Annotated in this window: 54 protein-coding genes (1 of these 54 only partly in view); 34 read left to right on the forward strand and 20 right to left on the reverse strand. The window is 35.5% G+C overall.

From position 1 onward, the window contains the following. Positions 1 to 168: 168 nt before the first annotated feature. Entirely contained in the window at positions 169 to 1,182 is a 1,014-nt protein-coding gene (locus tag M2372_RS04700; protein ID WP_089737409.1) for a nucleoid-associated protein, read from the reverse strand. A 467-nt stretch (positions 1,183 to 1,649) separates the two neighbouring features. On the opposite strand from M2372_RS04700, the gene M2372_RS04705 reads away from it, so the two are divergent. The 14 genes from M2372_RS04705 to M2372_RS04770 all read left to right on the forward strand — a co-directional run bounded on the left by M2372_RS04705 (position 1,650) and on the right by M2372_RS04770 (position 10,567). Next, positions 1,650 to 1,814: a hypothetical protein gene (locus M2372_RS04705; protein WP_228455627.1), complete on the forward strand. Its 165-nt coding sequence runs from the start codon at positions 1,650 to 1,652 to the stop codon at positions 1,812 to 1,814. Positions 1,815 to 1,825: 11 nt separating this feature from the next. Further along, on the forward strand, positions 1,826 to 2,182 hold the full coding sequence (locus M2372_RS04710; RefSeq protein WP_123318153.1) for a hypothetical protein: 357 nt from the start codon (positions 1,826 to 1,828) through the stop codon (positions 2,180 to 2,182). 82 nt (positions 2,183 to 2,264) lie between these two features. After that, positions 2,265 to 2,396 (forward strand): hypothetical protein, encoded by a 132-nt coding sequence (locus M2372_RS04715; RefSeq protein WP_259080619.1) that lies wholly within the window; start codon positions 2,265 to 2,267, stop codon positions 2,394 to 2,396. A 51-nt stretch (positions 2,397 to 2,447) separates the two neighbouring features. Continuing rightward, the gene (locus M2372_RS04720; RefSeq protein ID WP_123318152.1) at positions 2,448 to 2,843 is read left to right on the forward strand and encodes a hypothetical protein; all 396 of its coding nucleotides are present in this window, start codon (positions 2,448 to 2,450) and stop codon (positions 2,841 to 2,843) included. 119 nt (positions 2,844 to 2,962) lie between these two features. Then, complete coding sequence (locus M2372_RS04725; RefSeq protein WP_123318151.1) at positions 2,963 to 3,535, forward strand: hypothetical protein; 573 nt, start codon at positions 2,963 to 2,965, stop codon at positions 3,533 to 3,535. Between the two features lie 73 nt (positions 3,536 to 3,608). Next, the gene (locus M2372_RS04730) at positions 3,609 to 4,397 is read left to right on the forward strand and encodes an AraC family transcriptional regulator (RefSeq protein ID WP_123318150.1); all 789 of its coding nucleotides are present in this window, start codon (positions 3,609 to 3,611) and stop codon (positions 4,395 to 4,397) included. A 370-nt stretch (positions 4,398 to 4,767) separates the two neighbouring features. After that, the gene (locus M2372_RS04735; protein WP_123318149.1) at positions 4,768 to 5,187 is read left to right on the forward strand and encodes a DoxX family membrane protein; all 420 of its coding nucleotides are present in this window, start codon (positions 4,768 to 4,770) and stop codon (positions 5,185 to 5,187) included. A gap of 21 nt (positions 5,188 to 5,208) precedes the next feature. Further along, positions 5,209 to 5,562 (forward strand): cupin domain-containing protein, encoded by a 354-nt coding sequence (locus M2372_RS04740; protein ID WP_123318148.1) that lies wholly within the window; start codon positions 5,209 to 5,211, stop codon positions 5,560 to 5,562. 116 nt (positions 5,563 to 5,678) lie between these two features. Continuing rightward, the gene (locus M2372_RS04745) at positions 5,679 to 6,356 is read left to right on the forward strand and encodes a hypothetical protein (protein WP_123318147.1); all 678 of its coding nucleotides are present in this window, start codon (positions 5,679 to 5,681) and stop codon (positions 6,354 to 6,356) included. Between the two features lie 65 nt (positions 6,357 to 6,421). Further along, positions 6,422 to 7,144, forward strand: a complete 723-nt coding sequence (locus M2372_RS04750) for an ankyrin repeat domain-containing protein (RefSeq protein ID WP_123318146.1) — start codon at positions 6,422 to 6,424, stop codon at positions 7,142 to 7,144. 7 nt (positions 7,145 to 7,151) lie between these two features. Further along, complete coding sequence (locus M2372_RS04755; protein WP_228455626.1) at positions 7,152 to 8,459, forward strand: PQQ-binding-like beta-propeller repeat protein; 1,308 nt, start codon at positions 7,152 to 7,154, stop codon at positions 8,457 to 8,459. A gap of 41 nt (positions 8,460 to 8,500) precedes the next feature. Beyond that, positions 8,501 to 8,986 carry a hypothetical protein gene (locus tag M2372_RS04760; RefSeq protein WP_123318145.1) on the forward strand — a complete coding sequence of 162 codons (486 nt, stop codon included), beginning with the start codon at positions 8,501 to 8,503 and terminating at the stop codon, positions 8,984 to 8,986. Between the two features lie 174 nt (positions 8,987 to 9,160). Next, positions 9,161 to 10,189 (forward strand): hypothetical protein, encoded by a 1,029-nt coding sequence (locus M2372_RS04765; protein ID WP_123318144.1) that lies wholly within the window; start codon positions 9,161 to 9,163, stop codon positions 10,187 to 10,189. Positions 10,190 to 10,222: 33 nt separating this feature from the next. Beyond that, complete coding sequence (locus tag M2372_RS04770) at positions 10,223 to 10,567, forward strand: hypothetical protein (protein WP_123318143.1); 345 nt, start codon at positions 10,223 to 10,225, stop codon at positions 10,565 to 10,567. 47 nt (positions 10,568 to 10,614) lie between these two features. On the opposite strand, the gene M2372_RS04775 is transcribed toward M2372_RS04770, so the two are convergent. The 4 genes from M2372_RS04775 to M2372_RS04790 are packed head-to-tail and all read right to left on the reverse strand — an operon-like array spanning position 10,615 to position 13,089. Further along, a complete protein-coding gene (locus tag M2372_RS04775) occupies positions 10,615 to 11,217 on the reverse strand; it encodes a hypothetical protein (protein ID WP_228455625.1) in 603 nt (200 codons plus the stop codon). Between the two features lie 21 nt (positions 11,218 to 11,238). Beyond that, positions 11,239 to 11,724 carry a hypothetical protein gene (locus M2372_RS04780; protein WP_148060704.1) on the reverse strand — a complete coding sequence of 162 codons (486 nt, stop codon included), beginning with the start codon at positions 11,722 to 11,724 and terminating at the stop codon, positions 11,239 to 11,241. Between the two features lie 20 nt (positions 11,725 to 11,744). Continuing rightward, entirely contained in the window at positions 11,745 to 12,395 is a 651-nt protein-coding gene (locus M2372_RS04785) for a hypothetical protein (protein ID WP_123318140.1), read from the reverse strand. 52 nt (positions 12,396 to 12,447) lie between these two features. Next, a complete protein-coding gene (locus tag M2372_RS04790; protein ID WP_123318139.1) occupies positions 12,448 to 13,089 on the reverse strand; it encodes a hypothetical protein in 642 nt (213 codons plus the stop codon). 273 nt (positions 13,090 to 13,362) lie between these two features. Between M2372_RS04790 and M2372_RS04795 the strand changes: the two genes are divergently transcribed. Further along, positions 13,363 to 13,857, forward strand: a complete 495-nt coding sequence (locus tag M2372_RS04795) for an SRPBCC domain-containing protein (protein WP_123318138.1) — start codon at positions 13,363 to 13,365, stop codon at positions 13,855 to 13,857. A gap of 160 nt (positions 13,858 to 14,017) precedes the next feature. Here the strand turns inward: M2372_RS04795 and M2372_RS04800 are convergent, their stop codons facing one another. From M2372_RS04800 to M2372_RS04810, 3 genes are all read right to left on the reverse strand, one after another. Next, entirely contained in the window at positions 14,018 to 14,524 is a 507-nt protein-coding gene (locus M2372_RS04800; protein WP_123318137.1) for a hypothetical protein, read from the reverse strand. Between the two features lie 14 nt (positions 14,525 to 14,538). After that, positions 14,539 to 15,144 carry a hypothetical protein gene (locus tag M2372_RS04805; protein ID WP_148060703.1) on the reverse strand — a complete coding sequence of 202 codons (606 nt, stop codon included), beginning with the start codon at positions 15,142 to 15,144 and terminating at the stop codon, positions 14,539 to 14,541. 143 nt (positions 15,145 to 15,287) lie between these two features. Further along, positions 15,288 to 15,749 (reverse strand): DUF3291 domain-containing protein, encoded by a 462-nt coding sequence (locus tag M2372_RS04810; RefSeq protein WP_123318135.1) that lies wholly within the window; start codon positions 15,747 to 15,749, stop codon positions 15,288 to 15,290. A 92-nt stretch (positions 15,750 to 15,841) separates the two neighbouring features. Between M2372_RS04810 and M2372_RS04815 the strand changes: the two genes are divergently transcribed. Further along, a complete protein-coding gene (locus tag M2372_RS04815) occupies positions 15,842 to 16,204 on the forward strand; it encodes a helix-turn-helix domain-containing protein (protein WP_123318134.1) in 363 nt (120 codons plus the stop codon). A gap of 41 nt (positions 16,205 to 16,245) precedes the next feature. On the opposite strand, the gene M2372_RS04820 is transcribed toward M2372_RS04815, so the two are convergent. From M2372_RS04820 to M2372_RS04840, 5 genes are all read right to left on the reverse strand, one after another. Continuing rightward, on the reverse strand, positions 16,246 to 16,887 hold the full coding sequence (locus tag M2372_RS04820) for a membrane lipoprotein lipid attachment site-containing protein (protein ID WP_228455624.1): 642 nt from the start codon (positions 16,885 to 16,887) through the stop codon (positions 16,246 to 16,248). A 202-nt stretch (positions 16,888 to 17,089) separates the two neighbouring features. Continuing rightward, positions 17,090 to 17,296 carry a hypothetical protein gene (locus tag M2372_RS04825; RefSeq protein ID WP_228455623.1) on the reverse strand — a complete coding sequence of 69 codons (207 nt, stop codon included), beginning with the start codon at positions 17,294 to 17,296 and terminating at the stop codon, positions 17,090 to 17,092. After that, positions 17,293 to 17,577 (reverse strand): hypothetical protein, encoded by a 285-nt coding sequence (locus M2372_RS04830; protein WP_228455622.1) that lies wholly within the window; start codon positions 17,575 to 17,577, stop codon positions 17,293 to 17,295. The genes M2372_RS04825 and M2372_RS04830 overlap by 4 nt, the downstream gene beginning before the upstream one ends. Further along, positions 17,562 to 18,317, reverse strand: a complete 756-nt coding sequence (locus tag M2372_RS04835; RefSeq protein WP_123318133.1) for a LytTR family DNA-binding domain-containing protein — start codon at positions 18,315 to 18,317, stop codon at positions 17,562 to 17,564. Before M2372_RS04835 ends, M2372_RS04830 begins: the two co-directional genes overlap by 16 nt. Next, positions 18,314 to 19,396: a sensor histidine kinase gene (locus M2372_RS04840; RefSeq protein ID WP_123318132.1), complete on the reverse strand. Its 1,083-nt coding sequence runs from the start codon at positions 19,394 to 19,396 to the stop codon at positions 18,314 to 18,316. The genes M2372_RS04835 and M2372_RS04840 overlap by 4 nt, the downstream gene beginning before the upstream one ends. Positions 19,397 to 19,917: 521 nt before the next feature. Here M2372_RS04840 and M2372_RS04845 point away from each other — a divergent pair. From M2372_RS04845 to M2372_RS04855, 3 genes are read left to right on the forward strand one after another with little or no spacing between them, the layout of a single operon-like run. Continuing rightward, a complete protein-coding gene (locus tag M2372_RS04845; RefSeq protein WP_228455621.1) occupies positions 19,918 to 20,946 on the forward strand; it encodes an efflux RND transporter periplasmic adaptor subunit in 1,029 nt (342 codons plus the stop codon). Between the two features lie 18 nt (positions 20,947 to 20,964). After that, positions 20,965 to 24,090, forward strand: coding sequence for an efflux RND transporter permease subunit (locus M2372_RS04850; protein WP_123318130.1), 3,126 nt, complete (start codon positions 20,965 to 20,967; stop codon positions 24,088 to 24,090). A gap of 6 nt (positions 24,091 to 24,096) precedes the next feature. Next, complete coding sequence (locus M2372_RS04855) at positions 24,097 to 25,509, forward strand: TolC family protein (protein ID WP_123318129.1); 1,413 nt, start codon at positions 24,097 to 24,099, stop codon at positions 25,507 to 25,509. Positions 25,510 to 26,012: 503 nt separating this feature from the next. Here the strand turns inward: M2372_RS04855 and dnaK are convergent. The 4 genes from dnaK to M2372_RS04875 all read right to left on the reverse strand — a co-directional run bounded on the left by dnaK (position 26,013) and on the right by M2372_RS04875 (position 35,459). Next, positions 26,013 to 27,908, reverse strand: a complete 1,896-nt coding sequence (gene dnaK, locus M2372_RS04860; RefSeq protein ID WP_115969306.1) for a molecular chaperone DnaK — start codon at positions 27,906 to 27,908, stop codon at positions 26,013 to 26,015. Between the two features lie 188 nt (positions 27,909 to 28,096). After that, entirely contained in the window at positions 28,097 to 28,393 is a 297-nt protein-coding gene (locus M2372_RS04865; RefSeq protein ID WP_148060702.1) for a hypothetical protein, read from the reverse strand. 146 nt (positions 28,394 to 28,539) lie between these two features. Beyond that, entirely contained in the window at positions 28,540 to 35,004 is a 6,465-nt protein-coding gene (locus M2372_RS04870) for a polymorphic toxin type 23 domain-containing protein (RefSeq protein ID WP_123318127.1), read from the reverse strand. 14 nt (positions 35,005 to 35,018) lie between these two features. Further along, positions 35,019 to 35,459: a T9SS type A sorting domain-containing protein gene (locus M2372_RS04875; protein ID WP_123318126.1), complete on the reverse strand. Its 441-nt coding sequence runs from the start codon at positions 35,457 to 35,459 to the stop codon at positions 35,019 to 35,021. Positions 35,460 to 35,612: 153 nt separating this feature from the next. Here M2372_RS04875 and M2372_RS04880 point away from each other — a divergent pair, with 153 nt between their 5' ends. From M2372_RS04880 to M2372_RS04940, 13 genes are all read left to right on the forward strand, one after another. Further along, positions 35,613 to 36,578 (forward strand): hypothetical protein, encoded by a 966-nt coding sequence (locus M2372_RS04880; RefSeq protein ID WP_123318125.1) that lies wholly within the window; start codon positions 35,613 to 35,615, stop codon positions 36,576 to 36,578. A gap of 125 nt (positions 36,579 to 36,703) precedes the next feature. Beyond that, the gene (gene ppk1, locus M2372_RS04885) at positions 36,704 to 38,776 is read left to right on the forward strand and encodes a polyphosphate kinase 1 (RefSeq protein WP_123318124.1); all 2,073 of its coding nucleotides are present in this window, start codon (positions 36,704 to 36,706) and stop codon (positions 38,774 to 38,776) included. After that, positions 38,773 to 39,657: an exopolyphosphatase gene (locus tag M2372_RS04890; RefSeq protein ID WP_123318123.1), complete on the forward strand. Its 885-nt coding sequence runs from the start codon at positions 38,773 to 38,775 to the stop codon at positions 39,655 to 39,657. The genes ppk1 and M2372_RS04890 overlap by 4 nt, the downstream gene beginning before the upstream one ends. Positions 39,658 to 40,159: 502 nt before the next feature. Continuing rightward, a complete protein-coding gene (locus tag M2372_RS04895; RefSeq protein ID WP_123318122.1) occupies positions 40,160 to 40,813 on the forward strand; it encodes an NAD-dependent epimerase/dehydratase family protein in 654 nt (217 codons plus the stop codon). After that, positions 40,810 to 40,959, forward strand: a complete 150-nt coding sequence (locus M2372_RS04900; protein WP_165852170.1) for a hypothetical protein — start codon at positions 40,810 to 40,812, stop codon at positions 40,957 to 40,959. The genes M2372_RS04895 and M2372_RS04900 overlap by 4 nt, the downstream gene beginning before the upstream one ends. A gap of 130 nt (positions 40,960 to 41,089) precedes the next feature. Then, entirely contained in the window at positions 41,090 to 44,128 is a 3,039-nt protein-coding gene (locus M2372_RS04905; protein ID WP_123318121.1) for a choice-of-anchor I family protein, read from the forward strand. Positions 44,129 to 44,414: 286 nt separating this feature from the next. Continuing rightward, positions 44,415 to 44,804 carry a DUF3060 domain-containing protein gene (locus M2372_RS04910; protein ID WP_123318120.1) on the forward strand — a complete coding sequence of 130 codons (390 nt, stop codon included), beginning with the start codon at positions 44,415 to 44,417 and terminating at the stop codon, positions 44,802 to 44,804. Positions 44,805 to 44,823: 19 nt separating this feature from the next. Continuing rightward, the gene (locus tag M2372_RS04915; protein ID WP_228455620.1) at positions 44,824 to 45,534 is read left to right on the forward strand and encodes a barstar family protein; all 711 of its coding nucleotides are present in this window, start codon (positions 44,824 to 44,826) and stop codon (positions 45,532 to 45,534) included. 93 nt (positions 45,535 to 45,627) lie between these two features. After that, positions 45,628 to 46,035 carry an HYC_CC_PP family protein gene (locus M2372_RS04920; RefSeq protein WP_115969283.1) on the forward strand — a complete coding sequence of 136 codons (408 nt, stop codon included), beginning with the start codon at positions 45,628 to 45,630 and terminating at the stop codon, positions 46,033 to 46,035. Between the two features lie 69 nt (positions 46,036 to 46,104). After that, the gene (locus M2372_RS04925) at positions 46,105 to 47,490 is read left to right on the forward strand and encodes a TolC family protein (RefSeq protein WP_123318119.1); all 1,386 of its coding nucleotides are present in this window, start codon (positions 46,105 to 46,107) and stop codon (positions 47,488 to 47,490) included. A gap of 15 nt (positions 47,491 to 47,505) precedes the next feature. Next, positions 47,506 to 50,658, forward strand: coding sequence for an efflux RND transporter permease subunit (locus M2372_RS04930; protein ID WP_123318118.1), 3,153 nt, complete (start codon positions 47,506 to 47,508; stop codon positions 50,656 to 50,658). A 12-nt stretch (positions 50,659 to 50,670) separates the two neighbouring features. Then, positions 50,671 to 51,753, forward strand: coding sequence for an efflux RND transporter periplasmic adaptor subunit (locus M2372_RS04935; protein WP_123318117.1), 1,083 nt, complete (start codon positions 50,671 to 50,673; stop codon positions 51,751 to 51,753). A gap of 7 nt (positions 51,754 to 51,760) precedes the next feature. Next, positions 51,761 to 52,189 carry a hypothetical protein gene (locus M2372_RS04940; RefSeq protein WP_123318116.1) on the forward strand — a complete coding sequence of 143 codons (429 nt, stop codon included), beginning with the start codon at positions 51,761 to 51,763 and terminating at the stop codon, positions 52,187 to 52,189. Positions 52,190 to 52,310: 121 nt separating this feature from the next. On the opposite strand, the gene M2372_RS04945 is transcribed toward M2372_RS04940, so the two are convergent. Both M2372_RS04945 and M2372_RS04950 read right to left on the reverse strand, forming a co-directional pair. After that, positions 52,311 to 52,559 (reverse strand): NifU family protein, encoded by a 249-nt coding sequence (locus M2372_RS04945; protein ID WP_115969269.1) that lies wholly within the window; start codon positions 52,557 to 52,559, stop codon positions 52,311 to 52,313. A gap of 47 nt (positions 52,560 to 52,606) precedes the next feature. After that, positions 52,607 to 53,713 carry an Mrp/NBP35 family ATP-binding protein gene (locus M2372_RS04950; RefSeq protein WP_123318115.1) on the reverse strand — a complete coding sequence of 369 codons (1,107 nt, stop codon included), beginning with the start codon at positions 53,711 to 53,713 and terminating at the stop codon, positions 52,607 to 52,609. Positions 53,714 to 53,863: 150 nt separating this feature from the next. Between M2372_RS04950 and M2372_RS04955 the strand changes: the two genes are divergently transcribed. Next, complete coding sequence (locus M2372_RS04955) at positions 53,864 to 54,319, forward strand: hypothetical protein (protein WP_123319062.1); 456 nt, start codon at positions 53,864 to 53,866, stop codon at positions 54,317 to 54,319. A 144-nt stretch (positions 54,320 to 54,463) separates the two neighbouring features. Here the strand turns inward: M2372_RS04955 and M2372_RS04960 are convergent, their stop codons facing one another. Next, on the reverse strand, positions 54,464 to 56,806 hold the full coding sequence (locus tag M2372_RS04960) for an outer membrane beta-barrel family protein (protein WP_123318114.1): 2,343 nt from the start codon (positions 56,804 to 56,806) through the stop codon (positions 54,464 to 54,466). Between the two features lie 398 nt (positions 56,807 to 57,204). Between M2372_RS04960 and M2372_RS04965 the strand changes: the two genes are divergently transcribed. Further along, a protein-coding gene (locus tag M2372_RS04965; RefSeq protein ID WP_123318112.1) for a discoidin domain-containing protein crosses the window boundary here: on the forward strand, positions 57,205 to 57,671 show its 5' portion. It continues 370 nt past the right edge of the window; only the first 467 of its 837 coding nucleotides appear in the window; its start codon is at positions 57,205 to 57,207; its stop codon lies off the right edge, out of view.

Consider the following 57,671-nt stretch of genomic DNA (forward strand, 5'->3'; position numbering starts at 1 on the left):
GAAATTACTTTCAGTTTTAATTACTTACCATCAACACCATCACTAATTTTACTTTAAAAAGGAAAAAAGACGAATGGCTGTTCTTGGGATCTTCATAACTTCCAGCTCCCGGCTTCCCTACTCCCAACTTTTTAAAATCAGGAATTCTACCCCGAAAGCTTTTCTCAATTATACTTCTTTCTCGAAATACAATCTGTAATATTTTCCTTTATCATCCTCTCCCATTTCAAGCTTCTGTCTGTCACCGTGGATATAAATATGGAAGTTTTTATCTAGCTTGATAATACTTTTAAAGTGTCTCTGGGTTTTCTTTACTGCAGCCTCACTGATAGGAAACTCTTCAGCTATATTTACCTGCATGTCCTGTTCGTAATCGGTTTTAAAATTCACAAAACTTTCGATCACATGCTCATCACCCAATACTTCATTGGCAAATTCATCCAGTTTAAATTCTTCTTTTTCTTTGAAGAAATTAATCGATTTATTCAGGAAATCAGCCTGATCAGCTTTTGAAACTTCGAATTCCTGTGGAAGCTGTTTCGTGATATAATCCTTGTATACCATTAAAGCTTCCTGCGTGTGGAAATACTCGTCATCACGCTGTTTTACTTTTAAGAAATCCTCAAACCAGTAATACATATCTCCGTTTTTGTTGTTGTCAACTACCGAAAGTACATATCCTGTATCCTTATTATTGTTGTAGATCAAAGCTGCTTTATCAATTTTAGACAAACCAATCCCCTGATCTTTTTCAATATCAAATGTTTCTTCTGCCGGATTAATTTTCAGGAACGATTCTCTTTTTTCAGTTTTAAAGATTCCGATCTTGTCTACTCTGTCCGGACGGTCACTTTCATCTTCAAAAAGGACAATAAACAATTCTCCACTCTGAACTCTAGGGTTTTCAGCGGCTTCGAAAAGGTGTTTTGCAATATTTTCAGACTCCCAGATAAACTTGGATTTATCTTCAAAAATTTCAGATACAGCACTGTAAATCGGGTTATTCACCAGATAGGTATCACTGTAAAAATGAAAAGTTTCTTCTGACTTGAATGATCCTAAAAAGTAATCCTCAAGCATCTCTGCCATTCCTTCCTCCAGCTTCAATTCCTCCTGGGAAAGCGTTAGAGAATCTCCGTTAATCTTATTTCCGACTCTGTGTACTATTATTTTTGAAAACATCTTCTGAATATTTGGACTGCAAAGATATTCATTCTATTCTTCACATGAAACTGAAAAAACAGGTTTGATCGTACTGATTTTTTAAACCACAAAAGTCACAAAAGTTTCATTCTAAAAACACTTTAGTTCACTTAAGAAGTTGAAAATTATACTGCAAAAAAGTTCACTAAAGAAGAAAATATGAGATTTTCAAAAAACTTATCTGTACTTATTACGCATAAAGCTTGTCTCTTAAAAAGAGCTTAAGTGTTATAATTCTTTTGTGACTTTTGTAGTTGATATCAAACCTACTAATCTGGTTAAAAGATTCCTGTTTCTTCCAATTTGATAAAATCCTTATCATTTTGAAACGCTTTTTTTCATTTAAAAATTCAAAATAAATACACAAATATTTCATTTTCAACACATTCTGTGAATTTCATTTTCAAAGGTACACCATTGGCATCATGATTCTCAAAACATACAAAATGGACTTGAAAACCTTGAACAGAATAGACAAATTAAGAAGATTAAAAAGCAGAGGACCACAAACGCCTAAATGGCTGAAACCTTATCACCTGCTATTTGTCGCTTTCTTAATCATTTTCATGTTTGGAGCCTTCATTAAACTGTTGGAACAAAACCACATTTAACAATATATACTATGAACTATTTACAAGCTGTGCAGGAAATCAACGAACTGTTTCCTGACTTTGAATCGGAATTGAATACAACAAAAACACCCAATTCTTACAGTGTGATCCGCAACTTTACCGAGCGTATTAAAAATATGATCCGCCAGAATGACAGTAATCTACTGTTCAGAAGTTTACAAAAGATTGACAAAATGTACATTAATGGAGATACACTGTTAAAAAATGCCATTGAGAACACTTTTATCTACTCTCTGGACAATTATACGGCCTTTTGCAGCAAAGAATACAGACAAAAAATCTTCAGTCATATTTCTTCTGACCTGAAAAATAGCTATTCAAGACAAATTTACAGTTATGGTATATGAACCTTTTATTACAAATTTCAACGGTTTCATTACAAAGTGTTTAAATTAAACAAAATTAAAAATAACTCACAATCAATAGATTATGAAAAATAAAATCAGAAGAATTTCCGATTGGAAAACATGGAAAAGTACGACTAACAGACACAATTCAGAGATATTACTCACTCACATCGCTGTGATTGTAGGGGTATTTATTTTTGCGGCATGTCTTTAAATTTTGGTATACATTTCGCTGCAATAAAAAGTGTTTGAAAAATTCTTAATTATGATGAAAGTACAAATGCAAACTATTAATCAAAAAATAGCTGTTGAATACTTAAAATTTTTCTATCCGCGACTTCGCAATGAAATCATACAGCTGTCTGTACAGGACAACTTTGCAGGAATTATGCAGATGACAGTCAATTATCTGAAAGGTCTGTTACAGGAATCGAAGATCAACATTATTGCCCATCACATCAAACTGATGGACGGACTCTACCGGAATGGAAATTCCTATGTAAGAACAATGATTGAAAATATCTTCATAAGATCTTTTGAAAGCTTTAAAAAACACGCCAAGATTGCTCACTGGAAACTTCTTTATCAGTATATGCCTGTAAGCTTTCAAATCGTTTATAATGAGCAGCAGAAGCAGGATCAGATTTATTTTGGAAAATAATTTTAAAGGCGGAGAAGGCTGTTTTCTTCGCCTTTCTTATAACTCATAAATACTGAAATTGTATCAGGAATAGTTGCATTTATTTATTTTAATTACTTTTAGCATTTAATTAGTAAACAATGCCTAAATATCTTTGTTTTTTTCTCATTATCCTTAATTTATCATGGTATAAAGGTCAAATTTCTGATAAAGTCAGAGCCTTGGCCCAACCATTAGAAAGTATTTCTCATGCTGAATCCGCCCATATTGATGTAGATGGTAGAGAAAGTAAAATTTACAATCAATTTAAAAAATTAGCTAAAATTGCCAATAATGACGAATTGTATTATTTTGCTAAAAACGGCAGCAATGCACTAAGGCTGTATTCAAGTCAAGAACTCTTTAAAAGAAATGATAAACGGTTCCTTGAACTTTATAAATTATATTTTCAAAAGCCCTTAATAATGAACTATAAAATGGGATGTATAGGGCATAGTGGAAACATTGCTGATTTTTTAAAAAAGGAAGTTTACTCTTCCAAGGATATAATTTCCCTCAGAGATTTCTTATTAAAAGATAAAAATGCTCCAGACAATCTGACTAAAATTCAATTGGAACAAATTGAAGATATGGGATACAAAATAACCACTCAAGAAAATATTGCTTACATGATAAAACAGATTAACGAAATTGATATCAACATAAAACATTAAGCTTTGCTACTTTTTGTACTTTAGTCAAAAGATTTTATCCCAATCTACTCCCGGAAACTTATAATGAATAAAAATGATTGAAGTAAAAAAATATTCTCATCAGGAAGGATATCCGGCTCCAAGACGGGTGGTAAAGTATACTTTGTTCTGGTGCAATACCGGAACTGCTGAAATTCTGATTGACGAGAATACTTTTCTCCTGAAAAGCAGTCAAACCATTACCATTACTTCCGGACAGTTTCACCAGCTGATTACTGTGAGTGGAGAACTCACAGCCCTAGAATTTACCTTAGATTTTTTCTGTAAAAGCGATAGTGATATTGAGTTGATTTTCCACAACGGATTGTTCTGTCACTTTGGAATGAATGAAATGATTACCGTTCAGCACCCAGATTTTTTTACAGATACTCTCAACCTGATTGAAAAGGAAATCCACGAAAAACCCTACCAATACCTGACCTCAACTCATTCTTTGGTAGAATTACTTTTGGTAGAGATTAATCGTTCTAAAATTGCCAATGGTGATGAAATCTGGAAGCCGGATGCTTTGTTTCTTAAGTTTTTAGAGAGTGTCCGTAATAACTTCTCCAATAACCATCCTGTATCCTACCATGCAGATGCATTGACAACCACTGAGGCTAAACTGAATGAAGTTTCTAAACTTCATACCAATAAAACTGCCCAAAATGTGATCTATAGTCTTACCATTTCCGAGGCAAAAAGGTTGTTGCTTTATGAAAAACTGAGCGTTAAAGAAATTGCCTACCAACTTGGGTTCAATGATCCTTTTTACTTTTCTAATTTCTTTAAAAAACATACTTCCCTTTCTCCCAAAGACTATCAAAAGTCTGTGAAGAGTTAAGTGTAAAAGCAGGAAGCCGGATGTTGGAAGCGGGAAGTTTCTGAAGCCTATAGAAGCTATTTTATTTTATTAATATAAAGAGTTTAATCCATTAGTAATCGATTTTGCTGAAGCGAATGTTATCCAGCCGATTCCAGCTTTGCCTCGTGAAAATCTAACATAAGTTTTTTAAAGCCTTGTGTTTCCATTAAAAAATCAACCACATACAGACAGTATTACACTTCCGGATTTTGGAACTGATCCAATATAATTGATTTACCTGAATTCCAAAATCAGTCAAATATTCTATGCTTTTCCCGGAATCGTCTATTCTTTAGGCGAGCTCTTTCTCTGAACTTTGTACCTGTCATTAAGACCTAAAAATTACTTCATGAAAACAAGACAGGACATCGCAGTTTTTTTATTAAGAATAGCATTAGCATCCGGATTTTTATCTGCTGTAGCCAGCCGGCTTAATCTTTGGGGAACACACTCTTCAGGATGGAAAAACTTTGTGAGCTATACTGCTGAAGTGAATTCATTTTTCCCTTCTTCATGGGCGCCAACCCTTGCTGTATTATCTACTACTGCAGAATTAATTATTGGTATTTTACTGCTGACAGGCTATCAGGTGCGTACAACATCACTCGCCGCATCTGTTCTTACTTTCCTGTTTGGAACTGCCATGAGTATTTCTTTCGGATGTAAAGAGGCTTTGGATTATTCTGTTTTTGTATTCAGTGCGGGAGCTTTTTTACTGAGTACCTTTCCCCGCTATTTATGGTCTTTAGATCAATTTTCACACGAATAATAATTTAAAACATACTATATCATGAGCACAAACATCAACAATTACATTGTAAAAACCGGACAAAAAGAATGGCAGCCTTTAATTGAGAAAGGAGTTCATTATGAAGGTATTTTTGTAAAGTCCTTAAAATTTGATCCTGAGCAAAACAGATCTACCACCATCCTTTTAAAATTTGACCCGGGAGCAAGCTATCCTTATCATAACCATCCAGCAGGTGAAGAACTTTTCATTCTGGAAGGTGATGCAACTATCGCAGGCGGAAATCTGGAAAAGGGAGATTATCTGTACACGCCTCCCAACTTCAAACATTCCGTGCAGTCAGAAAATGGATGTATTATTCTGTTTATGGTTCCGGAAGAAGTGGAAATCCTTTAATCTGATTAATCACTTTACGATCAAACCTGTGGTGGACTGCTTTTTCATCATGGGTTTGCCTGTTTTCTCCCTTTTATTCACTGTAAAAGCTGTATCTTTGACTATCAAATTACATCATGAATACAGATTTTGAAGCTTTTAAAGAACATTTGTCGTGGCTTATTCACCCTTCTCAAATTGATGCCGTTTCAGAAACGGAAATCAGATTATCCTCAAAGTTTACAGATACCTTTCCCATTCTTACAGAGTTAATTACTCAGGCAAGGGTTCTGAGCTTGGATATTGATCATCAGCCTCATCATCTTATTTCCTGGACCAATAAAAACAATGAAATTTTCGGTTGGTTAACCAAAGCAGAATCTGATTTTACCTCACCCCTTCCTTTTATTGAAGAACACAAACTGTTACTCAACGAAATTGGCGGTATCCGGGAGTCTTTTAATCAGCCTGATCCAAGTTTTTCAAATAATCAGGAGTTTATGTTTACAGGATCAGAATGTTCAGCAGGAATTAATGATTGGAACGACTATTACGAGGAACAATGCAGCGATGAGAACAAGCCGCCAATGGATTATAAAAACTTCATCAGCTTTGTAGTAGAAGCTAATGGCGCAACTACTGTATATGAGCCCCAAACAAAAGAAGTTTTTCTTTTCTCCCATGATCATGCTTTTGACAATGTAGATTTTCTTGAAAATCAGCCGGAATATACTTTTCATACATTCCATAATATCACCAGTTTTGTAGATTATGTGGAAGTGCTGGCTCAGGAATGGAAAAATGAAATCATATAAACCTCCTGTTTACCGTAATCTCTGAAATTAATTATTTTTTATCCCCTATTAAAACTATATCTGAAATGAAAAAGTTCGGAATATCCGTTATCTTATGTTTATCTTCATTATTAAGTGCCCAAAACAAACAGCAGATTGATGCTTTCTATACCGCTATCCGTGAGAATAATTTTCCATTGGTAAAGAAAATAGTAGATCAGGGATTTCCAATTAAAACCACACTTCCTGAACAAACAGCACCTGTATTGGCAGCTATCTGGAAAAAGAATTTCCCTATGGTTAAATATTTGGTAGAGAAAGGAGCCAACATCACTGCGGAAAAAAAATTGGTAGATGGTGCTATTGAATATGGAAGTCCGGAAATTACTTTCTATCTTATCCAAAAAGGAGCTTATGCGAAAAATGCATTATACACTGCTATCTTCTATGAAAATTTTGAAATTGCAAAAGAACTCTATCTGAATCACCAGCCACAGATCATTGATAATGAAGATCCGGGAAAACTTTTATTGCTTGCTGTAAAAAGCAAGGATCTGGAATTCATCAAAAAGCTTCCGCTTAAGAAAAAGAATTCCCCTATGGATTTCTTTGACTATGACGGATACAATGCTTTATTATTGGCTGTAGAAAAGAATGACACTGAAATTGCAAAATACCTTCTGTCTCAGGGAGCTGATAAAAAATCAAGAATCACTTTTGAAACTGATAACGGAACCGTTTCAGGGAAAACAGCCCTACAAATGGCCAAAGCCAATAAAAATGCAGAACTTTTGAAACTTTTGAAATAAAACATCCATGAACAAAATCAAAAAACTAATACTCCTTATTTCAGCATCAGTTCTCTGGAGCTGTCATAACAATACCCAGAAAGCAACTCCAAGTAAGGTGGAACACACAACTCTACTTGTAGCTACAGAAGGGAATATTTTTAATTTTGATCTTGATAAAAACAGGATTGCCTGGCAATATAAAAGCCCGATAGATTCTGCTGGTAACAGGAACCTTTTTACTTTGGACGGACAGAATATTTTTATGCCTTTTGAAAGTGGAAAGTTCATCAATTTTGATCTTAATACCGGAAAAATTATCTGGCAGCAACAGATTTATGGAAATGAGGGAACTCCAATGAGTATAAGCAATGACAGGAATGCTGAAGCTGCAGTACTGCGCCCCTTAGTTCCTTTATTCATGGCTAAGCCTTTGGTGGATGGTGAGAATATCCTGATGGTATCTGCCGGGCAACCGGAATATGTAAAGCGTGCGTGGCTATACAATTTCAACAGGGAGAAAGGAGAAAGAACATGGCTGAGTGAATTGCCCACAGTATACAATTATTTTGCGCCTGTAAAATACCGTGATTCTTATTTTGTGAACTCTGCTGTTTTCCTTAACAAATACAGCAGGCCAAGTGGTACGGATACTTCCTACGGAATGTTTGACGGCAATGTGGAAATAGCCGGCCAACCAAAACAGCATCATGAATCTAATCAGTTTACCAATACTACATACAGTCAGATCCAGACTGATGGAGAGAATCTGTTTATTGCTGAAGATGGTGGGAATATTTATGCTTTACACCTTAACAAAGATGGCAATCTGCCTGATGGAGATATTTCTGACCCTAATAACACCTTTATTAAAAACCCAAAAGTTTTCAAATGGGTATTCCAGGATAAAACTTATGGTTCACACAAAAGCAACAAATTCTTTTTGGAAGATGGTACTTTATATGTAGAATTCGGGCTTCCTATTGATGGTAAGACTTGTCTTTTTACGATCAATGCTGATGATGGAAAAATGAAATGGAGAAAAATTTCACCCTCAGAAATAAAGAACTGGACAATTAGTGGCGATAAAATCATTGGTAATACTGCAAAAGATATTTTTTATATGGATACTAATGGGGAAAATTACACAGAATTCCGTGTGAAAAACATTCCAGTCTCTGATATAAAATCTATCGATAAAACTCATTTTATATATGTTACCAAACAGGGAATTGAAGTTTTTGACACGGCTTCCAAAACAGCAAAATTAGTAGTTGTAAAAGCATTCAATAATAATGAATACAATAATCTGCAGATACAGTATATTTCAAAATAAATACCTCAACAGGTTTTATAATTTGATCTGAAAGAAAACACATGACCAAAATTAAATTCAGAAAAAGCAATATTATCATCAGCATTATCCTTTGTCTGCTGGGGATCTCTTTTTTTGTTTACTTACTGATGAACGAGGATTTTATCATACAATTGATTTCGGTCTTATGGATTTCTATCATATTATATATCCTTTACATCCGATACAGGCAACTGACCAGAGCTAACAGCGGTACTTCGGGATTGGAAATGAATGATAAAGGTATCCTGAATTCTACTCTGTCAAGTCCGCTATTTTTAAGCTGGAAGGAAATTGAAAGTTTTGAATCAGGTTTTTACAGATCTAACCATATCTTTATCAAGCCCAAAAACCTGGAAAAATATAAAGATAAAAACAAGCTGCTGCATTTTATCAAAAGTATTTTTTCTCCAAAACCTGATATCCTAATGATTGATACGGATGTTTTGGAAACCGGAAAAAAGAAATTATTGGTATTGCTGAATAATAAGCTCCGTGAAAACAGGTGATTCTTTAATTTTATAGGTTAGACAACATTTTATTTTCAATATTCTTTATTTTATTGTATTTTGCTTTCCCTCAAAAATATTAGAACCAGGATAACACAATCCGTGCACTATTTTATAATCTTTCCGATTATATCTTATGCTTAATCTGATATAAAAAACTAAAAAACCAACACGATGAAATTCAATCTTAAAAAAAAATCTGTTATACTCTGGGGTATTATCCTCATTGCGGTAATCCTTTTACCAGACGCCGAAATGTATTATCAACGATATAAACTGAGATCTGAAAAACTTCCGGAACAATATAAATCATACTCTACCCTGGATAATCTGAAAGATACTGACTATGAAATCATTAAAATATCATATGGCATCCACGAACCTGTAATTCAGGAAAATGACAGTACCATTGTGATCATTACCAAAAGAGACCGGGATTCGGAAAAAGCAGGTGCTGCCAATACCTACACATGGTATAAAATAAACCTAAAGGGTCAGATAACAGACAGCCTTCAATATCAATACAATACTGAAAATGGGGTGCATAATTATCAGACTTTCAATGATTATATTGTAGATGTAGATCAGAATACCTACAGTAACTGGATGAAGGATGGTGACACCACTCATTATCCGTATAAAAATTTAGATGATGCTAAAATATTTTCGGTGGCAGAAACGGAAGATATCACTGCAAACAGAGATTATATGTATGATGATATTATTCATTCCGAATCACCGGAGAATGAATACAAGTATAAACTGACTGTATTTAAAGATAATATCTGGAATTATTTTTATGCTGAAAAAGACTGGCATGGCTATCCTAAAAATACACTTAATAAAAAAGCTATTGATTTCAGTAATTCAGGGTATGAGATAGATAAATCTTCAGGACTTATCAAAAGAGATCATGTTCAAAAAGAAAAATGGAATGCCCGCACTTTCTGGAGCCTAAAAAACTTCAGCTGGGGAAGCGGAAATGGATCAGGTAACCGTGGATGGTCTGGAACATCCTATTTTTCCATTAATATGCCAAAGAAAACCCTGCATTATAAACAGAATGTTTTCATAGAACGTCCTGACAATTATCTCAGGGATCCTTTTTCTTATTTTGTATACCAGCCTAAAAACGGAGACTATATGCTGTTAATTGATGAAGAACATCAACTCTATTACCTCATAAGACCTAAAAAGTCTTAGAAATATTAATTTAAAGTTCAATACAATACTCTTATGAAAATCTTTAAACTTTTTTTGAAAAGGCTTCTCATTACAGCCATTCCCTTGGTGAGTCTCTATATTTTTGCAGAAATCGCTTTTCAGAATAACCGTGAAAGGGAGCACCCTACAGATGCTGGCCTAGGGATAGCATTTCTGCTGACATTTATTTTATTCGTATTATTTATTGGCTTTTTGACAGATTTTATCATCAGACTGAGAAAGAAAGAGTATAGAACAGCGCTTACCGACCTTCCTTTTCTTTTGTGTTTTATATTTCCGGCTTTATATCTTGCCTGTTTATGGGGCGGTGGTGATGGCTTCTGCAGCTGGATTATTGCTACAGCACGTAATCTGTAATCAGACTGCATTCATTTTCTGTTTTACTGCTGAATCGGAATTGAAAACTATTCTCCAGCCTTCACAGTATTATAAGTATTAAAACTTTTATAGATCCTGGTTTCTTTTAATTTTCCTTTTTTATAGATCTCTACTTTTTCTATATCTGAAGATTTTTTGTTGAAGTATTTTATTTCAGTCAACTGCCCATCATTATTGAAAAACTCAGTCTTAAGATTTCTTCCGTCTTCCTGATAGTGTTTCGTTTGGAGGTTTCCGTTCTTTTTATAGGAATACCTCTTGAGGTTATAAAAATTGCCCTCGTTATAGGAGATCCCTTCATATGTGTACTGAGCCGTATATTTTCCTTCTTCTATCAGCTGCTGTTTATCATTGTAAATGAAATAATAGGCATCATTTTTAGGATTTATCAGGGTATAACGTACCGTTAATTTAGGATGACTCTCAGGGTACTTTATCATCACATCTTCTTTTCTGAAAACAGTAGAATCATTCTGGGAAACCCATAGTGTATCTGTATCCTTAGGACCACTTTTGTGATGTATTTTTGAAATAATAACGTTTTTATGGTCATCATTTTTACCTTTAGTACAGTTGCAGGCCAGCATGATACTGATGGGTAACCATAGAAATAATAGTATTTTCAGCATTTGAATCATTTTTTATTTTTGCTAAGGTATCGTTTCTATTCCGGATAGCTTAAATGTTCCTTTTTCTTCTTTTAACCAAAAGACAAATTGAGCCCCTTCATGTCCGTCTCCAAATTCATTCCGGCGTTGCGTCGTGTATAATACAATATAAGTTCTGTCTTTAAATCCCGGATCAGATCCGTCAAAAGAAAACTTTGTTTCATTCCGGTTCAGTCTTTCCAATAATTCTTTGTTAAAGATAGTGTCAACATGTTTTTGATAGAAAGCATCCTTCCCCACAAAATAGTTTTTTTCCGGTGCTGTTTCAAAGCACAAGGAACAATACACTTTTTTAGTTGTTAACTGATTTAATGCTGCATAATCTTTCTGAGTAATCAGATGAATTATTTTTTGAGTAAATGCTTCCGCTTTTTTTTGCAGTTGCGGATTCACTGATTTTGTTTGCCCATAACAGACCAACTGTAATCCGGCTAGAAATAATATGGAGAGGTATTTTGTCAATTTCATTTTACTATTTTTTGGTGATTTTATTTGTATTCATTCTTCGTATTCAGCTGTGCTTTATAACCCGGAATATCAAAGCGATGGGTATCATTGTCTGCTTTTTCAAAATTATGATTGTCTGCTTTTTCATTGCTGCGAAAAATAAAAACATAGGCATAATTTTTACTTTCCCTTTCCAATTTTTTTGTTCGTTCCAATCCTACCAGATCAAACTCATAAATTCCTTTGGACAGATCAAAACCTTTTGCAGGAAAATAAGATTCAATATGTCCGTCTGCTCCTGTCGGGATCTGATCTTCCTTATCTGTTATATTCTGTTTGATATTTTCCAGACGGTATTCCAGATAATCAAAGCTGGCAAAACAAATCCGACCCAAATCACCCACTTCAAGAAAAAAGTTGTTATATCTAAAAACCTCATCATATCCCTGTGGTAATTCTACACTTTCTTCATCTACAGAAATAAAAATTGTATATTCGAAAACACTGATCTGATAGAAAGGCAGAAACCGCCCCTCTTTAATGGAGCTCAAAAAAAGTTCTTTATGCTTATCAAAATAAGACAGCAACTTTTTCCCTCGGCATTTCTTTTCCTTTAGATATTCTGTAAACAGATCTGTTGAAATAATTGCCATGCCATAGCCGTCTGCAGAAAATTCACCTATATTTTCCATTGTATTAATTCTCTTTTTACTTCCGATTGATCAATTGTTGGGCTCAGCTTTTTTAACAAGGAAACCACCACCAGATTGAATATACCTTATTGTTCTTAAAGGATATATTAATATGTCCGTCTGAAATTCCTTCTTTATCCTCCCTTAATGTGATCATCGGAAGTTCTCCCTCATCATAGGTTTCCAAATGACTCATGTTTCGTACTGAATTCGGAAATATCTTTTTGATATCCTCCAACGTAGTATTTGAATCTATTCTGATTCCTTTATACAGAATAAAATTTCCCTTGATAAACCTAAAGCTGCTAACTCCTACTTGTTGTTTGCTGTTTTCAAAACATGATCCGTTTTTATATAGATATTTATCATTTACATCTCCTTCTTCAAAAATGTAGGAACATGGCTGCTCATCAGCCATCAGCTTGGTACTGTCCGCTTTTCCAAATTTTTTTTCAAAATCCTTGATATCAAAAATCCGTTTTGTTTTACCATTGAACCGGATGTCTTCAGCCAACATCACGTCATCCTTTCCATCGCCAATTATTTCTGCCGTCTGGCGAATATCCTGTACTGTTGAATCCGTTTTACCTTTAGCTTCCTTTAGTTCGGTTTGGGGTGACACCTGCTTTTCTTCCTTTTTCTTATGACAGGCCTGAAATAGAATGATTGTGAATACAATAGAAAAATACTTCATACTTTAATTTGGTTTACATGGTATAAAAAACGCTGATCTAAAACAAACAAGAATATTCGTTTTATACTGTCAGAATTGTTTTTATGAACACGAAATTACAAAAAAAGGCTTACTAATCTTTTTTTAAGCTCATTATTAATCTTTTTTAACTTTTATAATAAGAACCACAGATTAGTTTCTAAAAGTTCATTATCTCAGATATTTACCTCAACTTTTAGTATTATTTTGTAATTTTAAATAAAAAGATTAATAACCAACTCCTAAGAACAAATTATGCCCCACATTTATCACGCTATACTCATTGGTTCCTCAAAAGAAAAAGTATACCACGCCATTGCCAGCCAGTCCGGATTATCTGCATGGTGGACTCCCCATACCAAAGCCAGCACTGAAGTTGACAGCGTTGCCCGATTCTCATTTGGCCCGGATTATTTTAAAGAAATGAAAATTGTAAAGCTTACCCCTTTTGAAGAAATTCAGTGGCATTGCATCACTGGTGCTCATGAATGGATTGGAACTGATATTTCCTTTCATCTTTTATCCGGAGATAAGGAAACATTACGCAAAATGCATCCTGAAATGGAAGGTCAGATTGAACAATTAGTATATGACAGTGGTACCTTATTAATTTTTCATCACAAAAATTGGGATACCTACTCACCTATGTTCGCTGAATGCAATTATACCTGGGGACAGTTTCTGAGAAGCTTAAAATTGCTTTGTGAAACAGGGAAAGGAAAGCCTTGGCCTCATCAGCATCGTTTATGAGTTGTTTTTAAGGCAGGAAGCTGGATGAGGCAAGCTGGAAGTTACTTTTAGTCTTATCATGAATGACTATCATAATATCAACTTATCGTTTTTTAGGAGCGTGATAATTTCTAGACTTAATTTTTAGCTTTAAAGCATTTTTATCCTGGACTTGATTAAATTATGGAATCATGTCAATTCCTATTATTTTAAATTTCCCTTCTTTTTTTTCCAAACTAATCATTCCCTGAGTACCTTCCCATGTTTTTGAAGGTGGAATCAGCGTATATAAAAAACTAATGCCGTGTATGTTCATTTCTTTATTAAAATAAGGATGAAAAAACGGCATAGTAAACTTCTGATATTTTTTAACTTCAGCTTTTAACTCTTTTTCAAAAAAGACTTTATAATGTTTTTTTTGAAATAAATCCTTGGTTACCTCCACTGTAACAAAGTTGCTGTTTTTAGCTTCTACATAATCAAGACAAGGTCTGCAATAGAAGGGAAAATCACAAAGTGTTTTTATTTTTTCTTTATCATTTCTGGTAACCGCATCCGTAAAATCTCTCCAGAATTTTTGTAAAAGAATCTTATCCTGAGTAGATATTTTATCATCAGACTTATTTTTCTGCCCATAGATGGAGACAAAAAATAGAAGACAACTTATTAAAATCAGAATACTTCTCATGGCAGATTCTTCATTTATTTCAGATTATTGTTTTCCTTATAAAATCTGTCATCTGTTTCTTTAATAAAATCGAGATAACTGAAATTAGCCGCCTTATTTTTACGATACTCAAGATAATCATTATAGTACTGGAATACTCCGCCCAATCTGGATGTTAGCAAAGGGATTTCTTTAGTGCTGATAGCTTCTACATATCCCACTTTTTTCCCTTTTTCATTCACCATAGACAGCACCAGATACGTAATATTATTCTGTTTACCACTAAAAACTCTGGCTCTTTCCACATTATCTTTACCGTTATCAAAAACCAGTTTAAACTTATCTTTCTTGTTCAGCAGATAATCCAGTATTTTCTGAAAATTATCCGGATTTTCAAGAGTTAATTTAAATCCTTCAAACTGAGTCCCGTTATCCTTTCCATAAAAAGAAAGCATTCCCGGAGTATAATATTCTGAATCCGGAGCATCTTCAATCCTGATTCCGCCAAAATATACTGGAAGTTTGCCATCGTTCGCAGCATCAGCTTTGTATATAGAATATTGAACGGCTTCTGTCCCTACTCCTGCTCCATAAGAATTCAAATCCAATGTTTTTAATTCGGTCTGTTTAACAGGAAGCATTATTTTCTCTAAATCAAAACCCTGACTTTGGCATGATTGAAATAAAAATGAAAAACTTGCTATTAAAAAGAAAAACCTCAGTTGATGCATCATATTAAAATTTTGTATGGATAATGAAGGGACAAGATACAAAATTTAGACTCTTAGCCTCCAATATTCAATTCAGGTTTCTGAAATACCGTTTGAAAATTAAAGGCATATTCCGATGGTCCGTTCTTCTGAAGATGCTCTAATCTTTCTAAGGCTTCTTCTACACTTGGATATTGATTGTTTTTAATCCACCACAGGACATAATAGGCTTTTCCATACTTGTGAAACCACTCTTTTCTTCTTCGTAAAAAATCAACATGAAAGGTTTTGTAAGTAAAATGTTCCAATGATTTTATATCTTCCCACACCGAAAGATTGATGATAATCTGTTCATCATTAAACGGATTAAAACCGGTGGCATTATTCTCTTCATCTTTTAATCTCCAGATAAATCCGTTGCTTTCTTCCGCCAGCTGATTTACCGAGTCAAAATAATCAACAAATTCTTTCATTACAGGGTCTTCGATATTCACTCCAATCATTCTGGCTACATTGATTTGTGCTAACTGATACATTTTTTTATGTCTTGTTTTATGTCTATTATTGTGTAAAAATAGAAACTGCAGCCTTAGCATAAAATAACTATCAATTTAGATACTATAAAAAGATGGAAAAAAAATGTGTGACTTCCTATATCAATATTGACCAAAAATCTTACCCCTGTGCGGTAAGCTTTGTCATGGATCTTATAGGTGGAAGGTGGAAAGGAGTTATTTTGTGTCACTTAAAAAATGGCGATAAAAGGTTTGGAGAGCTAAAAAAAGAGCTTTCTTTTATTACAGAAACAACATTAAGTCTTCAGCTGAGGCAATTGGAAAGAGACGGTCTGATTACCAGAACTGTTTTCGGAACAAAACCTCCTGTGAAAACAGTCTATAGCTTATCAGCGTTGGGCCTTTCATTCATTCCGTTGCTGGATAACATCAATGAATGGGGCAAAAATATTCTGGAAAAGAAAATAACATCTTAAAAATTTGAATTGTTTTCAGATTTTTAAGATGCTCGTTTCGTTTAATATACTTTACTTCCTTTGATTGTAAGGGCATGTTTAGTTTTTATTGAAGGGCAGCATCTTCCATCCTCTTCTGTATATTCCAGTTTTTCTACGATGATCTTTCCATTTTTGATGGTATCAAAAGCAAACAGATAATCCGGTTCATATCCTGCGATTACTTTAACGCTATGCCCATCATTTTTGTACAATGATAATCCTTGCCCTATCAGTGCATTTCCACCTTCTGGTGCAATATTCCAGTAAATAGCTACATCATCAATCCCATCACCGGTAAAATCTCCAACATGAGGGTCCTGAAGATCAATTACCCCGTCATCATAGGTTTTAAGAATCTTAGGTAGATAGGCTTCAAATTGCTTTACGGCCAATTTTACAGCTTCTTCGTTGGAAATCCTGTCTTTGGTAGTTTCCTTATCTTTTGTTTTCACTTCCTCTTCTCTGGATAATGATTTTTCTTCTTTCTGTTGCCCTTTGTTTTCAGGTTTATTACAGGCTGTCAACACTGCTAAAAAGCCTATGATAGCAATCATCTTTTTCATATATTCTGTATTTCTGATGATAAAATTGAGGCGATAAATATACAGCAATATGATAAGATCAGGGCTATTGGAAAGTCCATAAACACAGATATTCAACATTTTTCTATAAAAAAGTGATTAAAAAATCTGCGCAACCATTTGGTTTCATATAAATTCATATCTATAAAAGCTCCCAGTCAATGAATGATTGGGATTTTTTATGTTTAAAATTCAGACATCAATAAGTATAATAACAAAATATAAAACAGCAAACAGATAAAAACATTGATTGCTGAAAATAAAAATTCACACTCCAAATTCCCTATTCATGAGTTGAAATAGTTCCAAAAGCAGGATAAGAAAGGGGTAAAGAGTGAGTATTGACAGGGAACTGACTAATTAAATGTATAAACTCATTTCTATACTTTTCAAAATGTGCATTATCAGCCTTCCCTTTGGTGTTATGCTCCGGCTCACCCTCAATATTCTTTTTAAAATTGGGAGCGATGTAAAGGGCAAGGGCCCTCACAGATATTGTTTTATTTGAGTCTTTTTATTTACTCTGCTTTCTTCTAAAATTTTTCGGTTACAGGAATTACAGTGAAGAAGCATTTCAGTAGCGGTCATAGTTCCCCATTGAGGTTCATGAGCTGATGATATTTTTTTAATTCTTGTAATAATGAGATCAGCAGACTTTTTTAAAAGATCTAATTTCCTGTTATTGGTTTTGTAGAGGATTAATACAAATTCGTCTGAAATAAGTTTAAACAGGTTTAAATCTAAAAGTTTCTGATTTATAATCCCATCCAATTTTTAAATAACTGAGCTTTTTCTCTACTGATTATGATTTCCATCTTTAAAGCCCTGTCAATTTCCACTTTAAGTTTTCCGTTGAAGTAATTATGAATATGATGGATGCTGTCAATATTAATAATAAATTGTCTATTGGCACGGAAGAACATTTTCGGATCAATCTGTTTTTCAAGTTCTTCTAGAGTTTGTGTGAATGTTTCTATTGAGCCGTCTTTAAGTTTCACTTTAGACATCTTGAACTCAGAATAAAAATAAAGTATATCACTTATAATGATAGATCTAAACCCATCTTTTACCGGCAATAGAAAACGGCTTCGATATTGTTTATACCCTAAGAGTTCTTTCAGGTTTTCAATCAAATCCTGATGATTGGATGGCAATAAGTTTTCTGCTTTTTTGATTGCTTTCTCAAGCTCAATTTTGTCTACTGGTTTTAGGAGGTAATCTGTTCCATTATTTCTGAAAGCTTTTAAAGCATACTCATCGTATGCCGTTATAAAAATCAAAGGAGCGTTAATAGTCACGTTATCCAATATTTCAAAACTCAACCCATCTGAGAGTCTGATATCCATGAATACAAGATCTGGAGCAGGATTTTTAATAAACCACTCTGTAGCATCTTCAACGCTGTCTATTATTGCATCAATTAATGCAGTAGGTCTTATCATTTTTAAAAATCGAACAAGTCTGTCTGCGTTCAGCTTTTCGTCTTCAATGATTATAATATTTTTAATCATAATTTCAAAAGTGGTAATTTTACAACAAAGTTTTCTCCGTCATTATTAATCTTTGGCTCTCGCACTGAAAGAAGGCTATATCTTCTTTGTATATTCTTTAATCCTATATTGGATGAGGTTATTATTTTTCCCATAGGAATTAAAGTATTCTCTATCGTTATTTCATCTTTTTCGTTATCATAAATCCTGATTTTTAAGGGATGCTTTTTATTAGTTCGGTTATGTTTAAGAGCATTTTCTACCAATAATTGCATTGTCATCGGAGGCAGGGAAAGATTTTTTGTTTTATCGCTTATATTTATATTAAAACACACACCATTCCCTTGTCTATATTTTATAAGAACAATGTAAGCATTAAGAAATTTCATTTCTTCTTCAAGTGAAATGGTATCCTTTTTTGAATTGATCAACATATAACGATATATTTTAGTAAAATTTTCTGCATACTCATACCCCATGTTAGGATCTTCCAAAATAAGTTCAGAAAGAACACTGAGATTGTTAAATACAAAATGAGGGTCGATCTGAAGTTTTAATGCCTGTAGCTCCGATTCCATAGCTAATTGATTGAGTTTTGAAGCTTTTAATGATTCATTTTTCCAATTAGTAACCAGATAGTTCCCTGTGTTTACTGCCATAATCATCATAGAGATAGCCATACTTATTAATATCCACTGTATCGTTGATCTCGCCTCGTCAGTAGACATATTTAGAGCTCTCCCCTTCACGGCATCAGAGATCGTGTAAAAACTAAGCAACAGGTTAACAATTAATACCATTACAATATTTAAGGTTAACTCCACTGCCAGCCTTTTTATTGGGCTCTCGGTCCATGGTATATATTTATTCAGTTTATTACTGAATGTTATACTGAATTCGGTAATTATAATACATGCAATAAGTGTACATCCAAATTCTTTTAATAAATCCATCGATGTCTGATCAAAAAAGAACTGCCATTCTTTACAGTAAGGATCAATAAGAAATGACACCAAGTACATTAATATAAAAGCTGATAGTACAATAATAACACGTTTTACTGTATTACTAAAAAAAATTTCTCGTTTTGGTAATTTCATTTTTTGAGCTTTAAAAATACAGTTTGTATTCTCTCCTAATTTATTGCAAAAATGCCAAATTAAAAATCCAATGTTCAATTTCTTTTAACCCAAACATAGATTTTAGCCTCTGTAGTATACAATCTCCTTTCTGAAATGAAATTATTAGTTAATAAGAATAAATGGTCAGTGATTACTTAGTTTATAACACCAGATTTAAGCTTTGCATCAAGAAAAAAACCTGAGAGAATATTTCAGAAGTCGGACAATGTTAGTTTACGAAAACTAATTAGTGACAGGCATTTATCTTTTTTAGCACGAACTAGTATTTAAAATGAAATTGCTTTGGAGAGGGATATTTCAATTTCAGAATTAAAAATATACGCTTCGGTAATTTTAATACTATTCGACTTGTGATTGTTAAGTTCTTTGTATCTGAAAATAGTTGAAGTGAACATAATTTTATTTGTATGGTAAGGAAGAATTCAATTCTAATAAAGGTATTGATCATACCAATTCTATTGCTCTCTTGTAACAAACAGGTGAAAAATGAGAACGATGTACTTCTAAAGGTAAATTTTAGAAATGTTACAAAAGATACTGCAAACATTGAAAAAAAATATCCGGGAGCAATAGAAGGTGCTGTAAATGTAGATATCAGAGCCCAGGTAACAGGCTATCTTGATCAGATTTATGTAAAAGAAGGAGACTATGTAAGTAAAGGGAAAATACTATTCCGGCTTAAGTCAGACGTATATCAACAGCAGGTAATCAATGCAAAAGCAGCTTATGAGTCCTCTCTAGCAACACAAAGATCGGCTGCTATTGAAGTACAGAAAATAAAACCTTTGGTACAGGGAAAAGTCTACACCGAACTTCAATTGCAAACTGCAGAAGCAAACCTTATCGCAGCCAATGCTCAGGCAAAACAAGCACATGCAGTAATAGGAGAGACTCAAATTAATATGGGTTTTACATCAATAAAAGCTCCGGTTAGCGGTTATATAGGACGCATTCCAAACAGAGTTGGTAATTTGATTTCGTCCACAGACACCCTACCGCTGACTACCTTGTCCGATATAAATAACATTTTCGCATATTTTTCTCTAAACGAAGTTGATTTCATTGAATTCATTAAAAATAAAACATCTGGTCAATTAACAGAAACAGCACAGCTCTTACTTGCTGACAATTCATTATATCAATATACTGGAAAAATTGAGATGGGAAGCGGAAATATAGAGCGGAATACAGGTAGCATTGCTTTGAAAGCAGTGTTTTCTAATCCGCAACATATTATACGGTCAGGTGCTTCTGGAAAAGTTGTTCTCACTAAACAGCTGAATGATGTTATTTCTATTCCAATGGACGTCGTAAAAGATATTCAAAACAGATATTTTGTTTTCAAGCTTTCTTCCGGAAATGTTATTAGAATGACTCCCATAGAAATCTTGGGAAAATCCGGAAAAAATTACATCATAAAGTCTGGATTAAAACAAGGAGATAAAATTGCAACAGGCCATATAGACCTACTTACGGATAATATAAAAGTAATACCTACTATAAAATAATAAACTGATTCCATAATTATGCTTAGAAAAATTATTGACAGACCAGTACTCGCTACCGTAATTTCTATTATTCTACTTATACTGGGAATTATTGGACTTCTTGAACTTCCCATTACCAGATTTCCAGATATTTCACCACCTACTGTTCTAGTACGAGGTAATTTTCCGGGTGGAAACAGCGAAACCGTATTACGCTCTGCAGTAACACCACTAGAGGAGCAAATTAATGGCGTGGAGAATATGAGATATATAAAATCAACCGTTAATAACGACGGTTCATTTGGTATTTCTGTAATCTTCAAACAAGGTGTGGATCCTGATCTTGCAGCAGTGAATGTACAGAATAGAGTACAAAGAGCAACATCAATACTTCCGGAAGAAGTTGTACGCCAAGGAATCAGTACATCAAAACAACAAAACAGCATGGTGATGTTTTTTGATATTTACACAGATGATGATAGTAAATATGATGAGCTTTTTATTCAGAATTATGTTAATATCAATGTTGTACCACAACTAAAAAGAGTATCTGGAGTTGGGCAGGTGCAGATCTGGAGTGCAAAAGATTATGCAATGCGTGTATGGCTTAACCCTCAGAAAATGACATCTTACCAACTTACTCCTAATGATATAAAGACTGCTATAGCAAAGCAAAACATTGAAGCATCCCCAGGCAGACTTGGTGAAGAATCTAGTGCAGCTTTACAATATGTGATCCGCTATAAGGGGAAAAAAAATCTACCAGAGGAATACGATAATATTGTTGTCAAGCGAGACAACAATAATCTCATCCGCCTCAAAGATGTTGCAAGAGTAGAGTTTGGTTCCATAAGCTATAGCGGAGAAAGTCGTTCCAATGGAAAAAATGCTATTTCTATGGGGGTATTACAAGCTACCGGCTCAAATGCTCGTGATATTGAAATTGGAATTATTAATGAATTGGAAAAAGCATCCAAAGCTTTCCCTCCAGGTATGAAGTATCATATTTCAATGAGCTCCAAGAACAGATTAGATGAAGCGACCAATCAGGTAAATAAAACACTAATCGAGGCTTTTATCCTTGTATTTATAGTAGTCTTTATATTTCTTCAGGATTTCAGATCGACCATCATTGCCGCTATTGCAGTACCTGTTGCTATTATTGGTACCTTTTTCATACTGCTGGTTTTAGGGTTTACCATTAATATCCTGACATTATTTGCTCTGGTTTTAGCTATTGGTATTGTGGTAGATGATGCAATAGTGGTGATAGAAGCTGTACACTCAAAAATGGAGGGTAGCAGCTTATCTGCCAGGGAAGCTACTCACAGCGCGATGAGTGAGATTACCGGAGCAGTAATCTCTATTACCTTAGTAATGGCTGCAGTCTTTATTCCGATAGGCTTTATGTCTGGATCTGCAGGACTTTTCTATAAGCAATTTGCTTACACACTGGCAACAGCTATAATTATTTCATCTGTTAATGCTCTTACTTTAACACCGGCTTTATGTGCATTACTATTGAAAAACAATCATCACTATAATGAAAATAAACAAACGTACAGAAATCGTTTTTTTATAGCCTTCAATGCAGGATTTAACAATCTGACAAACAAGTATGTTTCTGGTGTTCATTTACTCATAAAAAAGAAATGGTTAGGGACAGGATTTATTATATCTACAATTGTTGTGGCAGCATTGTTGATGGGTAGTACTAGTAAAAGTTTTGTGCCCATGGAAGACGATAATTTTATCATCTACGGTATGACACTACCACCTGGAACCGGGCTGGAAAAAACAACAGCAGCTACCAAAAAGCTGGACAGTATATTAGCTACGATTGACGAACTCGAAATTAAGACCACTATAGCCGGTTATAATGTAATGAGTGATGCAGCCGGAAACAATTATGCTGGTGGATGGGCAAAACTGAAAGATCCTAAAAACAGAAAAAAACTAAAAACCATCGAATCTATTCAGGAGGAAGTAGAGGAAAAGCTTGGAACACTTGAAGAAGGTTCTATATATGTCTTTCGGTTACCACCAGTAGAAGGTTATGGTACCATGAGTGGAGCTGAAGTAATGATTCAGGACAGAATGGGAAAAGATCCAACATCCTTAAAAGCTATGGCAGATAAAATAATGGATGAATTACGGAAACAAAAAGGTGTAAAAAGTGTCTCTACCACATTCCGTGCAGATTTTCCGCAGTTTGAGCTAGAGGTAGATGAGGACAAAGCAAACCAACTAGACGTGGATGTTGATAAAATGATGGAAACAGTACAAACCTATTTCGCCGGGGACTTTTCGCAGAACTTTATCCGATTTGGAAAATTCTATCGTGTAGCCATAAAAGCTGACGGCATATTCAGAATGGATGAGGATGCTTTCAATGAAATATTTGTCAAAAACGAAAAGGGAGATATGGTTCCTGTGAAATCTATTATAAGATTAAAGAAAATGTATGGGCCAGAAATGATGCAAAGGTATAATTTATATAACGCTTTAAGTATTAACATAGAATCTGATTCTGAAATAAGTAACGGAGCCCTTATGGAAACCCTTGAGAAAAATGTATTTAATAAGATGCCAAGTGGTTACAGCTACGAATGGACAGGGTTAAGTCTGGAGGAAAAATCATCCGGAAATCAGTCCATGATTATTGTTATTCTTAGTTTACTGTTTGTCTATTTTCTGCTTGCTGCACAATATGAAAGTTACCTGCTCCCTCTAGCAGTCCTACTTTCTATACCAGCTGGAATTATAGGAGCTTTCTTAGGGATAAAATTATTTGGACTTGACAACAACATCTATGTACAAGTAGGATTGATTATGCTGATAGGATTGCTTGCCAAGAACGCTATTCTTATTGTAGAATTTGCAATGCAACGAAGAAAAGCAGGGCTATCTATTACCAAAGCTGCTATGGAAGGAGCTAAAGCAAGACTGAGACCCATTATTATGACATCACTCGCTTTTATGGCCGGAATAATCCCTTTGATGTTTACATCCGGAGGAACTGCGGCAGGAAACAAATCAATAAGCAGCAGTGCAACTTTTGGAATGCTGAGTGGTGTTATTCTAGGTATATTTACTATTCCTCTATTGTACATTTTTTTCCAATACCTTCAGGAAAAAATTTCTGGAAATCAATCTATTAAATAAAAAAACATGGTTTCAGTAAAAAAAATAGCTTTTATTATTTTTCTGAGTACATTGCTCAATTCGTGTAGCATAGGAAAAAAATACAGCCGTCCAAATATTGCTGTCCCCGAACATTTCAGAGATCAGTCAATTGAAAATAAAAATAGCATTAATCTGAAATGGAAAACTTTTTTTAAAGATCCGGTACTTGTACAACTCATTGAAAAAGCATTGGAAAAAAATGCTGAAATTTCTATTGCAATAATTAGTCTAGAGCAAGTTGAGCTCAACTATAGACAATCAAAGCAGTCTCTGCTGCCTATCATTGGGTTTACAGCAGGAAGCAGTCGCAGCTGGATTTCCAAGAACTCTTTGAATGGCTCCCTGGTTGAACAGTTTAGCAGCAGAAATTATATTGATGATTTTGATACATCTGTACGCTTGTCCTGGGAAGCGGATATTTGGGGGAAAGCTAAATTACAGAAAGAACAGGCTTTAATAGGGTATTTTATGCAAAAAGAGAATCTGAGCGCTCTTAAAACGAGGATTATCACTCAGGTCGCTCAGGCATATTATAATCTTATTGCCTTGGATGAACAATTGAAAATAGCACAAACAAATGTGTTTCTTAGTGATAAAACATTGGAGATGACAAAACTTCAATACCAATATTCTTTGACAAGTTCCGTAGGAGTGGCACAATCAGAAGCACAAAAAAAAACTGCTGAAATGATAATCCCAGTTGCAAAAAAAAATATTGCAGTTCAAGAGAATGCATTAAGTATTCTTTGCGGCCAATACCCTAATGCTATAGAAAGAGCAGGATATCTTGAATCGACAAATACTTTAGCTGATTTTGAAACAGGTGTCCCAGTCGATATGCTGGCCAACAGGCCGGATGTGAAAGCTGCCGAATATGACTTAATGATCTCTAATGTAAGAACCAACTTAGCAAAAATAGATATGTATCCGACATTCAGTATAACTGCTTCATCCGGATTGAATTCTTTCAATTTTAGCAATTGGATAAACATTCCCGGTTCTTTAATAAAAAATATGGGTGTCAATCTCACACAACCAATTTTCAATAAAGCAGCATTGAAGACGGCCTATAAAATAGCAGAGTTAAATCAGGAGAAATTGGATAAAAAGTTCAAACAAACCATAATTATTGCTGCTGGCGAAGTAGCAGATGCATTAGCTATAATTAAAAATACAGATGAACAGCTTTTTCTGGCAACAGAAAAAGGAAAATCGCTGACAAAAGCATCTGAAGATGTAGATTTACTTTACAAAAATGCAAAGGCAAACTATTTGGAAGTAATTATAGCGCAAAATAATGCCCTTGAAAATGAATTGGAAATCATTGCTATGAAAAAAGAAAAACTGACCTCCATTATTGTGCTTTATCGGTCCTTGGGAGGAGGATCGCAAGAATAGTAAGCTTAGTTCAATTAATATTTAAAAAAAGAGCCCCAATATTTAAACATTTAAATAAATACCACTTAAGAACAATTCTTCTATGATTAACTTTAATGAAATTACGGAAGTTTTTATATCCTGGATGAATTTTGCATTCATTCTGAACAAGATATCCAAAGTTTCATTATTGGTAATCCTTTTAAATACTACTCTACTATGCCTCAAAGTGAAGTGATGATCATTAGTATTTTATTTCATTTGATTGATTTTCGATGTTTTCAAACATTCCTCCATTTTTTATATATGCAGATTAATTTAAAGGATATATATCTAAAGAATTAGCCAAAATATCTTTTTGTAAATGGAATTCATATCATTACTCATATTCGCAACAACGTGAAGAACTCTGTGATGGAAATCAGTAATAAAAAAATGTATTGACAAGAATAGACATGAAAAAACCGCTTTAAACATTAATTTAAAGCGGTTTTAATTATTTATTACGATTGTTTAACCGGTAATTATTTTACTTCTTCGAAGTCTGCATCCTGTACATCCTCACCTCCGGCATTGTTTGCGCCAGCGTTTTGAGCACCTGCATCAGCACCCGGCTGTTGACCTGCTGCATATAATTCTTCAGAAGCTGCCATCCATGCTGCATCTAACGCTTCAGTTTTAGCTTTTACGTCATCTACATTTTTAGCTTCGAAAGCAGTTTTCAATTCTCCGTGAGCTGCTTCGATTGCTGCTTTTTTGTCAGCAGAAAGTTTTTCACCGAATTCTTTCAATTGCTTTTCAGTCTGGAAGATCAATCCGTCAGCTTTGTTGAATACTTCAACTTCTTCTTTTCTCTTGTTATCTGCTGCAGAATTTTCTTGAGCTTCTTTTTTCATTCTTTCAATTTCCTCGTCAGAAAGACCTGAAGATGCCTGAATTTTGATATTCTGCTCTTTACCAGTTCCTTTATCTTTAGCTGATACATTCAGGATACCATTAGCATCGATATCGAAAGTTACTTCAATTTGAGGAACTCCTCTTGGTGCTGGTGGAATATCTGAAAGGTCGAATCTACCAATCTCTTTGTTATCGTTGAACATAGGTCTTTCTCCCTGTCCTACTCTGATGCTTACAGCCGGCTGGTTGTCAGAAGCTGTAGAGAATACTTCAGATTTTTTAGTTGGGATGGTAGTGTTCGCTTCAATCAATTTAGTGAAAACAGAACCCATTGTTTCGATACCTAAAGAAAGTGGCGTAACGTCTAATAAAAGTACGTCAGTTACATCTCCAGTCAAAACACCACCTTGGATTGCTGCACCAATGGCTACAACCTCATCCGGGTTAACTCCTTTTGAAGGTTTTTTACCGAAGAATTTCTCAACTTCTTCCTGAATGATTGGGATTCTTGTAGAACCACCTACCAGGATTACTTCGTCGATATCTGAAGTAGATAAACCTGCATCTTTCAATGCTTTAGCAACCGGTTCCATAGATCTTCTTACCAAGTCAGCAGATAATTGCTCAAATTTAGCTTTAGTTAAAGTCTTCACTAAGTGTTTAGGACCTGTAGCTGTAGCAGTGATATAAGGAAGGTTGATTTCAGTTTGTGCAGAAGCAGACAATTCGATTTTTGCTTTTTCAGCAGCTTCTTTTAATCTTTGTAAAGCAATTGGATCAGCTTTCAATTCAACACCTTCTTCAGCTTTGAATTCGTCTGCCATCCAGTTGATAATTACATCATCAAAGTCATCACCTCCTAAGTGAGTATCACCGTTTGTAGACAATACCTCAAATACACCGTCTCCTAAATCAAGGATAGAGATATCAAAAGTACCACCACCAAGGTCATATACAGCGATTTTCTGATCTTTGTGAGCCTTATCCAAACCGTAAGCTAATGCTGCAGCTGTAGGTTCGTTGATAATTCTTTCTACTTTAAGACCTGCAATTTCTCCTGCTTCTTTAGTAGCTTGTCTTTGAGCATCGTTGAAATATGCAGGAACAGTAATTACCGCTCTTGTTACTTCCTGTCCAAGGTAATCTTCAGCAGTTTTCTTCATTTTCTGAAGCGTCATTGCAGAAATTTCCTGTGGCGTATATTCTCTATCGTCGATTTTTACTTTTACAGTATCATTTGGACCAGCAACTACTTTGTAAGGTACTCTTGAAATCTCTTTAGCATCTTCTTTGAAGTGCGTTCCGATAAATCTTTTGATAGAGTAAACAGTCTTTGTTGGATTCGTTACAGCCTGTCTTTTTGCAGGATCACCTACTTTTCTTTCTCCATCTTCTGTAAATGCTACGATAGAAGGAGTAGTTCTCTTACCTTCTGCGTTAGGAATAACAACAGGGTCTTTACCCTCCATTACAGCAACACAAGAGTTGGTTGTTCCTAAGTCAATTCCAATTATTTTACTCATAATATTTTTATTTTTTCTAATTTTTATATTTAATTTACACTCACTATTTCACAACATTTGTACCATATCCCGTTTTGTGACAAAATGACACAATAAAAATAAAAACCCCGATTAAATCGAGGTTTTATTAAATCAATATGGAAATTTTTTCATATCAATGAATCGGCATTCTGTCTTTTTTATGAATATTAATTCAATGGGACTAATTTGATGGACTTGCTACATGAATTTTCAAATCTAAAAAACAAAATACCATCAGTTTTTTCTACAAGGATTTTTTTGATCCAACCTCCTCCCTGAGGGTTTTTAAAATATTCATTTATAATAAGGTGCTTATTTTTCTTGTCCACATAGAATTTTCCTCTTCTGTAAGCAGACGGAACTACAACAATATCATTATTATAATCAGTCTTTGAAAGATATCTGATTTCACCATTTTTTTTGAATTGCAAAAAAGCATTAGAATCATTCCATGAATCTGCCATGGGAACAATTTTATACGTTATTGTTGTATCCACAATTGAAAATAGATCATTGATATTTAAATCCTGACAATTTATTTTTTTTTGAGCCTTGCAGTTCTGATTAACAAGAAACATAAAAAAAATGCATATTAATTCTTTCATTTTCATTACCATGTAGTAAACATACTAGGGGTTTTATATTGAAAATAAGGCTGCCAATTCCAGGACTGGTTTACAAATCCTTTGTCCTTGATAAGTCCGTGGATAACCCGATTCTGGATGGCATGTCTCACATGTTCGGAATTAACTCCCACACGGTATCCTTTATACCCTACATATAACGCTCCTAATCTGTAAGGTGTTCCAGTTTCGTTTACAAAACTATATTTGAACTTCCTTCCAAAACCATCTCTTTCATTCATTACAGGGTTCACAAGTTTTCCTTTATTATTCATTATCCTCGATTCCTCTTCTACAGCCTGATTATCAAGACCTCTATAACCTGTCATTAAACTGAACCCAGCGCTATAGTCTCCTATACTAAGGTTCAGGGCAGCTGTTCTGTAGCTGTCTCCTCTATCCCCTAAGCCCAATTGTTTTACCAGAATACCGCCATCGTTTTCATACATAAACCTAAAGTCTCCCCAATGAAACCCTACCAATCCTGTTTTTTGAGTCAGTTCAGACATTTGTCCAGAGCCTGTCCACCAGTTTGATCCTAAAGAAAAGCCCACCTTTCCGTCATCATAATTAAACACTATGGATTTTCTATATTCCCATCCGCTAAGCCCTGTTCCCCCATGATAACCATAATAGGAAATTCCATAACTATTGGAAAGGTTAAAGTCTCCCATTTTATAAGTAGTATCAATACTTGCTCCAAACCCAAACCCATTTCCATACGATACATTGAAAGAAATACCCAAATAAAAGTTTTCCTCCTGTATGATAGGGATGGAAGGTATGAGCTTACTTGCCTGTAATGCTACAGCTCCGATTATAGCTCCTACGATGGACGTAGCCCCGCCCAACAAACCACTTTCTGCTCCTCTATGAATGGATAAGGCAATTTGTCCGAAATTCATATTTCCTTTCGTGGCAATCAAATCAACGGTAAGGTTTACAGCCGCATAGATGAGGGCAGCAATCCAAAAGAATTCTCCACTAGGATCGGTATACATCAATGGATTATTCAGTACATACCCATACCTGTTATAGTTTTGAGTATTAAAAGGATCCTGTATGTTATTGTCTACTGATAAGAAAGTATGCAACTTAGGATCATATATTCTTCCATTCATATGGATAAGCCCTACCTGGAAGAAATGCTCATGTCCTGTGTACCCTCTTTCTATAAATAAGTCACGAGCCCCTTTCTTAACATCTACTTTTACCCCATCTTTTTCCAGATATACCAAATTTCCCCAAGGGTCAAAGTGTCTTCTTTCCTCTATTTTTCCTTCTTTATCAGAGATGGCAAGAATAGTTGCCTGATAGTCTCTATGAAGATAATGAATACTTTCAGTAAGTACTTGCTCTTTAGGATTAAAATCTTTGATATACACAGCAAGAGCTGAATAAGGATCTCCTGCGATATAGGTAATAATTCTTGTATTTACAAAACCATCAGAAGGTTTTCCAGGAAAAGAATTCGTAATGATTTCCACCGTCTTATCATCTGAATACATCTTATATTTTCCGTAGTACGAAAAGGTCTTATTATAATCATATTCTGAAGTTGCTCTTGACTGACGGATATTATAACTGAATTTCACCATTTCGTCTCCATCCTGCGCAATGCTCACCGGACTTCTATAAGCATTATAGGAGACTGTCTGCAACTGATTTACCTTATAATAACTATCACCAATCGCATTTAAATTAATTCCTTTTTTTCTATATCTGTTTCCTTCAGTATATTTATACTCACCTACCTGGCTATTGTTAACAATCCTTCCATAAGTATCATATTTTTGTGATTGGGTTCCGTTTGGATCTGTCCATAAAATCAACCTAAGCTGATTATCATATTTGAAGACTTCCTGCCATCCACCGGTAATTACATTATTCTTTCTACTTTCCAATAACCCTACATTCGCTGCAAAAGTGTATTCATTGAATAGAATCATTCCTGCACTACTCTTATGCCTTACCGCTCTTAGATAATAATTTGCATCATAGGTATTACTGATATCTGTTCCATTACCAAAATAGGCAGAAATCACCTGCCCCTGTTCATTAATGCTATTTAACTTCCAGATTACCTTTCCATTGCCGTCATTTATAGCAACCAACATTCCGCAGGAAGCATAGATATTTTCAGTATCAACGATACTGGAAAGGGCACCAAAAACGGTTTCCGTCTTTTCTCTTGCGATTCTTCCAAAATTATCATAAACAAATCGTTTACTGAAAGTAGCTACCCCATTATTTTCTTCCTGTTCAGAGACCCTATAAAAACTGTCATATTTATAGGTAAAAGAGTTGCTCACACCATTGGAATTTCCTGTTTCAGAATCAAGCAACCCCTGGGCTGTATAGCTAAAATCAACGATTATATCAGTGTTATCGCCCATAACTTCTTTGTGGATAACTCTTCCGTATTGATCATAGACATATGCCGTTTTTCCTTTAGGGTTTTTCTCTTCCAAAAGCTGCCCTAAACCATCATATGCATAAGTATAGTCACCTCCTACTGACGGATCGGACGTTTTTGTTTTTCTACCCCATCCATCCTGTTCAACCTTAATGATATGTCCGGCATAGTTGGATGATTTCAGTCCCCCATTAGCATAATAAGTATATTCGATTGCTCCACCATTGTCAACCATCTTAACTTTGTTACCCCATTCATCCTTGGTAATGGTTTGTGTTTTTTGTCCGTCTACAACTGTTGCGGATAATCCGTTGTATGAAGTCGTGATTATTTTTCCTGTTGGATATATGTTTTTAACCATTCTTCCATATCCATCATATTCCGTTACCGTCCATCTGCTTGGTGAAGTGGTGGAAAAATAAGGATCACTTACTTTATATGGCCTGTCTAACACATCATAATCCGTTCTTTTCTCTATCCATTTATCATTGAGGGATAATCCTCTTTCCAAACGTACCCTGCCCCAGTTGTCGGTTAATGTTTCTTTGGTAGCTCCTGTAGCATCCACCACCCTTAATTTAATTCCATTGATGAAATCTCCGGAAATAATCCATTCATTATAGTACTTGGTAGAATTATTATAGATATCCTTTTCTTCTATTTTTCGTTGCCAGGTATCATAAACATTAGAAGCTGCCTGATTCAAACTATTGATACTGGAAAGCAGCATTCCAAAATCAGGATCATAAGTAAAGGTAGAAGCTGCCCCTAAAACATCCGTAGTCTTGATAGGAAATCTTCCTGTAGGATCAAATTGCATCTTCTCAACACGTGGAGCTATACCTGTTGTAGAAAGAGTTTTCTGTATATTATTTCCAAATACATCATATACAAAATCTTCGGTGATATAATCTGTATTATTTCCTTTTTTCTTGGTTTGAGCAACAAGCCCGTTAGAATAAGTGGAAAGTGCCTCTGTGGAAAATACATCGGTTCCCAATGTTTGAGTTTCGGTACTTTTTATAGGCCTTCCAATATAATACTGATTCCCGATTCCTGTTGGGTTGTCTTCATAATCAATCAAAGTAATCTTTTCTCCGCCATTAGCTACCGTTCTCATCTTTTTAGGATTATTGTAAGGATCATAAGTATCATAATACTGATTTACAACAGTTCCCATCAGAACATCCGTTTGCTGTATCTGTGATGGTAAATTCACGAAGACCTTATTGGGTAGCAGTGAAGTAGTATAACTATTAACTGTTTTTGAGATAAAAGTACTTGGAGAGTCAAAATTAACACTTCCGTTTAAATAGCTTTCCTTGATTACTCCTCTTTTCTGTATGTCATGTAGAGAAACAGTCCAAAGAGGCTGAGTAATAGTTCCACCAAATACAGCTGATTTAGCTACCCCTTTAAAGCCCATAAACCCTAAGCCTTCCAGGTTCATCACCGCACCTTTATATCTGTATTCCTGAATTTTAGATTCTCCATTAAAGCTTCTTTCAATTTTTTTTACCAGCTTTACTGATGGAGCAATATTAAGGTTTACGTATGGATATTGTTCAGAAGAGTCGGCTGTATATGTTCCAGACCCATTTCCTGCATCTAAAACCGTATCATAGGTAATGTCTGTCACCAAGTCATTACTCTTGATTTTTCTCAAGGTCATATCTACCCGGTTATCTTTCTTGAATGAGACATATTTGATCTTATCTCCACCAAAAAAAGCATAATCTAGATTCTGATTGGTAATATTGGAATTGGTTAGAAAGATAGGGGTTCCTTTGTTAATAGCTCCTCCATAAGTATAGTTGTTTTGCCAACCATCAACATAGGCTGAGAAAGTAGGAATTCCATTCACATTACTTCCCATGTTGTACTTGACTCCTCCTTTATCCCTGATACTATAATTATCTCCATAGGCCAGGTAAGCTCCATTCTGCCCAGGTCCATAGTCTGGTACATTATGAGGAGTCAGGATATCATGGTAGAATAAATCAGCTCTTCCATCTCCATTGATATCTGCAAAATTATAATAATATACCTGAAGCATATACCCACAAATCTGAGAATTGGGTGATGGTCCCGGATAACAGGAATTGACCAGTTGAGGCTTAAAATAATTGGTTCCTATATCTTTTACACTACTCTCAAACGATTCTCCGGAGCTTACAATGAAAAACCAATTGGTATTGGCATTATCTATGGGAAACACCAGGTCTGTTTTTCCATCTCCATTGAAGTCTGCAAGATAGCAGGGAAAATCCTTCTTGATAAGATTATGGGAAAAAGAGGCCTTTTGAGTAAAAGTTCCGTTATTCATCCCATAAACAAAAATTCGTCCGGGATTAACGATATATAAATCTGATATCCCATCTCCATCAAAATCCGCTACATAAATTCGAGATTCACCGGTAACTACACTATTATAGCCCAATGTCACCGGAGATTGTACTGCTGAGTTATGAGAATCTAATTTCAACAGAAAGACCTCAGACGTATTAACCGTAATATCATGCGAACAACAATCTGGTGGTGGTCTATTATCTGGTGCCGTCTTTGCAGGTCCACAATAATAGGTCTGCTCCACACTATAAGGTCGCACTACAGCTACAATATCAGAAATTCCGTCCCCATCAAAATCTCCTGTAAAATATTCCTTTGGAATTCTGGAATAGTAAGTATTACTTCCATTGATGACAATACATCTGTCATTTATTGCTGTTGGAAATTTATATGAATTGGTGAATGATAAGTCAAGTGAATTTGCGGCATTCGGAATATAATTGTTTATTTTAATGATTTCCTCATTGGTAACCGAGCCTGTATTATTGCTTATAACAGTAGATATCGCATCCAGATTATAGTATTTATCATTAGGTAAAACCAATTTCGTAGAAAAGATATCCTTGAATTTTTCAACACTGGTCATCGTTCCCGAAATATTAGAGTTGGAATTAATGAGTTGTCCAGAATTGAACCTATAAAGCTGATCCTTAGAATTAGGATACGTCATAAAATCAATCGAACTATCACTATCAAAATATCCTGAAGTATATTGCCAGTTGCTTTTATCATACGCAGGAGAAACAGCTGTTATAGTCTTGGAATTGTTGGCAATACCATTTTCAGTGTTATCATACTCAAAAGTAACAGGCTTGATTGTTTCACCACTTCCATTATATTGGTAAATACTCACCAGTCTTTCATAATTCAATGAAGTAACACTATACATTAACTGATACTTTCTGTAAAGCTGAGCATTCCCTGTTACCTCTATCCTATCCAGTTTTCTGTGTGAATACATATTTCTTGCCCCATAAATATAAGCCTGATCTGTTCGGGCTGCATCTTTATAGTAAAACTGTATCTTATTCGGACTGCTATCCGGATTTACCGATGCATTGTTACCATATTCAATAGTCTTGATATAGATATAATTATTGTAGCTGTCATAGATAAATTTGATTCTGTTCTGTTGAGCATCTTCAATGTAATTCATCTTCCATTCAAAGGTATTCGAGCCCAAAAAGCCACTTCCACCTCCAAATTTTGCCGTTTTACCATCTGGATAATACACCATAAAATATTCAGGTCCATTGGCAACACTTCCGTGGGAAACGATTTTTACATTTGAATACTGTTCCGTCTGGTACTCTGCTCCATCAGCCCCATAAGTGCCAGATTTCAAGAGTAACCTCTGCCCATCAAAAGCAAATCTGTCACTATTATTATAATTCACCCCATCAATTACTCCATCATGGAATTTTGTTGAAGCTACCCGTGTAATAGATGATATTCCGCCAATATTCCAGCCCCATCCCGCAACTCCATTTCCTGATTGACTGGAATAAGAAAGGGAAATATTGGGAGTAACATCCTTAATGCCCGGAAGATTAGCTATAGGAATTGTATAATTGGCACCTCCAGTTGAAGACACTGATATTTCACCTGCTATCTGCCCTACAGATTGTCCGTTAAATAGCCCCACTACTGAGAGTAGAGCTATCAAAAAGTAGAATTTGATTCTCATGTTCGTCGTCTTGGTTATTGTTTTAATATCTTGTAAGTCAGTTTTTCCCCAGTATTCAAGTGGAAAACGACCACGTACATGCCGATTGGCTGATTCGTAAGGTCCAGTATGACCTTATTCTCTCTCTTATCAAACGTAAGCTCTCGGTATTGGGTGAAGTTGTAGGCTATATATTCCACTTTCTGAATCATAGCACCCAGCTCAGCAGACCAGACAAGGGTTACCTTATCTTTCGTGGGGTTTGGGTAAATCTTGACCTGATACTCTGGAGGCGGAAACTCCTTTTTACTGGCCAGTAGATCTACTTGGGCCTGTTTGTCAGCAAACAAACATAAAGCACAGTATTTTCTTACAATTTGATTTCCCCCAGTATCATACTCAAATGATAATGACTGTGATCTAATTCCTTCTATTGAAACCAATAAGAAAAGAATTAGTAGTAAATTTTTTCTCATAAGCAATATTTTAAACTATACAAAAATCCAGAAAACAAATCAGCTGTGAAAGGACAATGCATCCTATTGAGGTGATATAAATAAGATTAATTATCTAAAAACTAACAAATATTTATTTTTTTTAGATATTTTTGACAACAAACACTAATTACCATGAAAAACTATCAGAAAAACCTTTTTGAACTGCTATTAAAAGAATCCGGGGGAAAGAAGAACCTGGTAGAAATCATGATTGACAAACTGGCGCTTTCCAATGATACAGCCTATAGAAGAATCAGTGGAAAAAGTCACATCACCCTGAATGAAGGTATCTCACTGGCTTCCCATTTTGGAGTCTCACTAGATCTGATTCACAATTCAAATCTAAATAATGCTGTTTTAAACAAGATTCATGATATCTACAACATTGATGATCTGGAAATGTATTTCGAAGCCTCTATCCGAAATCTGCAAAAGGTAAAAAACACTCCGAATGTAGAGTTCATCTATGCGGCTAAAGATATTCCTCTTTTCTATTTTATGAGGTTTGAGAATCTGAGAAAATTCAAGATTTATGCCTGGCTTAAGCTGATGGATGTTGTCTTTTTTTCACAACGGATAAGTTTTGAAAGTTTTGAAATTCCGGAAAAGATCAATCAAAAAGCAATGCTACTTTCAGAAGTCTATAATGATGTAAATTCCACCGAAATATGGAGCAATGTCACCATCTATACACTTCTCGAGCAGATTCTTTATTTTCATCAGCTGGAACTCATTCATATTGATAATGCACTGAAAATCTGTGAAGAAATTACAGAAATGCTTACCCAGATAGAGGAAGACGTCATCAGCGAAAAAAAAGGCTCGCTTACTTTATATCAAAATGACCTCCTGATCATGAACAATAGTGTCTTTATCAGATTTGCAGATCAAAAGATGCTCTTTTTACCCTACAATATCCTGAGCTATTACTATACATTGGATGAAAGAGTCTGTGGAAATTATGAAAAAAGTCTGGATTTGATTCTGAAAAATTCTGAACTGCTTTCTTCTAACAATAAAGCAAGATATATTTTCTTCAATAAAATGTATAAAAAAGTTGAGGAAATAAAAAAGATATTACAAATACATTATCAGTAACAAAAGCTGCTTTCTACTGAAATACCATACGCTTCAGAATTATTAAAATTAATCAAAGTTTAATCTAAGAAATAGGGACAGAAACTGTACGAATTATTATTTTTGATAAAATATACACATTTAGAATGTCATTACACTTTAATCCACGAGATATTACATGGTTAGCCTTTAATGAAAGAGTTTTACAGGAAGCCATGGATGAAAAAGTTCCTTTACACTTAAGAATACGTTTTCTTGGAATCTTCTCCAACAATCTGGATGAGTTCTTCAGAGTGCGTGTTGCCGGATTAAAGCGTGCCATGGATTTTAAGGAAAAGGTTATTTCCGAGTCCTTTTATCAGCCACCTTCCAAAATTCTTCAGCGAATTAATGAAATAGTGATGAGACACCAGCTGAATTTCGATAAAACCTGGAAAACAATCCAGACTGAAATGGCTGATCATAAAGTATTCATCAAGAATTCCAAAAACCTGACCGCAAAACAAAAGGATTTTGTCAGAAACTATTTCGATGAAGTTGTGGAATCTAATGTGATTCCTATTCTTCTTCATGAAAATACGCCAATGCCTTACCTGAGAGATAAAAGTCTCTATCTGGGAGTAGCCATGAGAAAAAAAGACTGGCAGTATTCCAGCAACTATGCCATTATTGAAATTCCTTCCCGTTTTGTAGGAAGATTCGTACTGCTTCCCACCGAAGATCCGGAAGAAAAAAATGTAATGCTTCTGGAAGATGTAATTACCTTCAACTTACCACACATTTTCTCTTATTTCGGATATGATGAGTTTGCAGCTAATGCCTTTAAAGTAACGAAGGATGCCGAGCTGGATCTTGATAATGACATTCGTACCAACTTTGCAGAAAAAATAGAAAAAGGCCTTAAAAACCGTAGAAAAGGGAAACCTACCCGATTTGTTTTTGACAAAGATATGGATAAGGCTTTGCTTGAGCTTTTGATCAGAAAACTGAACTTAACAAAGAAAGACAGCATTATTCCGGGAGGAAAAATTCACAACTTCAAACACTTCATGGACTTTCCGGATGTTTTTGAAACCTATGCAAGACCTGTGGAACGAACTTCTTTCACTCACCAGGCCTTTGAGCATGGAGAAAGAGTTACCGATGTGATCATGAAAGAAGATGTACTTCTTACTTTCCCGTATCATAAATATAATCCGGTGATTGATCTTCTGCGTGAAGCAGCCATGGATCCGGATGTAAAATCTATACAGATTACAGCCTACAGACTGGCCAGTAACTCAAAAATCAGTAATGCATTGATTTATGCAGCCAGAAACGGGAAAGAAGTAACTGTAATGCTCGAACTTCAGGCAAGATTCGATGAAGAATCCAATCTGGAATGGAAAGATATGCTGGAACCAGAAGGAATCACCGTACTTATCGGGCTTCCAAATAAAAAGGTTCATGCAAAACTTTGCATCATCAAGAAAAGAGCCCATAACAAAACCATTCAGTATGGATTTGTAAGTACCGGAAATTTCAATGAAAAGACCGCAAGAATTTATGGAGACCACTTACTTATGACTTCTGACCGTGGCATTATGGCAGATATCAATAAAGTATTCAATGTGCTGAAAAAACCAAAAGATGATTACCTGCCGGTTTTGAAAACTTGTAAAAATTTATTAGTTTGCCCCCAATTTATGCGTGAAAAGATTGTTCACCATATTGATAAGGAAATTGAGGAAGCTAAAGCCGGAAGAAAAGCAGAAATCATCGTTAAAGCCAATTCACTGAGTGACAGATTGTTAATTGAAAAATTATATGATGCTGCCACAACAGGAGTAGTCATCAGACTTATTGTAAGGGGAATCTACTGTGCCGTTAACCAAAAAGAATTTAAAGAAAAAATTAAGGCCATCAGTATCGTAGATGAATATCTGGAACATGCCAGAGTAATGTATTTCTACAATAAAGGAGTAGAAGATATATATATTTCCTCTGCTGACTGGATGACCAGAAACCTTGATTACAGAATTGAAGCCGCAGCCAAGATAACCGACAAAAACCTTAAAAAAGAATTAAAAGACATTCTTGATATTCAGCTTAGAGATAATGTAAAGGCTAGAATTTTAGATAAAAAACTAAGCAACGAATACATCAGAAATGATAAAAAAGAATGTAGATCACAAATAGAAACCTATAAGTATTTAAAGGCTAAAACAAGCAAAAAATGAAGATAGCAGCAATAGACATAGGAAGTAATGCCGCCAGACTTCTCATCAATGAAGTAAAGATAAACAATAAAAAACCGGAATTCATCAAACTGAATCTCCTGAGAATCCCTCTGAGATTAGGTATGGATGTATTCACCATCGGAAAAATAGGTCCCGAAAGAGAACAAATGGTCATCGATTCCATGAAGATTTTCAGCGACCTGATGAAGATCTATAAAGTAGACCATTACAGAGCCTGCGCCACCAGTGCCATGCGTGATGCTGCCAATGGTGATGAAATCATCAGACAGGTACAGGAAGCTTCCGGAATCAATATCGAGATTATTTCCGGAGACGAAGAAGCAACCCTAATTTATGAAAACCATGTTGCTGAAGGCCTTGACAAAGAATTTGCGTATTTATATATTGACGTAGGAGGAGGTTCCACAGAGCTTACATTCTATGAAAACGGTAAAATGATGTATGAAAGATCCTTCAATATCGGAACGATCCGTCTTCTCAACAATCTTGTTACCATAGATAACTGGAAAGAAATGAGAGAAGAAATCAAACAGAATATTGTCAGCAAAAAACCAATTGTAGCCATAGGATCAGGAGGAAACATCAATAAAGTATTCTCCATGAGCAAAACTAAAGACGGAAAGCCCATGTCTCTAGCTCATCTGAAAAAGGTTCACAAAGAATTCAATGAACTTTCGGTAGAAGAAAGAATGACTCAATACAGTCTTAGGGAAGACAGAGCCGATGTATTGGTTCACGCCTTAAGCATTTTCAACAATGTAATGGCCTGGTCGGATATCAATAAGATTTTTGTACCAAAGATCTCTGTAGCAGATGGTTTAATCCAGAATATCTACAATCAGTTACAGCATAAAAAATAGTTTTAAAGCATAATTACATGTAAAGCCGGGCAGTTTCTGTCCGGTTTTATTTTTCAGGAGCTATTCCTGCTTTCCGCTGTATCTTTTTGCCCTCATCAAAATCACCAAGCAAAAAAAGGATGCCGCTGCAATCAGGGCTAAAATATTCCCCCTATCTTACCATCCTCAATCGTCATTGCGAGCGCAGCGCAGCAATCTCAACATTCTCACAAACAGAAAATAAACACATTATTTTTAGGTTTTGGCTAAAGCCAATGGAATTGGGTTATCTTATTTATTGAGCGGGTTAAAGCCTGCCCCTATTGATGTTGATATCCGTGTGGATATACATATGGGAATTGTTGTTTAACGACAAGATCTTTTATCTTTTATCTTTTATCTTTTATCTTTTATCTTTTATCTTTTATCTTTTATCTTTTATCTTTTATCTTTTATCTTTTATCTTTTATCTTTAAAGTAATTCTCTACTCTCATCCGTCATACAACTATCAATAGCAAAACAATGAGCTCAATTAAAATAATTCTTACAGGTGCTACCGGAATGGTAGGTGAAGGTGTTTTACTGGAATGCCTTGAAAATCCCAATGTGTCTGAGGTCCTTAGTATCAGTAGAAAACCATCTGGAAAAAAGCATCCTAAATTAAAAGAGTATCTCGTTCCGGACTTTTTATCCATCGATATCAACGACGAGAACTTAAAAGGATATGATGCCTGTTTCTTTTGTGCCGGAATCAGCAGTGTAGGAATGAATGAAGAGGATTATACCAGAATTACATATGATACCACCATCCATTTTGCAGAAGCAGTTTTACGTCAAAATCCAGAAATGGTATTCAATTATGTATCCGGAGCCAGTACCGACAGTACAGAAAGTGGAAAGCTGATGTGGGCAAGAGTAAAAGGGAGAACAGAAAATACTCTGAAGAAAATGAATTTTAAAGGAGCCTACAATTTCAGACCTGGATTTATGAAACCTGTTGAGGGCCAAATCAATGTAAAATGGTTTTTCAAACCTTTTATTTGGTTTTTTCCTATTTTTTTACCGTCAAAATCACTAACTTTACATGAAGTGGGAAAAGCTATGATCAATGCTGTAAAAAAAGGCTATCCTTCTTCAACTTTAGAAATTCGGGATATTAAAAATTTAGCAATATGAGAGACATGTTAAAAAGAATTGTTCTGGTTATTTTTGTACTCTTGGTTCTGACTGCAGTTTCAGGGTTTCTGTATATGCAGAAACATCCTTTGGAAGGAGCTAAGTCAGGAACAATGTTAAATTTTTCCGGCAAACCTTCAAAATAACTGATTCTTGTCTATCATCATTTTATATTTTATCAGAAACAGACCTATTTTTTAAACATTTCTTAAAATTCCATTAAAATAGTTACCAAACATAAAGTTCATTTTTGTATTTATCTAATTGAAGCCAAAAATGATCAACAACTACCTATTAAAAGGGTCAGTCGCAGCCGCGTTCTTTTTTCAGACCGGTCTTTTCGGACAGACGCTTATCCATTACTGGAATTTTAATAATAATTCATCTGAAACCGCTATCACGGCACCTTCATCTACATTAGCCAACGGAGCTCTTGTAGCCATAGCCGGAGGTACCAGTGTGATTGATTTTGCAGGCGGTACCGGACAAAATTTTAATATTGATAATTTAAATGCCAGAAACGGAGATGCATCCGGTACCCATTTAAGATTCAACAATCCTATTGGTGGTGTTTTACAGTTCAATCTGCCTACAACCGGATACAATAATGTTATTGTAAAGTTTACAACAAGAAGATCCGGACAGGGAGCCGGAACACAAACATGGTCTTATACAACAGATGGAACTACTTTTGTTCCGTATCAGACCGTTACCCCTCAGGATGCCAATCCGCAGTTAATTAGTTTTGATTTTTCTGCAGTGACAGGAGTATCCAATAACCCCAACTTTAAATTAAAGGTTGAATTCTCCGCAGCAGGAGGCGGAACAGGGGGGAACAACCGTTTCGATAACTTTACAGTGGATGCAGCACCAGCAGGAGGTGTTGATACTACTCCACCTGCAGCCACCTATCTTCCTGTCAACAATACCAATAATGCTTCAACAACTGTTAATCCTACTATTTCTTTCAATGAAAATGTAAGATTAACAGATAACTCTGCGATAAACGATTCTAATGCACAAAATCTTGTAGAATTCCGTCTTGGAAATGCTACAGGCACTCAGGTTCCCTTTACGACGGCTTTTAGCAACAACACCATCACCATTCTCCCAACTTTCGGCTTAGTGCCGGGCCAAACGTATTATCTGTCGCTTAAGCCCAATACTATTGAGGATTTCAGTGATAATGCCGTAACTGCCGTAACTTCTTCTATCTTTACAACTGCCGGAACCTCTATTGCTCTTGATAAAAACTTCATCAAAGTAAATGAAAATGCAGGAACACTGGCTTTCAAAATAAATGTAGTAAATCCTTCTGCTGCAACTGTGAATCTTGTTGTTAAACCTGCTCCTTTTAGTACGGCAGACAATAATGATTTTACCTTAGCCAATCAAACCATCAATATCACTCCTTCCACAACGAGTTATACAGTCAATATCCCTATTATTGATGATACATTAGAAGAACAAAATGCTGAATACTTTGTAGTGAGCCTTGAAAACCCAACAGGAGCAATTATTTCAGGAGATAACTCTGCAACCATTTATATTGTAGACAATGATAAACCGGCTCCTGCTCCTTCTAATGAGGTCAAACTGAACTATATCGGAAGCTTTGATCCTTCCGGAAACAATAACAGTTCCACAGAGATTGTTGTTCATGATCCTGCAACTCAAAGACTGTTTACCATCAGTTCTCTTACAGATGTTTTTGATATTATTGATTTCAGTAATCCTAACAGTCCTTCGGTAATTAATACTATCAATATGGCTTCATATGGAGGAATTACCAGCATCGCCGTAAAAAATGGAATTATCGCAGCAGCTTCCCCAAATACCAATCCGCAACAGAACGGTTCTGTAGTATTTTTTGATATTAATGGAAACTTCCTGAAACAGGTTACTGTAGGAGCTTTACCGGATATGATAACGTTTACTCCTGACGGAACAAAAGTGATTACAGCTAATGAAGGTGAACCTAATGATGCTTATACTGTAGATCCTGAGGGAACCATCAGTATTATTGATATTTCAGGGGGAATTGGTACTCTTACGCAAAGTAATGTAACAACACTCAATTTTAATAATTTTGATTCTCAGTTGGCTGCTTTAACTGCTACAGGGTTAAGAAAAGTAAGAACCAACAATACACTTTCCCAGGATCTGGAACCAGAATATGTTACTGTGAGTGCAGACAGCCAAAAAGCATGGGTAACTCTTCAGGAAAACAACGCCATTGCTGAGGTTGACCTTGCGACTAAGAATATCACCGGAATCTGGGGATTGGGTAAAAAAGATATGAGTCTTCCAGGGAATGGTTTTGATGCTTCAGACAACAATGGTGAGGTTCTTATTGCCAACTGGCCTGTAAAAGCTTACTATCTTCCTGATGCAGTACAAAACTATAAAGTAGGAAATACCAATTATATTGTCACTGCTAATGAAGGGGATGAAAAAGATCTTTCGGGATATAGTGAAAGAACAACAGTAGGAGCAAATAGTTATGCTTTAGATCCTGCTATTTTCCCTAATGCCAACATATTAAAAGCATCTCACAATCTGGGAAGATTTAGGGTTTCATCTGCAACAGGAAATACAGATGGTGATACAGATTTTGAAGAAATTGCAGCTTTAGGAGCACGCTCGTTCTCTATTTTTAATGCAGATACGAAACAGCAGGTGTATGACAGTGGAGATCAGTTTGAAAGATATATCGCTGCCAAACATCCTTTGATTTTCAATGCCGATAATGAATCCAACACGATTAAAAGCAGAAGCCGGGCAAAAGGTCCTGAACCGGAAGGTGTAGCCCTTGGGACAATAAACGGACAGACTTATGCCTTTATCACACTCGAAAGAACAGGCGGTGTAATGGTTTACAATATCACCAATCCAAATAATCCTACTTTCACAGATTATAAACATTCCCGCTCTACCTCAGCTTACGGTGGAGATAACGGTCCGGAAGGAATTATCTATATCGCTCCGGAAAACACTACCACTCATAAAGGCTATGTGATTATTGCCAATGAGATCAGCGGAACTTTATCCATGTATGAAGTAGCTCAGTTACCAACTTTAGCAACCGGTGAAGTAAAATATGAAAAAGAAACATTCAATGTCTTCCCAAATCCTGTGAATAAAGGAAATATTTTATATTTCAACAGAAAACAGAACTATGAATTATACGATATGTCCGGAAAGCTGGTTGGAAAAGAAAAAAATGCCTTGACCATAAATACTTCAACCCTTTCTACAGGAGTTTACCTTGTGAAAACTTCAGAAGGACATCTTAAAAGAGTTATTGTTAAATAATCTATTTTTTACGATTTGATTGAAGCCTCTAGTTTTAGAGGCTTTTTTATAATGATGTCAACTTGAAGTTAAAAACATCTAATATCCTTGTCAAGGTTTAAAACCTTGACAAGGATTCTTCACTAAATAAAATCTTTGGATTTAAATTAATAGTAAAAAAAGTATTCTATTCCACTTTTAAAATAGACTCACGTCATCCTCAAAAAAAGATATCATTTAACTTTTGATTAACTATGAGAAAATTATTTTGTACTTATATTTACCCACAACAAAAACCAAATTCAATATGAAAAGTATTAAAACAGCAGGCATTTTAGCCTTTCTGCTACTAGGAACAGGAACAGCATTTTCTCAATCCAGAAAAACAGAATCCACGAAAGGAGTGGAACAGTCTAATGGGAAAACAATACAGGTAGACGGTGTAGGCCATACCCTTAATTATAGTCTTAATGGTGGAAATGTTGAGGTTTCAGGAGGCGATAATACAGTAACGGTTAAAGGAAGTGCAAGAAAGATTTCAGTTTCGGGAACAGGTAATAAAATATACATTGATAAAGTAGACAATGTTGCTATAGAAGGTGGTAACAATACAGTGTACTATAGAACTTCAGGAACAAAATCAGGAAAGCCTAATGCCTCTCTTACCGGAGTAGGAAATAAGGTGGTGAAACAATAAAACGATCAGTATAAATTATATGTTTGGATTTGAATTAGATCAGGGTGAAAACTCTAAAATCATTAGCTTTATAGGTAGAATAAACAATATTGAAGGAGCTCATACCATTGCATATAGAAAGGTAAGACTCGCCAATGTTAATGATGTAGCCAGTTTTAAATCTGCTATAGAAAGTTCTTCAAAAACTTATGATAACCATGGTTACATATCTGTATTGGATGAACATAAAAATATTGTAGCACGTACTTTTGTAAGTAATATCAAGATCATCAAATCCAAACATAATAATATCACTTTTCTTGGTCATGTATGGCAACATCCGAAAGGCTTTCAAAAAGCTTTGAATATGAAAATTAATAATGAGATCACCAAAAAAAGCATTTGGAAAACATTCAAAAAAGATGAACTGCAGGGATGGCTTGTATGTGCTTTAAACAACAGTAATAATAACACACCAAAGACAAATATTACCATTCAGATTGATGGAAATGAATTTCATAATCTGGATAGTTTTCTCTGTACCTTAGGAGAGGAAATTCATGGACCTGGAGGATATTTCGGTCGTAATTTAGCTTCATTATATGACTGTCTTCGTGGTGATTTTGGTGTAGAATCCGTTTCAGAATTAATTTGGATAAATCATCGAACAAGTAAAAAACTATTCAAGTCTAAATTCACAGAAATTCTTGAAATTTTTAAAGATTACAATGTAAAGGTTTCACTAAATTAATTTCATAAAAAACAAAAAATCCTTTAAAGTATAAACTTCTTCCATAATTCTATAACATCAAGACTCATATTCATTTTAATTTTATCCCGCGAAATGAAAAGAGTCTTTCACATACTGTTTATTCTTCTGTACATTGTAGTTTCTTCAGGATTTACGACCAGTAAGCACGTATGTAAAGGAAATGCAAGTGAAGTACACGTAGGCCTGAAAAAACTCTCTGATTTAGACTGTCCGAAATGCAGTGCCAATAAAGAAAAAAATCATAGTACATGTTGTAAACTGGAAGTAAAAAAAATCTGCAAAGAAGATAATCTTCCTCATTCTTACAAAAATTCTCCGGTTAAATTCTTATCAGCATCTATTCCCTACTATAATCTGGGAGCTGTATTCGATCTTTCACTACCTGTTGATCCGGAAAACCATACTTTTTATTTTGATCCTTCAAAATACCATCTCAATTACCCTTCCCTTTTCATTCTTCACTGCGTTTATAGAATTTAGAATAGATTGAATCATATCATGATCCCTATCGGGACAATTATTTTTCAATTTTAATTCTAAAAATATTCTATGAATTTATCATTCAGAGCACTCATCTTATGGCTGAGCTGCCCTGCGCTGTCCTTTGCTCAGTTGACGAGTCTGGAGGACGTACTTCTCAGGGCCGAAAAAAATTACCAGTCTATTCAAAAGAAAGAGATCAATATACAGGCCTCACATGAAAGGCTTAAACTGCAAAAAACATACTATCTTCCGGAAGTTACCTTAATAGCTCAGCAGAGCTTCGGAACTATCAATGCTCAAAATGGACCGATGTACAATATGGGCGGTTCAGGCATCGCTTCTACTTCTATGCCCCTGGCATCGCAAAACTGGAACTCAGGTTTCGGCAGCTTATATTTAACCAATATCAATTGGAATGTATACACATTTGGGAAGCTTAAAACCAAAGAAAATGTAGAATCCGCTGATACGGAGATTCAAAAAGCTGATCTGAAACAGGAAATCTTTCAGCATCAGGTAAAAACAGCTGCCGCCTATTTCAATCTTCTGGTCAGCCAAAGGCTTGAGAATGTACAGCACGAAAATCATAAGCGTTCAGAAGTTATTTATTCTATTGCTCAGGCGAGAGCTAACAGTGGGCTAATCCCTGAAGTGGACGCATCCTTGGCAAAAGCAGAAATGTCAAATGCCCAGACTGCCATCATCAATGCTAACGATCATGTCCTGGAATACAATAAAAAATTATCGGACCTATTAGCAGAAAATTTTGCTGATTATCAACTGGATCATTATTTCAGTAAGAATACGCCTTCTTTAATTGAGGAAACCGCATCTATTACCAATCATCCAACCACTCTTTTTATTGCCCAGAAAATTAATAAAAGTAAACAGCAGGAAGCGCATTTAAATACTGCCGGGCTGCCTTCTCTTTCATTTTTCGGAGCATTTCAGGGACGAGGATCAAACTTTGGATGGAATTACGTTCAGGACAATTCAGCTTATTCTCAATCATATCTAAAAGGAGTTGGGGTAGATCGGATGAATTATATTGTTGGCCTTAATCTCAGTTGGAATCTTACAGATTTTTACAGAAATAATACCAGAGTCAATGAGCAGAAACTGATCACCAAAACCTTGGATCTTGATTACCAGCAATTACAGCAGGAACTTTATAATCAGCAGAACCTTTCGGAACTGAAATATAAAAATGCCTTATCAAAAATAACTGAGTCCAAAATACAATTACAAGCTGCTACAGATGCATTCAATCAACAAAAAGCTTTGTATGAGAATGGATTAAACACGATTGTTGATTTTACTCAGGCATTATATCTGCTGAACCGGGCTGAAATTAATTATGAAATTGCTCAGAATAATTCCTGGCAGGCTGTTGTCTTAATCGCTGCTTCTACGGGAGACATATCGATGATTACAAAAGCAATTACCCATTAACTTAAAAATTTAAACATGAATCTTATAAAGTTTGCATTACGCAGGCCAATATCTGTAATGGTATTGGTATTGGGGCTGTTGTTTTTCGGAATCAAAGCTGCCAAAGAAGTAAAAGTAGATATTCTTCCCGAAATGAATCTTCCCGTAGTATATGTTGCCCACTCCTTTAATGGGTATACTCCACAACAGATGGAAGGATATTTTACCAAAATGTATGTGAATATGCTTTTATTTACCAATGGTATTAAAAGTATTGAATCTAAAAATACCCAGGGACTCACCCTCATGAAAGTTAATTTCTATGAAGGTACCAATATGGGGGAAGCTATTGCACAGATCAATGCGCTTTCTACCCGTTCACAGGTATTTTTACCGCCAGGTGCACCACCTCCTTTTATTATCCGTTTTGATTCTTCATCACAACCTGTAGGACAGCTTGTGTTCAGGAGTACTACAAAAACCAATAATGAGTTACAGGATATTGCCAATTTTAATGCCCGTCCTTTTCTTATTGCCATTCCCGGGCTTACCACTGCTCCACCGTTTGGAGGAAGTCCGCGTACAATTGAGGTGAATGTAGATCCTATCAAACTACGTGCGCATCAATTGTCACCGGAACAGATTGTAGAAGCCATTAGCAGAAATAATATTACTTCCCCATCAGGAAATGTTTATATAGGGGAAACCAATTATCTGACCCCTACCAACAATACAGTAAAAAAGGTTGAAGAACTCGGGGATATTCCTCTGTTTAAAGGTACGGCAGACAATGTTTACGTCAAAGATGTGGCTACTGTTAAAGATGGAGCGGATATCGCCACCGGATATGCCCTGATAGACGGAAAACGTTCCGTATACATCAATATTGCAAAAGCCAGCAATGCATCTACATTGGAAGTAGTGAATAAACTGAAGGAATCCTTACCTAAAATCCAGCGGAATATGCCGGATGATGTGGAAATTTCCTATGAATTCGATCAGTCAGTTTATATTTCAAATGCCTTGAAAAGCTTAGCTGTTGAAGGCATTTTGGGAGCTTTGCTTACTGGATTGATGGTAATGCTTTTCCTTAATGACCGCAGAGCTGCATTGATTGTTATTATGACCATTCCGATTTCAATTATTTCCGGAGTATTATTCCTTAAATTATTCGGACAGTCTATTAATATTATGTCTTTATCCGGGCTTGCTCTCGCGATAGGAATATTAGTGGATGAAAGTACCGTTACTATCGAAAATATCCACCAGCATTTTGCCATGGGAAAAACCCGTGCACAGGCTATTTGGGATGCCTGTAAAGAGATTGCATTTCCAAAACTGCTTATCATGCTTTGTATTCTTGCCGTATTTGCTCCGGCATTTATGATGACTGGTATTCCCGGATCTTTATTTATGCCTTTAGCCATGGCAATAGGTTTTTCGATGATTGTATCTTTTATATTATCTCAAACTTTTGTTCCGGTAATGGCCAACTGGATCATGAAGCACGATCCTAAGACGTGTGAAAATCACAAACCTGATTGGTTCAGCCGTTTCCGTGATCGTTTCACAGGCTTGCTATCTTCTCTGATGCAGCGTAGGAAAATCATTGTAAGTGTAAGTCTTGCAGTAATCTTAGGAATAGGAATCGGACTTTATCAAATCACAGGGAAAGATGTATTGCCTTCTGTTAATTCCAGGCAGTTTCAGGTACGTATAAAAGCAGCGGAGGGAACCCGTATTGAAGTTACAGAACTTAAGATTAAAAAGTTTTTGGAACATCTTAAAAATAAAGTTGGGAAAGACAATATTGCCATTTCTTCCGTATTTATCGGACAGCACCCCTCTACATTCGCGGTAAGCCCTATTTATCTTTATAATGCAGGTCCGCATGAAGCTTTAATGCAGGTTGCTTTAAAAGAATTTAAAGGAAATTCTGATGAACTCAAAGATGAATTACGAAAGTATTACAAAGAAAAAATGCCTGATATTCAGATTTCCTTTGAGCCTATTGAGCTTACCGAAAAAATTCTAAGCCAGGGAACGAATAATCCGGTAGAAATAAGAATCTCAGGAATGATGAAAAAGATGAACCGGATGTATGCAGAAAAACTTTTAACCAAAATAAAAGAAATTGAATACATGCGCGATCAGCAAATCCCTCAATCTATGAACTATCCTGCATTGCAGATCAATATAAACAGGATAAAAGCAGCTCAGTTAGGTCTGGATGCACAGGATATTGCCAAGTCACTGGTGACTGCCACAGCTTCTACTCGTTATACCAATAAAAACTTCTGGGTAGGAGGAATGATGGGAATCGCCTATGATGTACAGGTACAGACTCCTCAGAATATTCTTAACAGCAAAGAGGAACTTGCCAATATTCCATTATCCAAAAATTCAGACAGACCTGTTTTGGGTGATGTGGCTTCTATAACTTCTGCAAAAGAATTGGGAGAAAGTTACAATTTGGGAACGATGGGCTATACAACGGTTATGGCTAATATCCATAAGACAGACCTTGAACAGGCTTCCAAAGATGTACAGAAAGCTATTGAGTCTCTTGGTGAGCTTCCAAAAGGAGTTAATATTGAAGTTTCCGGAATGGCTCCTGTGTTGAATGAAACCATGAGTAGTCTTTCTTCCGGACTTCTTATCGCAGCTGCAGTAATTTTCCTGATGCTTGCCGCTACTTTTCAGTCGTTCCGTGTTTCATTGGTTATTTTAACAACGGTTCCTTTTGTCATTGTAGGATCATTGACATTACTAAAGCTTACAGGTTCTACACTGAACCTTCAGTCTTACATGGGATTAATTATGTCTGTTGGAGTTTCTATTGCCAATGCTGTTCTATTGATAAGCAATGCTGAAACCCTCCGAAAATCGACTGGAAATGCATTGGATGCCGGCATTGAAGCTGCCAAACTTCGTATCCGCCCCATTATTATGACTACTCTGGCTATGGCCGCCGGAATGTTACCAATGGCTATCGGTTTCGGAGAAGGTGGTGATCAGGTATCTCCGTTAGGTCGTGCGGTGATCGGAGGACTTATTTTTTCAACATTTTCTGTTTTAATTATTCTTCCTCTTGTTTTTGGATGGATTCAAAAAAATGCCAGCATTATCTCTCCTTCCTTAGATCCTGAAGATGAAGAAAGTATTCATTATTCTAATTCCAACCCATAATTTTTATACTCAATGAAAACCCTATTATATACCGCTGCTATCCTAACTCTTATGATTATTCCGGCTTCATGCAGCAACGAAAAAACAACACCTCAACAAGAAGCTAAACCCATGATGATGGCTAGTATGGAGACTGTAGCTATTAAAAAAAGCAATCCCAAAGTAGAACTTAAACTTCCAGGAGAACTCGTTCCTGATCAGGAAACTGCATTATTTGCCAAAGTACAGAGCTATGTAAAAAAGATCAATGTTGATATTGGCTCTTATGTAACCGCAGGACAGGTGCTCATAGTTTTGGAAGCTCCGGAAATACAGTCTCAGGCTGCTAATGCCAAAGCGAAATGGCAGGCACAGGAAGCAATCTATGCCTCTACAAAATCAAGTTATAACAGAATGTATAAAGCCAATGAAACAAAAGGAGCCATTGCAAAAGATGCACTGGATCAGATCACCGCCCGTAAACTTTCTGATGAAGCACAGGTGAATGCAGCAAGATCAGCGTATCGTGAACTTCAGGAGATCAATCAATACCTGGTTATCCGCGCTCCTTTTAGCGGAATCATTACAGAAAGAAATGTAGACCTGGGCGCTTATGTAGGTCCAATGGGAGGAACACCTTTAATGGTTATTCAGAATACTTCAAAGCTTCGCCTTAGCTTATCAGTCTCTGAAGCTAATGTTCCTTACCTCAATGTGGGTGATACCATCTCATTCCGGGTCAATGCTATTCCTGAGAAAAATTTTAAAGCTACAATATCCAGGAAATCAGGATCATTAGACCTTAAGCTTCGTTCAGAAAAAATAGAGGCCGATTTTATCAATCATTCCAGAGAATTAAAGCCTTTTATGATGGCAGAATCCATGATTCCTCTACAGAATAAAGAAGCTACATTTTTTATCCCAAGATCTGCTGTGGTAGAGAGTAATATGGGAATTTATATTATTAAAAAAGAGCATGGAAAAGCGAAATTCATTCCGATAAAAAAAGGAAGAGTTCTTAATGATACTATTGAAGTTTTTGGAGAGTTATCCGAAGGAGATCAAATCCTTAAAAAGGCAAACGAAGAAATTACAGAAGGAAGTTTAATTAAATAATATTATCATGAAATTAATGATTAGAAACACATTTTTAATTCTTTTCAGTGCAATAGCTTTATATGCCTGTAGTAAAGAGAAAACAAAAAGTCCGGAAACGGCAACAGTACAGCAACCTCAACCTCAACCTGCAACCTCCGGAAAATATGTAAAAGGCAGTCATGTTCCCAGTGAAACAGTCTGCATGGTTAATAATGCCTATATGGGCAAAAAACAGATTGAAGTTCCCCACAACGGAAAAATGTACTATGGATGCTGTGAAATGTGTGTAAAACGTATTCCATCTGATAAAACAGCCAGAGAAGCTATTGATCCGTACACAGGAAAAACAGTGGATAAAGCTGATGCTTATATTGTTATGATCAGTGATGAAGGTGAAGTAGCTTATTTTGAAAATGAGGAGAATTATAGGAAATTTCTCACTCAGAATTCATAATTATATTTTTAGATTATTTGTGTAAGGCTTGATAATGAATGGTTATCAAGCCTTTTTAAACAGAAACAAAAAAGACAGGCCTTTGTACAAAAGCCTGTCTTTTAATATCTCAGATAGAGTGTTATTCTACGTTGATTACCTTTGCAATTTCCGGAGCATGTTGTTTGATTGTATTTTCCACTCCTAATTTTAAGGTTGAAAAATTCAACGAGCATCCGGAACAGTTACCCAGAAGTTTTACAAAAACCTGATTATCCTTCACATCAATAAGCTCAATGTCACCACCATCTTTATTCAAAAACGGTCTGATGCTTTCCAGAGCTTCCATTACTCTTGTTACTGTATCTTCGTGCGTTATGTTTGTTTCCATATTTTTTCAGTTCAATTCGGTTTTTTCAATTTGATTGAAAGTTATTATTATTTTGCCTTTGGTGAGCATCCTGCCATTGTGGAGATCTTCACAGCTTCTGTTGGAGGAAGGCTTTTGTTTCTTTCTACAAGGCTTTCTACCATTTTTCTTGCTGTTTCAGTATAGATCTCTGAAATTTTAGAACCTTCCTGAAGGGCTGCCGGTCTTCCTACATCTCCTGCTTCTCTGATGCTTTGGATCAGTGGAATCTCTCCCAATACCGGAATTCCAAGATCTTCTGCCAGATATTGCGCTCCCTGGTTCCCAAAGATATAATATTTATTGTCAGGAAGTTCTTCCGGTGTAAAATACGCCATATTTTCGATTAATCCAAGAACCGGAATATTGATGCTTTCCATCTGGAACATCGCAATCCCTTTTCTTACGTCTGCCAAAGCAACGTGTTGAGGTGTACTTACAATCACTGCTCCTGTTACAGGTACTTCCTGAATGATGGATAAATGAATGTCACCTGTTCCCGGAGGAAGGTCAATTAATAAGAAATCCAATTCACCCCATGCAGCATCTCTGATCATCTGGTTTAATGCTTTTGAAGCCATTGGACCTCTCCATACAACCGCTTGGTTAGCTCCGGAGAAATATCCTATAGAAAGCATTTTTACCCCATAATTTTCAACAGGTTTCATCAGGCTTTTTCCATTAACTTCCACAGAAATTGGTTTCTCTCCTTCTGTATCAAACATGGTAGGAACTGATGGTCCGTAGATATCAGCATCCAATAAACCTACTTTAAAGCCCATTTTAGCTAAAGTAACTGCCATATTTGCAGAAACTGTAGATTTTCCTACTCCTCCTTTACCGGAAGCAATAGCTATAATATTTTGAATTCCAGGAATTTGTTTTCCTTTGATCTGACTTTGCTGAATTTCACTAGGTTCCGGAGAAACGATTTTAAGTTTTAAATGAACCTCTTCTCCAAACTCACTGGCAAAAGCCTGCTTCATAGCAGCTTCCAGTTTTTTCTTTTCGTGCATTGCAGGTGAGTGAGCCGTCATGTCAATATAAACATCATTACCCATAACCTGAAAATTACTCACCAAATCGTCTACTTCTATTTCTTTAAGGAAATCCTGAACCTTTTCTTTCGTCAACATATAAATATAAATTGTTTACAAATTTACGTTTTTTTTTGGTAATTTAGAATCAATAAAATCTATAATATCAGGTGATAAATCAGATCGTTAAAAATTTTGTTTATGCCGTTTTTTCATCATGAAAGATCACTTGTCACCAAAACAAAATCTATGAAAACTAAGGCTTACCCATCTAAATATGCATTACCCAAAGAAATCTTTACTGTAGGAAAAACAAGATTCAAATGGTATGATCTGGCTGAAGATCCTGCTGAAGTTTCCTCACAGGATATCCAAAATGCTAAAACGTGTATTGAAAACGCCAATGAAAACTTTCAGAATATCGAAGATCTCGGATTTGTGATTATGCATCGATGTGGAAAAAATTACCTTCTTCTCGTCTGTACCTGGCGAAGTGAAAACGAATTATGGGAAAGCGTCTATTACAACGGAACCGGAAAGTTTGAGATCTGGGACAGAAATAAAACCCATCTTCCTACTTACTGTGTCTGGGAAATGGGCATTGTTTACCATGAGTCCCAGGCATGGAAAAAATACCTGGGAACAGAAAAAAGTGAAAGTGATAAGGAGAAATATCTTAATACTTTATTTGAAGATGAGGTTTGAATTGCAGGGAATCAAGTTATAATAGTTTATTAACGACTGAAATTTTGTTTAACTGAAATATCCAACCTTTAATAATTAATAAAAGGTCAATTAGTTATCGTAAGAGGAAAAGTACTTCCAACCTCCAGCTCCCAGCTTCCAAACTTAATTCGCTCTATTCTTTTCTTCAAAGTTGACATTACGATTTACTCCTTTTATCTTTTTATTTCCGAAAGTATAAGTTGCCGATACAGTAAGTCTTCTGGCATCATAATAATTATTGAAATAATGAGATCCTGTGGTATAGTAAATCTCTCCTTTACTTCTTGACTGTTTAAAAATATCTGAAACAATCACATTAATCTGCAAGTTTTTATCCATCAGATTCATTTTTACCCCCGTAGTAAAATTCCCTACAAAATCCCAACGAATATTTCCAGAGTTGGAAGGAAGGCGGAACCAATAGTTTAAAATCAGCTGAACGGTTTTCCCTTGATTCAACGAGAGGTTATTCTGAAAATCAAAATCATAGCTATATCCTTTTTTAGAAGATGCATCTGTTGTAAAAACATTCATATCCGTATAAGATAAATCCGCAGAGTAATTAGCTTCCCAACGTTTGAAAAATGTATCGGAATAATTGATTGTAGCTCCTATACTGTTTTGAGTATAGTAATTAAAAAAAGTACTTGTCCTGCTTTCCCCTGAAAGACTTGCCAATTGCCCAAACCCATCCAGCGTTTTCTGAAAATAAAGTGTGGTTGACAGTTTCCCCTTATACACATGAGAAAATTCAAAATTGTGATTAACAGAGGGCTGCAAAAAAGGATTCCCTGTGAAATAAGAATTAATATTGATATACCAACGATACGGATTGATTGCACGGAAGCCAGGTCTGTTGATCCTTTTCGAATAATTCACACTAAATGTGTTATTTTCATCACTTTTATAGCTTATATAAGCGGTTGGAAAAAATTTACCATAAGAACTTTCTGACTGCTGACCGGAAGTCAGAGAGTTTCCATTGACTGTAGAATATTCATACCGAAGTCCCAATTTTGCTGACCATTTTTCATTAAAGGATTTTTCAAGGCTGAAATAAGCAGCATAGTTTTTCTCATTGTACTTAAACTCATTGCTCTTCAAAACATCAGTCACATAATTTCCATCCTCCAGATTTTGGTAGAAAATACTTGAATTGTTATCAAAATTGGTGAACTTGATCCCAGCTTCTGCTTTAGCAAACTCATAGGGTAAAGTAAGATCTGCCTGCCCGGAATAAATTTTATAATCTACCACTGATGGTGATTTTACAATAAACTGATCTCCGGAATTTTCTATTGTCGTAAAATCAATGATAGTCTTGGGAATATTGGAGAAATAGTTCCCTGTAATACTTAGTTTATTATCCTGTTTCCCAAACTTAACATCATAATAGGCACTTATTGTCTGCTGGGTAGATTTCCCTCTATGTTCAGCATAGGTAGAGAGTGTATTGGTATAATTATCATTTTGAAAATAATCTGATGTGTTTTCGATATCCATATTAGAGTGCCCCACTCCATAATCATAGATAAACCCTATATTGGACTTCTTTCCTAACTGATAATCAATACTTAGATTAGCTCCTAATCCATCTCCAAAATCCTTTCTGTCATCATGACTTTTAAGTCCCTCCGTTCCGGTCATTCTATAATTCTCAAAAGAATGTTTTTGGTATTTACTTTGTCTTAATTTTAATGAAGACCGAAGCTTTTCATTTTGATAATTAATGGTTACGCTGTTTGAAAATCCTGAATAAGTCTGTTGTTGAAAACCCGTTGTAAAACTTCCATTCCAGCCCAGATTTTGATTTTTCTTCAGCACAATATTGATGAGACCACTGTTTCCCTGAGCTTCATATTTTGCAGGCGGCGCTGTAATCACCTCAATTTTTTCTATATTTTCTGATCTCAAACTTTTAAGATAGGTCACAAGTTCGGCTGAAGACAAGTTCAGAATTCGTTCATTAATCATAATGGCAACTCCACTTTTTCCGGCAATAGAAACTCCGGCATTCTCATCAACTTTCACCAATGGTGTTGTAGCTAGTGCATCTGCACCATCCATTCCCTGAGAAGCAACTGAACTCGCCACATTAAAAACCAGCCTGTCTGCTTTTCTTTCAATCAGCTTTTTTCTGGCAGTAAGAGTTACTCCTTCAATCTGCTTTTCTTTTTTCTCATCAATAAAAAAATCCTGCTTCACATCTCCTTTTACCGTTACAGATGCATTCGAAACTTCATTTCCATCCTGAATAAGTTTTATAGTGTAATTTCCGTCTTCAGAAAGCTTCAGAGCATAATTTCCTTTTTCATCAGAAATAGCGGTCTGCTTTTTCTGATCCTTTATAGCTATCACTTCAATATAGGAAGCAGCTTTTCCAGTTTGTGTAATCTTCCCTGCAATAGTCTGAGAAAAAAGAGCTGCCGGTAGCAGAACAACTGCTGAAAGTAAAATCTTCTTCATGTAATTTGATAATCATGGTTTTATATAAGACAATTGGGAATTGAATTTTATTACATGTTAAGAGGAAAGGAAGCTGGAGGCTGGAAGTGGGAAATGGGAAGTTATTGAAGCCCGACTACAAATGACATTTTTTTTAATAAGGTTTTTTAAGCTTATTAATTATAATCAACAGACTACAAGCTATCTCTTACTTGAAAATACTTCCAGCTTCCCTCTCCCAGCTTTCAACCCACTTTTCTTTCAAAACTTATCAATCAATAAACTGCAAGTTATTACTAACCTGACAGTACCTCCAGCCTCCCTCTCCCTAGCTTCCAGCTCCCTCTTTCTCAATTTCACCCCCTCTTTTCTCATATTTGGTACTGTACTTGATTTATACCCGTTCATAATATCAAAACATGAAAAAAGGGCTGCTTGCATTGTCTTTATTGATGACTCAAATTATTAATGCACAAAATTCTTCTCAGCAAACTAATCCTTCAGCAGAAACTAAAGATCACATCTCTTCTTTTCAGGAGGATATTGCTTCTCCGGTTATTAAAGCAGACAGACTCTTTGATTTTTCTACCAGAGTTGAGATCACTCCACAGAGTCCCGGGGATAAAATCTATTATATGACCATTGATGCCAATGATGTCAACAAAAAAAAGAAATTCACAACTTACAAGAAGCCTTTCTCCATCAGCAGAACTACACAGGTTCAGGCCTATGCAGAAAAGAAAAGAGAAAAAAGTCCAATAGTCACAGCAAATTTCAACAGAAGACCTAATTATTGGGAAGTAACTCTCCTTTCAAAAGTTGATCCTCAATATACAGCTACAGGAAAATTTGCTTTAATCGATGGGATCAGAGGTGATATAGACTG

Source organism: Chryseobacterium sp. BIGb0232 (assembly GCF_024810195.1).
In the GTDB taxonomy this organism is placed as follows: Bacteria; Bacteroidota; Bacteroidia; order Flavobacteriales; family Weeksellaceae; genus Chryseobacterium; species Chryseobacterium pennae.

Bases quoted from the DNA above. Each gene is read 5' to 3' on its own strand.
- M2372_RS04700 (WP_089737409.1), bottom strand. From the start codon at position 1,182: ATGTTTTCAAAAATAATAGTACACAGAGTCGGAAATAAGATTAACGGA.
- M2372_RS04705 (WP_228455627.1), top strand. From the start codon at position 1,650: ATGGACTTGAAAACCTTGAACAGAATAGACAAATTAAGAAGATTAAAA.
- M2372_RS04710 (WP_123318153.1), top strand. From the start codon at position 1,826: ATGAACTATTTACAAGCTGTGCAGGAAATCAACGAACTGTTTCCTGAC.
- M2372_RS04715 (WP_259080619.1), top strand. From the start codon at position 2,265: ATGAAAAATAAAATCAGAAGAATTTCCGATTGGAAAACATGGAAAAGT.
- M2372_RS04720 (WP_123318152.1), top strand. From the start codon at position 2,448: ATGATGAAAGTACAAATGCAAACTATTAATCAAAAAATAGCTGTTGAA.
- M2372_RS04725 (WP_123318151.1), top strand. From the start codon at position 2,963: ATGCCTAAATATCTTTGTTTTTTTCTCATTATCCTTAATTTATCATGG.
- M2372_RS04730 (WP_123318150.1), top strand. From the start codon at position 3,609: ATGATTGAAGTAAAAAAATATTCTCATCAGGAAGGATATCCGGCTCCA.
- M2372_RS04735 (WP_123318149.1), top strand. From the start codon at position 4,768: ATGAAAACAAGACAGGACATCGCAGTTTTTTTATTAAGAATAGCATTA.
- M2372_RS04740 (WP_123318148.1), top strand. From the start codon at position 5,209: ATGAGCACAAACATCAACAATTACATTGTAAAAACCGGACAAAAAGAA.
- M2372_RS04745 (WP_123318147.1), top strand. From the start codon at position 5,679: ATGAATACAGATTTTGAAGCTTTTAAAGAACATTTGTCGTGGCTTATT.
- M2372_RS04750 (WP_123318146.1), top strand. From the start codon at position 6,422: ATGAAAAAGTTCGGAATATCCGTTATCTTATGTTTATCTTCATTATTA.
- M2372_RS04755 (WP_228455626.1), top strand. From the start codon at position 7,152: ATGAACAAAATCAAAAAACTAATACTCCTTATTTCAGCATCAGTTCTC.
- M2372_RS04760 (WP_123318145.1), top strand. From the start codon at position 8,501: ATGACCAAAATTAAATTCAGAAAAAGCAATATTATCATCAGCATTATC.
- M2372_RS04765 (WP_123318144.1), top strand. From the start codon at position 9,161: ATGAAATTCAATCTTAAAAAAAAATCTGTTATACTCTGGGGTATTATC.
- M2372_RS04770 (WP_123318143.1), top strand. From the start codon at position 10,223: ATGAAAATCTTTAAACTTTTTTTGAAAAGGCTTCTCATTACAGCCATT.
- M2372_RS04775 (WP_228455625.1), bottom strand. From the start codon at position 11,217: ATGCTGAAAATACTATTATTTCTATGGTTACCCATCAGTATCATGCTG.
- M2372_RS04780 (WP_148060704.1), bottom strand. From the start codon at position 11,724: ATGAAATTGACAAAATACCTCTCCATATTATTTCTAGCCGGATTACAG.
- M2372_RS04785 (WP_123318140.1), bottom strand. From the start codon at position 12,395: ATGGAAAATATAGGTGAATTTTCTGCAGACGGCTATGGCATGGCAATT.
- M2372_RS04790 (WP_123318139.1), bottom strand. From the start codon at position 13,089: ATGAAGTATTTTTCTATTGTATTCACAATCATTCTATTTCAGGCCTGT.
- M2372_RS04795 (WP_123318138.1), top strand. From the start codon at position 13,363: ATGCCCCACATTTATCACGCTATACTCATTGGTTCCTCAAAAGAAAAA.
- M2372_RS04800 (WP_123318137.1), bottom strand. From the start codon at position 14,524: ATGAGAAGTATTCTGATTTTAATAAGTTGTCTTCTATTTTTTGTCTCC.
- M2372_RS04805 (WP_148060703.1), bottom strand. From the start codon at position 15,144: ATGCTTCCTGTTAAACAGACCGAATTAAAAACATTGGATTTGAATTCT.
- M2372_RS04810 (WP_123318135.1), bottom strand. From the start codon at position 15,749: ATGTATCAGTTAGCACAAATCAATGTAGCCAGAATGATTGGAGTGAAT.
- M2372_RS04815 (WP_123318134.1), top strand. From the start codon at position 15,842: ATGGAAAAAAAATGTGTGACTTCCTATATCAATATTGACCAAAAATCT.
- M2372_RS04820 (WP_228455624.1), bottom strand. From the start codon at position 16,887: ATGTTGAATATCTGTGTTTATGGACTTTCCAATAGCCCTGATCTTATC.
- M2372_RS04835 (WP_123318133.1), bottom strand. From the start codon at position 18,317: ATGATTAAAAATATTATAATCATTGAAGACGAAAAGCTGAACGCAGAC.
- M2372_RS04840 (WP_123318132.1), bottom strand. From the start codon at position 19,396: ATGAAATTACCAAAACGAGAAATTTTTTTTAGTAATACAGTAAAACGT.
- M2372_RS04850 (WP_123318130.1), top strand. From the start codon at position 20,965: ATGCTTAGAAAAATTATTGACAGACCAGTACTCGCTACCGTAATTTCT.
- M2372_RS04855 (WP_123318129.1), top strand. From the start codon at position 24,097: ATGGTTTCAGTAAAAAAAATAGCTTTTATTATTTTTCTGAGTACATTG.
- dnaK (WP_115969306.1), bottom strand. From the start codon at position 27,908: ATGAGTAAAATAATTGGAATTGACTTAGGAACAACCAACTCTTGTGTT.
- M2372_RS04865 (WP_148060702.1), bottom strand. From the start codon at position 28,393: ATGGCAGATTCATGGAATGATTCTAATGCTTTTTTGCAATTCAAAAAA.
- M2372_RS04870 (WP_123318127.1), bottom strand. From the start codon at position 35,004: ATGAGAATCAAATTCTACTTTTTGATAGCTCTACTCTCAGTAGTGGGG.
- M2372_RS04875 (WP_123318126.1), bottom strand. From the start codon at position 35,459: ATGAGAAAAAATTTACTACTAATTCTTTTCTTATTGGTTTCAATAGAA.
- M2372_RS04880 (WP_123318125.1), top strand. From the start codon at position 35,613: ATGAAAAACTATCAGAAAAACCTTTTTGAACTGCTATTAAAAGAATCC.
- ppk1 (WP_123318124.1), top strand. From the start codon at position 36,704: ATGTCATTACACTTTAATCCACGAGATATTACATGGTTAGCCTTTAAT.
- M2372_RS04890 (WP_123318123.1), top strand. From the start codon at position 38,773: ATGAAGATAGCAGCAATAGACATAGGAAGTAATGCCGCCAGACTTCTC.
- M2372_RS04895 (WP_123318122.1), top strand. From the start codon at position 40,160: ATGAGCTCAATTAAAATAATTCTTACAGGTGCTACCGGAATGGTAGGT.
- M2372_RS04900 (WP_165852170.1), top strand. From the start codon at position 40,810: ATGAGAGACATGTTAAAAAGAATTGTTCTGGTTATTTTTGTACTCTTG.
- M2372_RS04905 (WP_123318121.1), top strand. From the start codon at position 41,090: ATGATCAACAACTACCTATTAAAAGGGTCAGTCGCAGCCGCGTTCTTT.
- M2372_RS04910 (WP_123318120.1), top strand. From the start codon at position 44,415: ATGAAAAGTATTAAAACAGCAGGCATTTTAGCCTTTCTGCTACTAGGA.
- M2372_RS04915 (WP_228455620.1), top strand. From the start codon at position 44,824: ATGTTTGGATTTGAATTAGATCAGGGTGAAAACTCTAAAATCATTAGC.
- M2372_RS04920 (WP_115969283.1), top strand. From the start codon at position 45,628: ATGAAAAGAGTCTTTCACATACTGTTTATTCTTCTGTACATTGTAGTT.
- M2372_RS04925 (WP_123318119.1), top strand. From the start codon at position 46,105: ATGAATTTATCATTCAGAGCACTCATCTTATGGCTGAGCTGCCCTGCG.
- M2372_RS04930 (WP_123318118.1), top strand. From the start codon at position 47,506: ATGAATCTTATAAAGTTTGCATTACGCAGGCCAATATCTGTAATGGTA.
- M2372_RS04935 (WP_123318117.1), top strand. From the start codon at position 50,671: ATGAAAACCCTATTATATACCGCTGCTATCCTAACTCTTATGATTATT.
- M2372_RS04940 (WP_123318116.1), top strand. From the start codon at position 51,761: ATGAAATTAATGATTAGAAACACATTTTTAATTCTTTTCAGTGCAATA.
- M2372_RS04945 (WP_115969269.1), bottom strand. From the start codon at position 52,559: ATGGAAACAAACATAACGCACGAAGATACAGTAACAAGAGTAATGGAA.
- M2372_RS04950 (WP_123318115.1), bottom strand. From the start codon at position 53,713: ATGTTGACGAAAGAAAAGGTTCAGGATTTCCTTAAAGAAATAGAAGTA.
- M2372_RS04955 (WP_123319062.1), top strand. From the start codon at position 53,864: ATGAAAACTAAGGCTTACCCATCTAAATATGCATTACCCAAAGAAATC.
- M2372_RS04960 (WP_123318114.1), bottom strand. From the start codon at position 56,806: ATGAAGAAGATTTTACTTTCAGCAGTTGTTCTGCTACCGGCAGCTCTT.